The 57,671-nt window shown below is 71.9% G+C and carries 42 protein-coding genes, 1 tRNA gene and 1 pseudogene (1 of these 44 cut by a window edge); 14 read left to right on the top strand and 30 right to left on the bottom strand.

Translation table 11 applies throughout. The features are described 5' to 3' along the window. Positions 1-260: 260 nt before the first annotated feature. Both AB0D31_RS04705 and AB0D31_RS04710 read right to left on the bottom strand, forming a co-directional pair. Positions 261-334 (bottom strand) — tRNA-Met (locus tag AB0D31_RS04705). 86 nt (positions 335-420) lie between these two features. Beyond that, the gene (locus AB0D31_RS04710; protein ID WP_362717106.1) at positions 421-3,309 is read right to left on the bottom strand and encodes a UPF0182 family protein; all 2,889 of its coding nucleotides are present in this window, start codon (positions 3,307-3,309) and stop codon (positions 421-423) included. A gap of 135 nt (positions 3,310-3,444) precedes the next feature. On the opposite strand from AB0D31_RS04710, the gene AB0D31_RS04715 reads away from it, so the two are divergent. Further along, positions 3,445-3,990 carry a PPA1309 family protein gene (locus AB0D31_RS04715; RefSeq protein ID WP_362716950.1) on the top strand — a complete coding sequence of 182 codons (546 nt, stop codon included), beginning with the start codon at positions 3,445-3,447 and terminating at the stop codon, positions 3,988-3,990. 25 nt (positions 3,991-4,015) lie between these two features. Here the strand turns inward: AB0D31_RS04715 and AB0D31_RS04720 are convergent, their stop codons facing one another. From AB0D31_RS04720 to AB0D31_RS04735, 4 genes are all read right to left on the bottom strand, one after another. Continuing rightward, positions 4,016-5,104, bottom strand: coding sequence for a PDZ domain-containing protein (locus tag AB0D31_RS04720; RefSeq protein ID WP_362716953.1), 1,089 nt, complete (start codon positions 5,102-5,104; stop codon positions 4,016-4,018). Positions 5,105-5,193: 89 nt separating this feature from the next. Then, positions 5,194-5,415, bottom strand: a complete 222-nt coding sequence (locus AB0D31_RS04725) for a hypothetical protein (RefSeq protein WP_362716956.1) — start codon at positions 5,413-5,415, stop codon at positions 5,194-5,196. Between the two features lie 147 nt (positions 5,416-5,562). Continuing rightward, positions 5,563-6,027, bottom strand: a complete 465-nt coding sequence (locus tag AB0D31_RS04730) for a molybdenum cofactor biosynthesis protein MoaE (RefSeq protein ID WP_362716958.1) — start codon at positions 6,025-6,027, stop codon at positions 5,563-5,565. A gap of 275 nt (positions 6,028-6,302) precedes the next feature. Next, positions 6,303-7,409 (bottom strand): SDR family oxidoreductase, encoded by a 1,107-nt coding sequence (locus AB0D31_RS04735; RefSeq protein WP_362716961.1) that lies wholly within the window; start codon positions 7,407-7,409, stop codon positions 6,303-6,305. A 189-nt stretch (positions 7,410-7,598) separates the two neighbouring features. On the opposite strand from AB0D31_RS04735, the gene AB0D31_RS04740 reads away from it, so the two are divergent. Continuing rightward, on the top strand, positions 7,599-9,095 hold the full coding sequence (locus tag AB0D31_RS04740) for a zinc-dependent metalloprotease (protein WP_362716963.1): 1,497 nt from the start codon (positions 7,599-7,601) through the stop codon (positions 9,093-9,095). Next, a complete protein-coding gene (locus AB0D31_RS04745; RefSeq protein WP_362716965.1) occupies positions 9,092-9,613 on the top strand; it encodes an NUDIX domain-containing protein in 522 nt (173 codons plus the stop codon). Before AB0D31_RS04740 ends, AB0D31_RS04745 begins: the two co-directional genes overlap by 4 nt. Before the next feature lie 161 nt (positions 9,614-9,774). On the opposite strand, the gene AB0D31_RS04750 is transcribed toward AB0D31_RS04745, so the two are convergent. The 4 genes from AB0D31_RS04750 to AB0D31_RS04765 all read right to left on the bottom strand — a co-directional run bounded on the left by AB0D31_RS04750 (position 9,775) and on the right by AB0D31_RS04765 (position 13,654). After that, complete coding sequence (locus AB0D31_RS04750) at positions 9,775-10,530, bottom strand: AIM24 family protein (RefSeq protein ID WP_362716967.1); 756 nt, start codon at positions 10,528-10,530, stop codon at positions 9,775-9,777. Positions 10,531-10,543: 13 nt separating this feature from the next. Then, the gene (locus AB0D31_RS04755; protein WP_328309851.1) at positions 10,544-11,224 is read right to left on the bottom strand and encodes an AIM24 family protein; all 681 of its coding nucleotides are present in this window, start codon (positions 11,222-11,224) and stop codon (positions 10,544-10,546) included. Between the two features lie 14 nt (positions 11,225-11,238). Beyond that, positions 11,239-12,951: a TerD family protein gene (locus tag AB0D31_RS04760; protein ID WP_362716969.1), complete on the bottom strand. Its 1,713-nt coding sequence runs from the start codon at positions 12,949-12,951 to the stop codon at positions 11,239-11,241. Positions 12,952-13,057: 106 nt separating this feature from the next. After that, on the bottom strand, positions 13,058-13,654 hold the full coding sequence (locus AB0D31_RS04765; RefSeq protein WP_362716972.1) for a M48 family metallopeptidase: 597 nt from the start codon (positions 13,652-13,654) through the stop codon (positions 13,058-13,060). Between the two features lie 393 nt (positions 13,655-14,047). Here AB0D31_RS04765 and AB0D31_RS04770 point away from each other — a divergent pair, with 393 nt between their 5' ends. After that, complete coding sequence (locus AB0D31_RS04770) at positions 14,048-15,181, top strand: ThiF family adenylyltransferase (RefSeq protein WP_362716975.1); 1,134 nt, start codon at positions 14,048-14,050, stop codon at positions 15,179-15,181. Between the two features lie 40 nt (positions 15,182-15,221). Further along, entirely contained in the window at positions 15,222-16,664 is a 1,443-nt protein-coding gene (locus AB0D31_RS04775; RefSeq protein ID WP_362716978.1) for an AarF/ABC1/UbiB kinase family protein, read from the top strand. Positions 16,665-16,921: 257 nt separating this feature from the next. Here AB0D31_RS04775 and AB0D31_RS04780 read toward each other — a convergent pair whose 3' ends face one another. The 5 genes from AB0D31_RS04780 to AB0D31_RS04800 form a co-directional block, all read right to left on the bottom strand. Then, positions 16,922-17,113: a hypothetical protein gene (locus tag AB0D31_RS04780; protein WP_362717113.1), complete on the bottom strand. Its 192-nt coding sequence runs from the start codon at positions 17,111-17,113 to the stop codon at positions 16,922-16,924. Between the two features lie 189 nt (positions 17,114-17,302). Continuing rightward, complete coding sequence (locus tag AB0D31_RS04785; RefSeq protein WP_362716980.1) at positions 17,303-17,626, bottom strand: hypothetical protein; 324 nt, start codon at positions 17,624-17,626, stop codon at positions 17,303-17,305. After that, positions 17,623-17,991, bottom strand: coding sequence for a WhiB family transcriptional regulator (locus AB0D31_RS04790; RefSeq protein WP_114038865.1), 369 nt, complete (start codon positions 17,989-17,991; stop codon positions 17,623-17,625). Before AB0D31_RS04790 ends, AB0D31_RS04785 begins: the two co-directional genes overlap by 4 nt. Before the next feature lie 173 nt (positions 17,992-18,164). Next, positions 18,165-18,518 carry a hypothetical protein gene (locus tag AB0D31_RS04795; protein WP_362716983.1) on the bottom strand — a complete coding sequence of 118 codons (354 nt, stop codon included), beginning with the start codon at positions 18,516-18,518 and terminating at the stop codon, positions 18,165-18,167. 181 nt (positions 18,519-18,699) lie between these two features. Next, positions 18,700-20,883, bottom strand: coding sequence for an ATP-dependent DNA helicase UvrD2 (locus AB0D31_RS04800; protein ID WP_362716986.1), 2,184 nt, complete (start codon positions 20,881-20,883; stop codon positions 18,700-18,702). Between the two features lie 266 nt (positions 20,884-21,149). Between AB0D31_RS04800 and AB0D31_RS04805 the strand changes: the two genes are divergently transcribed. After that, positions 21,150-21,392 carry a mycoredoxin gene (locus AB0D31_RS04805; protein WP_362716988.1) on the top strand — a complete coding sequence of 81 codons (243 nt, stop codon included), beginning with the start codon at positions 21,150-21,152 and terminating at the stop codon, positions 21,390-21,392. Between the two features lie 161 nt (positions 21,393-21,553). Here AB0D31_RS04805 and nudC read toward each other — a convergent pair whose 3' ends face one another. The 5 genes from nudC to AB0D31_RS04830 all read right to left on the bottom strand — a co-directional run bounded on the left by nudC (position 21,554) and on the right by AB0D31_RS04830 (position 31,932). Beyond that, positions 21,554-22,543: an NAD(+) diphosphatase gene (nudC, locus tag AB0D31_RS04810; protein ID WP_362716991.1), complete on the bottom strand. Its 990-nt coding sequence runs from the start codon at positions 22,541-22,543 to the stop codon at positions 21,554-21,556. 88 nt (positions 22,544-22,631) lie between these two features. Continuing rightward, the gene (locus AB0D31_RS04815) at positions 22,632-24,059 is read right to left on the bottom strand and encodes a dipeptidase (protein ID WP_362716992.1); all 1,428 of its coding nucleotides are present in this window, start codon (positions 24,057-24,059) and stop codon (positions 22,632-22,634) included. Between the two features lie 10 nt (positions 24,060-24,069). After that, entirely contained in the window at positions 24,070-27,672 is a 3,603-nt protein-coding gene (locus AB0D31_RS04820; protein WP_362716995.1) for a UvrD-helicase domain-containing protein, read from the bottom strand. Between the two features lie 256 nt (positions 27,673-27,928). After that, positions 27,929-31,333 carry an ATP-dependent DNA helicase gene (locus AB0D31_RS04825; RefSeq protein WP_362716998.1) on the bottom strand — a complete coding sequence of 1,135 codons (3,405 nt, stop codon included), beginning with the start codon at positions 31,331-31,333 and terminating at the stop codon, positions 27,929-27,931. Positions 31,334-31,494: 161 nt separating this feature from the next. Further along, on the bottom strand, positions 31,495-31,932 hold the full coding sequence (locus AB0D31_RS04830; RefSeq protein ID WP_362717001.1) for an MGMT family protein: 438 nt from the start codon (positions 31,930-31,932) through the stop codon (positions 31,495-31,497). Between the two features lie 218 nt (positions 31,933-32,150). Between AB0D31_RS04830 and AB0D31_RS04835 the strand changes: the two genes are divergently transcribed. Further along, positions 32,151-35,084 carry a lysylphosphatidylglycerol synthase transmembrane domain-containing protein gene (locus AB0D31_RS04835; RefSeq protein ID WP_362717004.1) on the top strand — a complete coding sequence of 978 codons (2,934 nt, stop codon included), beginning with the start codon at positions 32,151-32,153 and terminating at the stop codon, positions 35,082-35,084. 308 nt (positions 35,085-35,392) lie between these two features. Here AB0D31_RS04835 and AB0D31_RS04840 read toward each other — a convergent pair whose 3' ends face one another. Continuing rightward, positions 35,393-36,109 carry a YwiC-like family protein gene (locus AB0D31_RS04840; RefSeq protein ID WP_362717108.1) on the bottom strand — a complete coding sequence of 239 codons (717 nt, stop codon included), beginning with the start codon at positions 36,107-36,109 and terminating at the stop codon, positions 35,393-35,395. A 396-nt stretch (positions 36,110-36,505) separates the two neighbouring features. On the opposite strand from AB0D31_RS04840, the gene AB0D31_RS04845 reads away from it, so the two are divergent. From AB0D31_RS04845 to AB0D31_RS04875, 7 genes and pseudogenes are all read left to right on the top strand, one after another. Further along, positions 36,506-40,168 carry a nitrate reductase subunit alpha gene (locus tag AB0D31_RS04845; RefSeq protein WP_362717111.1) on the top strand — a complete coding sequence of 1,221 codons (3,663 nt, stop codon included), beginning with the start codon at positions 36,506-36,508 and terminating at the stop codon, positions 40,166-40,168. Continuing rightward, the gene (narH, locus tag AB0D31_RS04850) at positions 40,168-41,688 is read left to right on the top strand and encodes a nitrate reductase subunit beta (RefSeq protein WP_362717007.1); all 1,521 of its coding nucleotides are present in this window, start codon (positions 40,168-40,170) and stop codon (positions 41,686-41,688) included. Before AB0D31_RS04845 ends, narH begins: the two co-directional genes overlap by 1 nt. Then, positions 41,685-42,266 (top strand): annotated as a pseudogene (gene narJ / locus AB0D31_RS04855) (nitrate reductase molybdenum cofactor assembly chaperone); the annotation flags it as partial. The gene narH and the pseudogene narJ, both read left to right, overlap by 4 nt. Positions 42,267-42,451: 185 nt before the next feature. Beyond that, positions 42,452-43,177, top strand: a complete 726-nt coding sequence (narI, locus tag AB0D31_RS04860; RefSeq protein ID WP_362717010.1) for a respiratory nitrate reductase subunit gamma — start codon at positions 42,452-42,454, stop codon at positions 43,175-43,177. Continuing rightward, a complete protein-coding gene (locus AB0D31_RS04865; protein WP_362717013.1) occupies positions 43,174-44,355 on the top strand; it encodes a TIGR04053 family radical SAM/SPASM domain-containing protein in 1,182 nt (393 codons plus the stop codon). Before narI ends, AB0D31_RS04865 begins: the two co-directional genes overlap by 4 nt. After that, complete coding sequence (gene hemG, locus AB0D31_RS04870; RefSeq protein ID WP_362717016.1) at positions 44,352-45,728, top strand: protoporphyrinogen oxidase; 1,377 nt, start codon at positions 44,352-44,354, stop codon at positions 45,726-45,728. The genes AB0D31_RS04865 and hemG overlap by 4 nt, the downstream gene beginning before the upstream one ends. A 75-nt stretch (positions 45,729-45,803) precedes the next feature. Continuing rightward, complete coding sequence (locus AB0D31_RS04875) at positions 45,804-47,387, top strand: alpha/beta hydrolase (RefSeq protein WP_362717019.1); 1,584 nt, start codon at positions 45,804-45,806, stop codon at positions 47,385-47,387. A 182-nt stretch (positions 47,388-47,569) separates the two neighbouring features. On the opposite strand, the gene moeZ is transcribed toward AB0D31_RS04875, so the two are convergent. The 9 genes from moeZ to AB0D31_RS04920 form a co-directional block, all read right to left on the bottom strand. Further along, entirely contained in the window at positions 47,570-48,748 is a 1,179-nt protein-coding gene (gene moeZ, locus AB0D31_RS04880; RefSeq protein WP_362717021.1) for an adenylyltransferase/sulfurtransferase MoeZ, read from the bottom strand. Between the two features lie 63 nt (positions 48,749-48,811). Further along, a complete protein-coding gene (locus tag AB0D31_RS04885) occupies positions 48,812-49,588 on the bottom strand; it encodes a spherulation-specific family 4 protein (protein WP_362717024.1) in 777 nt (258 codons plus the stop codon). Further along, positions 49,576-50,541, bottom strand: coding sequence for an NAD-dependent epimerase/dehydratase family protein (locus tag AB0D31_RS04890; protein WP_362717027.1), 966 nt, complete (start codon positions 50,539-50,541; stop codon positions 49,576-49,578). The genes AB0D31_RS04885 and AB0D31_RS04890 overlap by 13 nt, the downstream gene beginning before the upstream one ends. A gap of 145 nt (positions 50,542-50,686) precedes the next feature. Beyond that, positions 50,687-51,880: a hypothetical protein gene (locus AB0D31_RS04895; protein ID WP_362717030.1), complete on the bottom strand. Its 1,194-nt coding sequence runs from the start codon at positions 51,878-51,880 to the stop codon at positions 50,687-50,689. Continuing rightward, positions 51,877-53,661 (bottom strand): DUF3492 domain-containing protein, encoded by a 1,785-nt coding sequence (locus AB0D31_RS04900; RefSeq protein ID WP_362717033.1) that lies wholly within the window; start codon positions 53,659-53,661, stop codon positions 51,877-51,879. The genes AB0D31_RS04895 and AB0D31_RS04900 overlap by 4 nt, the downstream gene beginning before the upstream one ends. A 191-nt stretch (positions 53,662-53,852) precedes the next feature. Beyond that, entirely contained in the window at positions 53,853-55,595 is a 1,743-nt protein-coding gene (locus AB0D31_RS04905; protein WP_362717036.1) for an ABC transporter ATP-binding protein, read from the bottom strand. Continuing rightward, positions 55,592-56,596: an ABC transporter permease gene (locus AB0D31_RS04910; RefSeq protein WP_362717039.1), complete on the bottom strand. Its 1,005-nt coding sequence runs from the start codon at positions 56,594-56,596 to the stop codon at positions 55,592-55,594. Before AB0D31_RS04910 ends, AB0D31_RS04905 begins: the two co-directional genes overlap by 4 nt. Further along, positions 56,593-57,579 (bottom strand): ABC transporter permease, encoded by a 987-nt coding sequence (locus AB0D31_RS04915; RefSeq protein WP_362717042.1) that lies wholly within the window; start codon positions 57,577-57,579, stop codon positions 56,593-56,595. Before AB0D31_RS04915 ends, AB0D31_RS04910 begins: the two co-directional genes overlap by 4 nt. Positions 57,580-57,581: 2 nt before the next feature. Next, positions 57,582-57,671: the end of an ABC transporter substrate-binding protein gene (locus tag AB0D31_RS04920; RefSeq protein WP_362717044.1), read on the bottom strand. 1,644 nt of this gene lie beyond the right edge of the window; the window shows 90 of its 1,734 coding nt (coding positions 1,645-1,734); the start codon falls outside the window, past its right edge; it ends in the stop codon at positions 57,582-57,584.

Consider the following 57,671-nt stretch of genomic DNA (forward strand, 5'->3'; position numbering starts at 1 on the left):
CCCGCAACCGGCGTACACCTGGTATACCGCAGCTCGTGAGGTCACTTCAGCGTTTTGTCGACATGCCCACAGAGAGACACGCCAAACCCGTGTACCCCAACTCCCCCTGACAAGACAAGATTTCACGCCACCGGGTTCCAGCCACCGGCAATCGGGCATTTTCCCCGGCCATCGCCCGCCCTCGGGCCTGGTCGACGGCACGGGGTTCGGACGCGACGAGGGCCCGGATCCTTGAAAGGATCCGGGCCCTCGTCAGTGAGTAGCGGGGACAGGATTTGAACCTGCGACCTCTGGGTTATGAGCCCAGCGAGCTACCGAGCTGCTCCACCCCGCGTCGGTAAACCCAACGCTACCACGCGGTGGAGGGGGCTCCCGACCGGAGCCGACCCATCTGCCCAGGTCAGCTCCGGCCCTGGCGGGTCAGCTTGCGGGCTTACCCGCTTTCTGCTCGGCCTCGGCCGCCTTGTTCAGGGCGTCCTGGAGCGCCTTCTGACTGTCGCCGTAGGCCTTCCAGTCGCCCTTGGCGAGCGCCTTCTGACCGTCCTCGTACGCCTTCTGCGCGTCGTTGATGGCCTGCTGGAGCGTGGCGTTGCCGGAGGCCGGCGGCGTGGTGGGCGGGTTGGTCGTGGACGGTGGGTTGGTCGTGGACGGTGGTGTCGCCCCGTCCGCCCCGAAGACCGCGCTCAGCGCGTCCGCCAGGTTGTTCTTGAAGAACGTCTTGTCGCCGTAGGCGACGCCGACCTTGCTCAGCAGCGGATAGTTGGCGCTGCCACCGCGCGCGTACACCGGCTCGACGTAGAGGAAGCCCCCGCCGAGCGGCACCGTGAGCAGGTTGCCGTAGTCGATCTCGGAGTCGGTGCCTCTCAGGTTCCGTACGAACTCGGCGACTTCTGGCAAGCCGTTCAGCCTGCTCTGCACCTGTTGCGGGCCCTGCACGTTGTCCGTGACCCGCAGCAGTCTGATCTTGCCGTAGTCCGAACTCGCCGCATCGGCGTCGACCGCCATGAAACCGCCCAGGTTGGGCCGGCCGTTGGGGGTGAAGGTCGTGGTCAGCGAGAACTTCTTGCCCTGGTTCTCGGCGCCCGGCACCTTCAGGGACAGGTAGTACGGCGGAACCGCGCTGTTGTCCTTGTTGGTCGGGTCGTCCGGCACCTGCCAGGCGTCACTGCCGCTGTAGAACTGCGCGGGGTCGGTGACGTGGTAGCGGGTGAGCAGCTCGCGCTGGACCTTGAACATGTCCTGCGGGTAGCGCAGGTGGGTGAGGAGGTCCTTCGGGATCGCCGACTTGGCCTTCACCGTGCCGGGGAACGCCTTCATCCAGGTCTTGAGGACCGGGTCCTTGTCGTCCCACTGGTAGAGCGTGACCGTGCCGTCGTACGCGTCGACGGTCGCCTTCACCGAGTTGCGGATGTAGTTGACCTGGTTCTGCTGGGCCACCACAGCGCGCTGGTTGTCGGTCAGCGAGTCCGTGGTGGTCTCGCCGAGCGTGGTGCGCGAGGCGTAGGGGTAACCATTGGTCGTCGTGTACGCGTCGACGACCCACTGGATGCGCTTGCCGACGACCGCCGGGTAGGCGTCGCCGTCGATGGTCAGCCAGGGTGCGACCGCCTCGACGCGCTCCTTCGGAGTGCGGTTGTAGAGGATCTTCGATCCCTTGCCGATGGCACCCGAGTACAGGATCTGCGGCTCGTTGAACGTGACGGCGTACGCGGCCCGGTTGAAGGGGTTGGACAGGCTCACGCCGCCCTTGCCCTGGAAGCTCGTGGTGACCTGGCCCTTGCCCTCGCTCTCGTAGTCGAGCTCCTTCTGGGGCCCGCCGACGATCGAGTACTGGTCGGTCTTCTCGCCGTAGTAGACGCGCTGCTCGTAGTCCGAGGGGAGCTGGCCGCTGGTGGGCAGCCCCGACTCGGTGAAGTCCGGCGCGCCGTTGTCGTCGACACTGGTGCCCTTGGCCGCGATCGCGCCGAAGCCATGGGTGTAGGTGAAGTGGTCGTTGATCCAGTTGCGCTTGTCGATGCCCTTGAGGTCGAGCTCGCGCAGACCGATGACGGTGTCCTGCTCCTTGCCGTCCTTGTCCTGGTAACGGTCCACGTCAAGGGTCGAGGGGAACTGGTAGTACTTGCGCTTCTGCTGGAGCTGCTGGAACGCGGGCGACACGACGTTGGGGTCGATGATGCGGTAGCTGGCCGCCGAGTCGGCGTCCGAGCGCAGCTTCGCGTTGTCCTTGGTGTCCGTGGTGCCCTTGTAGTCCGTCACATCCGCGTCGGCGACGTCGTACGCCTTGCGGGTGGCATCGATGTTCTTCTGGATGTACGGGGCTTCCTTGGCCTGCTCGTTGGGCTGGACCTGGAACTTCTGCACGATCGCCGGGTAGAGCCCGCCGATCAGGATCGCCGAGAGCACCATCAGGCCGAAACCGATGACGGGCAGCTGCCAGGTCCGGCGCCACAGCGTCGCGAAGAACAGCACGGCGCAGATGACCGCGATGCAGAACAGGATCGTCTTCGCCGGGAGATACGCGTTGGCGTCGACGTAGCGAAGGCCCGTCCAGTTGTTGGTCGCCTTGAAGTCACTGGACTTGACCGCCAGCCCGTACCGGTCCAGCCAGTACGCCACGGCCTTGAGGACCACGAAGACGCCGAGCAGCACCGAGAGGTGCCCGGTGGCCGCTCCCGTGGCGCGCGCGCCGGGGCTCGTGATGCGCAGCCCGCCGTACAGGTAGTGCGTGAGGGCGGCAGCGATGAGCGAGAGGACGGCCGCGGCGAAACCGAAGCCGAGCAGGAACCGGTACCAGGGCAGGTCGAAGGCGTAGAACGACACGTCCAGCTTGAACTGGGGGTCCTTCTGGCCGAACGGCACCCCGTTGACCCACATCAGCCAGGTGCGCCACTGACCGGAGGCCGAGGCGCCGGCGATGAGGCCGATGAGCGCGGTGATTCCGAGCAGCATCCACTTCTTGTACGGCGCGATGCCCATCCGGTAGCGGTCGAGGCTCTGCTGCTCCAGGGACATCGCGCTGAGCGGCGGCCGGAGCCGGTGCGCCAGCCAGATGTTCAGACCGACGGCGAGGGCCATCAGGAGTCCGAAGACGCAGAACAATCCGATCTTCGTCCACAGCTGGGTGGTGAAGACCGACGAGTAGTGGACCGAGCGGTACCAGAGCCAGTCGGTCCAGAACCCCGCGAACATGACGAAGGCCATGGCAAGCACGGCCAGAATGCCCAGTGTCATCAGCAGGGTCCGGACCCGGCGGGACGGCCGGCCGACTCTGATCCGTGGCCCGGACGGGCCTGAGCCGCGGTCCGGCATCTGGAAAGCCAAGGTGCGCACCTCGAAGTTCGCTGTCGTATGGGCGGGCCCAGCGATCGTAGAGCCCACTCATGCAACTTACTGAGGCTTTACTCAGTTCCCGATCGGGGGGTGAAAGAGGGCAGGATGTTGTCCATGTCCAACGTTTCCCCCTCAGGTCCCCCGATGGCCGCGAGCCCGCTCACCCGCGCGGTCCTCGAAATCGACGAGTACGCATCCGGTCTCGGCTGGGACAAGCCGGCCCGGCTCTTCGCGCTTGTCGACACCGCCAAGCTCCGCGCCCAGGCCCCGAACCTGGTCTCCACCGCCGACGACGCGCCGGTCTCCGGGCTGACCCCGATCGAGCAGGAGGAGATCCCGCGGAACAAGCCGCTGGACAAGTTCCTCGGCACGATCGCCTGGCCCGGCTCGGTGGCCGGCTGCGCGCTCACGCTGGAGCGCCTGATGCTGCCGCCGTCCGCCGAGACCTCCGTGCCGGAGGGGCTGAGCGACAAGGAACTCGCCACGTGGGTCGCCGCCCACCCCGACCGGCAGGAGGTGCGGATGACGGTGGCGGTGCTGCGCGGCGGTGCCCGCGAGTCCGCCATCCGGCTGCGTGAGAAGGACTCCGCGACCGAGGTCCTGACCGGCCCCGACCTGGTGCCGGGCCTCGCCGAGGCGTTGGCCGCGACCTTCGCCTAGCCGACCGGCGGGGGCGCGGCCGGTGTTACTTGACCGAGCAGCTCGGCAGTCCGGCCGTGTCCCCCGTACGGATCTTGTCGAGCGCCTGCCGGGCGTCGTGGATGGTGTCGACCTTCACCAGGGTGAGGCCCGAGGGGATGTCGGACGCGGCGGCCGCGCAGTTGTCCTTGGGCGTCAGGAAGTAGCGGGCGCCCGCCTGGCGTGCGCCGATCAGCTTCATCTCGATGCCGCCGATCGGGCCTACCTGGCCGGTGTCGTCGATCGTGCCGGTGCCGGCGACGAACTTTCCGCCGGTCAGGTCCTCGGGCGTCAGCTTGTCGACGATGCCGAGCGAGAACATGAGGCCGGCACTCGGCCCCCCGACGTCGGCGAGCTTGATGTCGACGGTGAACGGGAAGGAGTGGTCGCTTCCGGCCTGGATGCCGACGATGGCGCGGTCGCTGTCCTGCGCCTTCTCCGTGGTGATGGTGACCTTCTCGCCGCCCGAGGGTGCCTTGCCGGCCTTCTTGGCGGTCGCGGCCTCCTTGGCGGGCACGATCGTGAAGACCACGTTCTGGCCGGGCTTGTGCTTGGTGACGAGCGTCGCGACATCGGCGGGCTTGGTGACCTTGGTGCCGTCGACGGCCTGGATGGCGTCACCGGCGTGCAGTTTGCCCTCGGCCGGGGTGCCCTTGACCACCGAGGAGACGATGACCCAGCTCGTCACCGGGATGTGCAGCTCGTTCAGGGCCGCCACCTTGGCGCTCTCCTGCGACTGGCTGAACTCCTCGGCGTTCTCCTGGTTGGACTGCTCGTCGGTCTTGCCGTCCGGGTAGAGCGTGTCGTGCGGGACCACCACGCTGTCGTGCGCGAGCCAGCCGTAGACCGCTTCGAACAGGTTCATCCGGTAGTCCGCGCCGGTGACCCTGACCGTCGTCATGTTGAGGTGCCCGGTCGTCTGGTACGTCTGGTGGCCGGTGATCTGGAGCACCGGCTCGCCGCCGGCGTCGCCGAGCGTGTTCACGGTGGGGCCGGGAGACATCTCCGCGTACGGCACTTTGATCAGTACGCCGGCGCAGAGCAGCGCGATCAGCACGAGGGTGGAGGCGAGCATCGTCGCGGTGCGGCGTGGCATGGAACGACAGTACGGGACCGACCTGTGCGGCCACCCGTGGGGCCGGTCCGTACGGGGTCCTCGCGGGACCCGCTACGAGCGGACGGACGCTACGAGCTGACGGGGGTCTGCTGCGCGGGGGCGCACTCGGCGGGTGTCGCCGATTCGGCACCGGTCCCGGCGTGGGCTCGTTCCATCGCTTCGCGGAACCGGCTGTAACCGGCGAGTTCGGACACATCGCCGCTGGTGCGATTACGGGCTGCCCAGCGCGCCCATATCGCCGCTCCGACAGCGGCGAAAAGCGGAATCAGCAGCCAGGCGAGTGCAGCCATTTCCGACCTCCCGTTCCCCAATAGGCGACCGCGAACTGACAGATCAGCAGACTAGTCGTCTGCCGGTTCAACGCTCATGCCCGGGGGGCGGTTACGCAAATCGGGGCGCATGGCATCCGACGGGGTTTCAGATGCCCGGACCCCCGGTCAGCAGGCGCCGACCCACTCCTCCGTACCGTCGGAGAACCGCTGGTGTTTCCAGATGGGAACCTCGTGCTTGAGGTCGTCGATCAGCTTGCGGCAGGCCTCGAAGGCCTCCGCCCGGTGCGGGCAGGACACGGCGACGACGACCGCGATATCTCCCACCGCCAGATCACCCACACGGTGGACGGCGGCCAGCGCGCGGACCGGATAGTCGGCCACGACCTTCTCGGCCACCCGCCGCATCTCCGCCTCCGCGCTCGGATGGCAGGAGTATCCGAGCGTGTCGACGTCGGTGCCGCCGTCGTGATTGCGCACGGTGCCGACGAAGAGCGTGGTGCCGCCCGCCGCGAAGTCGCCCGAGGCCGCGAAGACCTCGTCGAGCGAGAGCGGCGTTTCACGGATCGCGAGGAGACGGATCGGGTCGTGCGCCGCCTGCTCGCCGGGGTGGTCGGGATACGTGCGTGCCATGGTTCCATCGTGCCGTACGGGAGTGACATCCCGGAATAGCTCTTTCGACCGGGCGGCCGGCGCCGACGTAGGAGGGTTCTACAGGGCCCCGCCGCTTCCGGGCCGGTGACCTCCGGCCCGATGCCTTTGGGCTCGGCAACCTCCGGCCCCGTCGCTTCGGGCCCGGCAACCTACGAGCCGGTCGACTTCAAGCCCTGTCGACCCGGTCGGCTTCAGGGCCTGTCGGCTTCAGGCCCGGCGCTGACCGGACCCCGCCGCGTGCGAGGCCCTGCGGCCTACAGGCCGCGCCGCTTGCGGGCCCTGCGCACCACGGCGGCCGCGCCGAGCAGGGCGACGGTGGCGCCGGCCGCTCCGGCGGCGGTGGCGTCCTTGCGGCCCAGCCTGCGGCCGGCGACGGTGTGCCGGCCCGCGACCTCTTCGAGGAGCTCGGCGAGAACCTCCTCGTTGGTCCACTGCGGCCGCCATCCCGCGTCGTGCAGCCGCCCGACGCTGACCACCCACGGGTGCATCGTGTACGCGAGGTCACCGGCGGGCGAGGGGGTGAGCCCGATCCGGTGCAGCCGGGCCGCCGCGCCCAGGGCGACGGCCGAGGGCAGCTCCATGCGGCGGATACCGCTGAGCTCCTCGACCTCCTCCTGTTCGAGCCAGCCGTCGCAGCCGACCGCGAACTCTCCCTCGGCCTTCTCCAGAGCCGCGTACTCCAGGGCGCTGCACAAGTCGTCGACGTGGCAGAACTGCCAGGTCGGCCGGGATCCGGCGACCACGAGCAGGCGCGGCGACTCGAAGTACCGGGTCAGCGCGGTGTCGGTGCCGCCGACCAGGACGGCGGGCCGCACCACGGTCACGTTGAGCCCCGGGTGCGCGCGCGGGGCCCGCCGCCCCAGACGCTCGATCTCCAGGAGGTCGCCCACGCCGGTCGCCTCGGCGGTGGCCCGCAGCTCGGCGTCCTCGGAGAGCGGGATGTCGTTGTCGGGCAGCGCCCCGTAGACCATCGCCGAGGTGCAGAGCACCACGCGGTGGACGCCGGCGGCCGCCGCTGCGGTCAGGACGGTCTGGGTGCCGCGCACGTTGTAGGCCGTACGGGCCGCCGGGTCCGTCTCCAGGTCGAGGTCGAGCGCAAGGTGCACGACGACGTCGACGCCGCGCAGTTTCTCGGCGATCGCCGGGTCCCGTACGTCCAGAATGTGCCAGGTCGCCTCGGAGACCCCGCCCCGGCGCTCGTCGATGGCGACGACCTGCTTGACCTCCTCGGACGCGGCGAGCCGCGCGGTCAGCAGGGCGCCGATCCCGGATGCGGCACCGGTCACGGCGACGACGGGGCCGCGCGATGTTGAGGCGGAGAGGTTTCGCGCTGCGCGAACCTGCGGATCTGGGGAACTCACCGGGCGTCTCCAGCGGTTGTCTTCAGTACGTACGTTAATGACGCGTACGTACCAGGTGGCGTCCATCCTGCCGCAGGCCGCGAGGCAGCGGAGCACCGAGCCCCAATCCCGTTCGGATGTCTACGCTGGTGGTGTTGTGGGCCAGCCGCCGTCGGCACGAGCCGGCGGCCTAACGAGCCGAGGAAACCCGTGAGTGACACCCCATTCGGATTCGGCCTTCCGCCGGAGGAGCCGGAGAACGGCGACGGCAAGAAGAAGGACCCTGCCGGAGGCGGTCAGGGTGCCGGCGGCCAGGGCGGCAATCCCCTCGGCTTCGGCGGCCCGGGCGGCGCGGACAATCCGTTCGCCGCGATGTTCGGTTCGATGAACCCGAACGACCTGGGCGCCGCCTTCCAGCAGCTGGGGCAGATGCTCAGCTACGAGGGCGGTCCCGTGAACTGGGACATGGCCAAGCAGATCGCCCGCCAGACGGTCGCCCAGGGCACCGCCGACGGCACCAAGGACGAGAGCGTCGGCCCCGCCGAGCGAGGTGCCGTCCAGGAGGCCGTGCGCCTGGCGGACCTGTGGCTGGACGACGCGACGTCGCTGCCCTCGGGCTCCACCACCGCCGTGGCCTGGAGCCGCGCGGAATGGGTCGAGGCGACGCAGCCGGCCTGGAAGGAACTGGTCGACCCCGTCGCCGAGCGGGTCGGCGCGGCCATGGGCGGCGTGCTGCCCGAGGAGATGCAGGCCATGGCGGGCCCGCTGATCGGCATGATGCGCTCCATGGGCGGCGCCATGTTCGGCCAGCAGATCGGGCAGGCCATCGGCGTGCTCGCGGGCGAGGTGGTCGGCTCGACCGACATCGGGCTGCCGCTCGGCCCCGCGGGCAAGGCGGCGCTGCTTCCGCTGAACATCGCGGCGTTCGGCAAGGACCTGGGCGTCCCCCAGGACGAGATCCGGCTCTACCTGGCGCTGCGCGAGGCCGCCCACCAGCGGCTCTTCGCTCATGTGCCGTGGCTGCGCTCGCATCTGTTCGGCGCGGTCGAGGGCTATGCGCGCGGCATCACGGTCGACACGGCCAAGCTGGAGGACGCCGTCGGCCAGCTCGACATGTCCAACCCGGAGCAGCTCCAGGAGGCGCTCCAGCAGGGCATGTTCCAGCCGGAGGACACCCCGCAGCAGAAGGCCGCCCTGGCCCGCCTGGAGACGGCGGGCGCGCTGGTCGAGGGCTGGGTCGACGCGGTGGTCCACGCGGCCGCCAAGCCCCGGCTCACCTCGGCGGACGCGCTGCGCGAGATGCTGCGCAGGCGCCGGGCCACCGGTGGGCCGGCCGAGCAGACCTTCGCCACCCTGATCGGTCTCGAACTGCGTCCACGCCGGCTGCGCGACGCCTCGCGGCTGTGGGCCTCACTCACCGACGCCCGTGGTGTGGACGGCCGGGACGACCTGTGGGAGCACCCCGACATGCTGCCGACCGCGTCCGACCTGGACGACCCGGACGGCTTCGTGCACCGCGAGCACCTCGACTTCTCGGAGCTGGACAAGATGCTGGGCGAGGCCGCCGAGCAGAACGGCCCCTCCCTGAAGAAGGACGGCGAGAGGGGCGGCGGGAAGGCCGAGCCGAAGGATCGGAAGGGCGGCCAAGGCGACCAGAGCGGCGAGGGCGAGGCCGAGGGTGACGCCGAGGGTGGGTCCGGCAAGTGACCCTGCATGACGACGCGGTCCTCGTGCTGAAGGCGTACGAGGACCAGCCCGAGCTCCGCCAGACCTACCTGGACCATCTGTCGGCGCACCCCGACGGCATGTGGAAGGCCTGCGAGGCCGGTCATCTCACGGCGAGCGCTCTGGTCATCGACCCCGACCAGGGCCGGGTGCTGCTCACGCTGCACAAGAAGCTGAACATGTGGCTCCAGATGGGCGGCCACTGCGAGCCGGGCGACGCCACGGTGGCGGCCGCCGCGCTGCGCGAGGCCGAGGAGGAGTCCGGTGTCGCCGGTCTCGCCCTGCTTCCCGGCGGCCCGGTGCGGCTCGACCGCCATCCGATCCCGGCGCCCTGCCACTGGCACCTGGACGTGCAGTACGCGGCGCTTGCCCCGGCAGGCGCGGTCGAGGCGATCAGTGACGAGTCGCTCGACCTGCGCTGGTTCCGCTACGACGAGGTGGCCGCTGTCGCCGACACGTCGGTGGTCAACCTGCTGGAGGCGACCCGCGCGAGGCTGTAGCCGAATGCGGACGCGGCCTCAACCGGCTTGCAGGTAAGGGGCGTTCGCCATGGCGAACGCCCCTTACCTGTGTCTGAACCTGTGCCTGATGACCGTGGTGCGGAGCGCCCAGGGGGTGCCTGGCGGGTCAGGGTCGCCCCCGGCCATGATCCGCCGGCCCCCTAGCTCCAGGCGTTGCCCTGGTTCTGTGCGTGGGCGCCCTGCTGGCCCACGCCGTACTGGGCTCGCAGGCCCTGGCCGATCATCGCGTTCTGCGGCGGCAGCACCTCGCTGGGCTGGACGAGCGCGAAGCCCTGCCCGAGGAAGCTCAGCTCCCAGCCCTCGCCGGTGTTGCCCCGGCGCCGCCACACGCCCGTGGAGTGCGTCTGCGCCTGCATCTGGACCCGCAGCGAGGTCGACCAGGCGACGATCGCGTCCGCGTCCGCGTTGACGTACTTGTCGGGCGTGACCTGGAGCGCGAGCGGCTGGCCCGAGGTCATCAGGACGACCTTGCCGGTGCCGGTGATGTTGAGCTGGTACTTGCCGGTGCCGGAGACTCCGTACTGACTGTCCACGGCGATGACCTCGTGGTGCAGCGAGGAGTCCATCGCCAGGACATAGCCGCTGTCCACGGTCAGTCCGTCGCGGTCGATGTCCACCACGTGCACGTGCTGGGCCAAGTTGGCGAGGTAGACGGTGCCCTGTCCGGAGACGCGCATCAGGTCGAGGCCCTCGCCGGTGCGGGCGCGGGCGCTGCGCTGCCCGTTCGACTGGTACTCCCCGTCGAACTCCAGCAGACCCTGGTAGGCGACCATCGAGCCCTTGCGGGCCAGAAGGTCGTCATGGCCGGTGAGCACGGCGCGCAACAGTTGGGCGTTCTGCGCGGTGTAGCGCTCCTGGGACTGCTGCTCGGTGTAGCTGAAAAGCGAGCTCTGCATCGGTCTCTCCCCCTCAGCCCCGGGCCCGCAGGCGGTCGGTGCTGTCCTCACTCGGCTGTACGACGACGATGCCCTTGCCCGAGAAGGCCATCTGGTACGCCTCTCCGCTGCCCCGGCCGATCAGCGAGGACGCCTTGAAGCTGCGCTTGCCCTTGACCTTCAGGTTCGGGGACCAGGCGACGAGCGCGTCGGGGTCGACGTACGTCTCGTCCTCGCCGCTGCCGCAGTCGACGACGACCGGGGTGCCGCGCGAGGTCAGGGCGACCCAGCCGGTGCCGGAGATCTTCACGTTGAACAGGCCCTGGCCGGCGAACTTGGCGAGCCCCTTGACCCGTTCGACACCCCACTGGAGGCTCGCGTCGAAGGCGAGCACATTGGTGCCGTTGACGGAGAGCGCGTCGTTGTCGAGGTTGACGATCACGACGTTGGCGCCGTAGTCGGCGAGGTAGAGCAGCCCGTCGCCGGTGCACTTCATCAGGGGTGCGCCCTCACCGGTGATCCAGTCGCGCGCCATCTGACGCACGGCTGGCGGGTTGGGCTCGTACTGGATGAAGCCTTCGTAGGCAACCATCGAGCCGACCCGGGCGAACAAGTCCTGTCCGGTGGCCATGGCCACCTTGAGCATGGCGCTGCCGTGGTTCTCCATGCGGGCCGCGACGGGGGTCGGGGCATAGCCCGCGAGTTGCTGGTTCATGTCTTCGGGCTCCCTCAGACCTCGTACGGCTGGACGACGATGAAGTTGCCGGGGGCGCCCCGGAACTGGAGGTTGACGGCCTCGCCGCTGTGCCCCGGATAGGCGTTGCGGCGCAGCCTGACCTGACTGGAGACGATCACCTGGGAGGCGGCGGACCAGGCGACGATCGCGTCGCTGTCGGCGAACGTGGTCGGGGTGACGGGCAGCACCACCGGGGTGCCGTGGGTCATCACGACGACGGTGCCGGTGCCCTGGAACAACATGGTGAACAGGGCGCCGCCGGGGATGCCGTGTCCCTCGATGCGGCGGACCTCGTACTGGAGCGACTCGTCGAAGGCCAGGACGTGCTCGGCGGAGACGCAGATGCCGTCGCCCTGGAGCTCGATGGGGTGCAGGTAGGCGCTGTTCTCGGCGAGGAAGACCTGACCGCGGCCGGTGCAGCGCATCAGCTGCATTTCCTGGCCGGTCGCGTTGCCGACGATCCGGCCGGCGAAACCGGCGCCCTTGTAGCCGAAGTCGACCTTGCCCTGATACATGACCATGCTGCCCTGGCGGGCGAGCACGGGCTGGCCGCCGGCGCCGAGGTCGACCCGGACCAGCTGCTTGTTCTGCGCGGTCCAGCGCTGGCCGGTGGGCACTTCCTTGTACGCCTGGATGGCGGCCTTGAGGCCTCCGCCGCCCTGCGGCATGCCCTGCGGCTGGCCGTACGGGGCCGGCTGGCCGTAGGGCGCGGGCTGGCCATAGGGGGCCGGCTGGCCGTACGGAGCGGGCGCGCCGGGCGGCGGGGTCTGGCCCGGGATGTGGCCGGGGCCCTGCCCGAACTGCGGCTGCTGCGGCGGCTGTCCGTATGCGGGCTGGTGCGGCTGCCCGTACGGCGCAGGGGCGGGCGGCGGCGGCACGGCGCCGGGGACCAGGTGCATCGGAGCGGCGATGGTGGGCGCCGCGTGGATCTGCGGGCTGGGCGCCGGAGGCGGCGGCGGGGTGGCTCCCTGCGGCGGCGCGTAGGGCTGCGGGGCGGCCGGGGCGGGTGCGGGGGGCGGCACGGGCGCACCGAAGGAGGGCGCGGGCTGCGGCGCCTGCGCCGGGGCGCCGAACTGCGGGGCGGGCACGGCACCTTGGGGCGGCGGGGCGAACCCCGGGGTCGCGCCCTGGGGTGCGGGCTGCTGCGGGGCGGCCTGCTGCGGGGCGGCGGGCTCCTCGTCGAGGACCTCGCCGCCGAAGTTCTTCAGGAGGGCTTCGAGGCCCCCGTCGAAGCCCTGGCCCACCGCGGCGAAGCGCCAGACGTCCTTCAGATAGAAGTCGCCGAGCATGACGGCCCGTTCGGTGCTGAACTCCGCGCCCGTGAAGGCGTAACGGACCACTTCCTCGCCTCCGGCCACGACCCGGATGTACCCGGGGCCCACCTGGGACATCTGGCCGGCGCCGTCGAGCGTCGCGGTGAAGGAGAGCTTGTGGATGTGGGGTGGAACGCGGTCCAGGGTGACGCGGAACGACTCGCTGTCACCGGACTGCGCGCCGAGGAGCTGGATCGACTCCTCGGGAGACTTCGGCTGGTTGAAGAAGACGAAGTAACGGTCGTCGGACAGCTGCTCGTTGGCGTCGAGCCCGAAGCAGCTGATGTCGAAGGTCAGGCCCGGGCCCGCGATCTGCACACCGACGTACAGATCCGTCCCTGCCGTGAGATCACTGACCTTGGCCTTGTGGCCGCGCTGGAATTCCCTGGCCATGCGTACCGACCGTCCCCCATCCCGAGGTTATTGCGTCGCGCCAGGCTAACGGCTGCCTCGGACAATCGACGAAGCCGCTACACATTCGGTACACAACCGTCGAGCCCTACTCCTCGCGGGCCGCCGGCAGGTGCGGGAGACGGTCGGCGGCGACCACGCCCTCCAGGTAGCCGCGGGCGCGCTCGGTGCGCGGATAGGCGTCGAGCAGCCGCCAGAACCGGGGTCCGTGGCCCGGGACCAGAAGGTGGGCAAGCTCGTGCAGGAGTACGTAGTCGACGACGTACTCGGGCATGCCCTGCAGCCGGTGCGAGAGCCGGATGCTGCCCTCGGCAGGGGTGCAGGAGCCCCAGCGGGTGTTCTGATTGGTCACCCAGCGCACCGAAGCGGGGCGGGCCCGGCCCTCGAAGTACTGCTCGGAGAGCCGCTCGGCGCGCTCGGTCAGCTCCGCGTCGCCCAGCATGCGCTTGCTCTCCTGTGCGGCCAGCTTGTCGAGCATCACCGTGACCCAGCGCTGTTCCTCGGCCTCGGACATCCGGGCCGGGATCAGCACGATGGTGCGGTCGCCCTCGCGGTAGGCGGAAACCGTCCTGCTGCGCCGGGCACTGCGGCGCACCTCGACCGCGCTTGTCGCCGGGCCGCGGGGCGGCAGGCCGGTCGTGCGGCGGGGCGGGCTTCCGGCACTCTGCAGCGGGTCGGCGGGCACGCCCCGACGTTACCCGCTGTCAGTGGGGGAAGTCCCGTCTCCGGGGCGGTTGAGCCATGATCCATCCGCTGAGGTGCACCATTTGAATGACTAATACCCCCTGCCTGTGGACAACTTTTCACGCCGTCCGGCGCGGACGGGCATCGTGGTCTCACGCCGCGCGACAGCCCGTGATCGGGCAGCCGCCGCGGGTGCGTACGGAGACACGACGACGGGGGTTGGACCATGCGTCACCACGGGGACGGAACGAGCGGGACCAAGGGCGGGGCTGGGCGCCGGGCCGGGAGCGGCATCGGAAGCGGGACCGGCACCGGCACTACGCGCGGGACCAAGGGTGGGACCGCGGGCGGGGCCGGGGGCGGGGCCACGCGCGGGACCACGGGCGGGGCCGGCATGCATCCGATGCTGAAGCCGGCGTTGCGCCGGGCCTGGCGGGACCGCCAGACCGTGCAGTTCGGGATCACTCCCACGCAGGCGGTGGTGGTCTCGCCGGTGGACCCGGCGACGGGCCACTTCCTGGAGCTGCTCGACGGCACCCAGGGCCTCCCGATCCTTTACGAGCGGGCCCGCGCCCTGGACCTGTCGCCGGCCCGGGTCGATGAGTTGCTGGCACGGTTGACGGCGGCCGGCGTGGTGGACGATCCGACGGCCGGCGGCGCGGCGGCCGAGGCGTTGCGGTCCCGGAGCGACGCGCTTGAGCGGCTACGGCCGGATCTGGTTTCCCTCTCCCTCCTCCATCCTCAGCCGGGCGACGCGGCGCGGAGACTCGCGGCCCGCAGGGCCATACGGGTCCAAGTGCGCGGGGCCGGCCGGGTGGGCGCGGCGATCGCCGCGGTGCTCTCGGGCTCCGGCGTCGGCCGGGTCGACGTCCTGGACGGGGGCGTGGCGCAGCCGGGCGACGTGGCGCCGGGCGGGCTGACCGGGCAGGCCGTCGGCGAGCGGCGTGCCACGGCGGCCGGCCGGCTGGTCCGGGCGGCGGCACCCGGTGGCCCACCGCGCCAGGGGCGGGACGGGGAGCAGCCGGGGCTGTCCATGATCGTGGTCGCGCCGCGCGAGGCTCTGGATGTGCACGCGCCGAACGCGTTGGACGCGGAGGACTGGGTCCGGGCCGGAATCCCCCATCTGTATGCGGGGGTCGTGGAGACGACGGGGGTGGTGGGGCCGCTGGTCCTGCCGGGCGGCACCGGATGCGCGGGGTGTCTGTCGCTCACCCGCACCGAGCGTGATCCGGGCTGGCCGCGGCTGCTGGCGCAGTGGCGCTCAGGGCGGCAGCGCACCTCCGTACCCGCCTGTGACCTGGCGCTCGCGTCCGCCGTGGCGGGCCTGGCGGCGGCGCACGCCCTGGCGTTCCTCGACGGTGATCTGCCGTCGAGTACTGGCAGCCGCTGGGAGGCGTCACTGCCCGGGCTCGACTGGCGGTCGGCCCCGGTCGAGCCGCACCGGGACTGCTTCTGCGGCGCGGACGGGAACATTCAGGGGGAGCGGGCCTCGGGCGCCGCGGGGCCGCACGACACAATGGCCCAGTAGCGCCTGCGAGGGCGTGGCTGTCTGGGATTTGGAGGGGCGCATGTCTGATCTTCCCCGGAAGGCGGTCACCCGGACCGCCAAGCTGGCGGCACTGCCACTTGGCTTCGCCGGCCGGGCCACGTGGGGCCTGGGAAAGCGGATCGGCGGCAAGTCCGCGGAGCTGGTCGCCCGTGAGCTCCAGCAGCGCACCGCCGAGCAGCTCTTCAAAGTCCTGGGTGAGCTCAAGGGCGGGGCGATGAAGTTCGGGCAGGCGCTGTCCGTCTTCGAGTCGGCTCTGCCGGAGGAGGTCGCGGGGCCTTACCGGGCGGCCCTGACCAAACTCCAGGAGGCGGCGCCTCCGATGCCGAGCCGCACCGTCCACGCCGTGCTGGAGGATCGGCTCGGTGTCGACTGGCGCGAGCTTTTCCTGGAGTTCGAGGAGAAGCCGGCGGCCGCCGCCTCGATCGGGCAGGTGCACCGGGCGATCTGGCACGACGGGCGCGAGGTGGCCGTCAAGGTGCAGTACCCGGGGGCCGGTGAGGCGCTGCTCTCGGATCTGACGCAGTTGAGCCGGTTCGCCCGGCTGCTCGGACCGCTGATCCCGGGCATGGACATCAAGCCGCTCATCGCCGAACTGCGGGACCGGGTCTCGGAAGAGCTGGACTACGAGTTGGAGGCGCGGGCCCAGCAGGAGCACGCGGAAGAGTTCGCGGGCGACGCGGATGTGCTGGTGCCCGGTGTGGTGCACCAGAGCGAGCAGGTCCTGGTGACCGAGTGGATGGATGGCATACCTCTCTCGCAGGTGATCAAGGACGGGTCCCCTGAACAGCGGGACCGTGCAGGGCAGTTGCTGATGAGGTTCCTCTTCTCGGGTCCGGCGAGGACCGGTCTGCTGCACGCCGATCCGCACCCGGGCAACTTCCGTCTGGTGCCGCCCGAACAGGAGGACGGTCCCTGGCGGCTCGGCGTCATGGACTTCGGAACGGTCGACCGGCTGCCCGGCGGACTGCCCGCGACCATCGGGGCATCCCTGCGGATGACCCTTGAGGGTGATGCCGAGTCGGTCTACGAGATGTTGCGCGCGGAGGGCTTCGTCAAGGAGTCCATCGACCTCGACCCGGATGCGGTCCTCGACTATCTGCTGCCGATCATCGAGCCGGCCCAGGTGGAGGAGTTCACCTTCAGCCGGGGCTGGATGCGTGGACAGGCGGCCCGGATCGCCGATCTCCGCTCCCCCGCCCACCAGTTGGGCAAGCAGCTCAATCTGCCGCCCTCGTACCTCTTGATACACCGGGTGACGCTGTCGACGATCGGGGTGCTCTGCCAGCTGGAGGCCACGGTGCGCATGCGCGACGAACTGGAGCAGTGGCTCCCGGGCTTCGTCGCCACCGTCCCCCACCCGTCGACACCGCTGCCCGAGCCGGCCGAGGATTCCGGAAAGGGGGCGGAACCGGAGCCAGCCGCGGTGGCCGAGGAGGCGCAGGGGACGGCCGAGGAGGCGTAGGGGACGGCCGAGGAGGCGTAAGGGGACGGCCGAGGAGGCGTAAGGGGCGGCCGCCGAGGAGACGTAAGACGGCCGCCGGGGACCGGACCGGGGCCGCACCCCGCGGCGCTGCTGGTGGCCCGGCAGCGGCGGCTGATGGCCCGGCGGCGCCGCGCGCCCGCGGGCCCGGCGGCCGGTGTGGGCGCGTCCGAAGGGCCCAGCTGCGATCCCTCCGCTACCCCCACTGGCACCCGCACCCCCTCTGCCCCGCCCCCCCGCTACCACCAAGCGGCGTCGAGTCTGCCCTCGATGGCTCTGATGTTGGCGCGGGCGCAGTCGTCGCAGTAGTAGCGGTCTACGCCGTTCTCGACCGAGTAGGTCCAGGTGGGCGGCGGGCCGCCGGACGGGGAGGGGGTTCCGCAGTGGGAGCACACGATGGTTTCGGCCATCGGCCGATTCTGGTCGTCCACCTCGCGACGATACCGCCGTGCCCGACGCTTTGGGGCCACAACGCACCGCGGGGGCCGGTCCGTTCGGACACTGTTGGTAAATGGCCCCTGGTTGCGTCCCGCTGCCGTCAGGCAGCGGGACGCAGTCGTTCGAACCGAGAGCTGGGCGCGGTCCCTTGCTTCACGGCTTCCGCCGCACGGCGCCGACCGTCAGTGCATGACGGCCATCGCCAGGGCGCGGCGGGCGCGCAGCGATGCGCGCTCAGCGCGCAGCTGCAGTCGCCGGGCGGACAGCAGGCGTCGTGCCTGGCGTTCCGACTCGGCTTCCTGCAGGCGCTGATGCATATGCGCACGAGCCAGGGCTTCTGGCATGAGTTGCATTTCGAGGGTCCTGTTCTGACGCGACTTGTTCGCGCCGGTGGTGGTGAAGTCTGGAGTCGCGGAGCCGGTGGGCTCGCTGGCGGACGTCGTCATCGGGACCTGCTTCTGGGGATCGTTCGTTCGGGGATGGTCGATGGTTCCCGGGCGGTTCATGCGGCGACCGGGTTCTTGCGCGGACGGCCACGCGGCCGCTTGCGGGCAACGACCACGCCCTGGACGAAGAGCTCTCCGCCCCAGACACCCCACGGCTCACGCCGCTCCTTGGCGCCCGCGAGGCAGGCGGCCACCAGCGGGCAGGTCTGGCAGAGGGACTTGGCGTACTCGACATCGGCCGGCGACTCGGCGAAGAAGACCTCCGGGTCGAAGGAGCGGCAGGGGACGGGTACGCCGAGGTTCTCGATGGCGTCGTCGAGCGCGGTGAGCGCGGTGAGGGGAGTCAAGGCGGGGTCCTCCGTGAGACCGGGCGGGGGGAGAGTCGGGGCGGGCGGTACGGACGGGGCGTGCGCTTCGAGTTGCACGGTGGTTTCAACCTCGTCTTGTCGTCTGTTCGGCTGTGTCGGTCCGGCCGGTCGGCCGGGTTTCGGCTGGTACCGAGGCCCCCTTCGCTCCGTCCGTCCCGTTCGGGACAAACAGAAGGGCCGCGGATCCCGGGTGGGGTTCCGCGGCCCTGAAGGCGCCTGCCTGATCTGGATCAGGCTGGATCGCTCCAGGGTTCGAGCCCACGGAAGGCCCACATCGTGTGGTGCTGGTACTTCTTCGTCTGCTTTTCCGCTCCCGCGCCGGTCGCGGCAAAGGCGTGGGCCTGGGCCCTCCCCTTCGCTACTGCTGCTGCCGGCGCCAGAATCGGTCGCTCATTGCGCTCATCACGCACGGGAAGGCTCGCCATGGGGGCCGGAACCATCGCAGTGAGGCCGAGCAGACCGGAGACACCGGCGGACAGACCGGTGCCCTGGAACGCAGAGCCGAGCGGGCAGGTGGCGACGACCGAGCGGACGGTCACTTTGGTGGTGATGGAGCTGGTGTTGGTCTCGTTGTAGCTGGCCACTGGTCTCGCCTCCTCTCGGCGTCTCGGGGACTTCGGCCCTCGCGGGCCTGATCCCATGCGTATTCGGATAAGTACAGCTAAGTACAGCACGGAGACCCGGCTTCGGAGAAGCTCTCGTTTCCGTGGTTAAGAACCTATGGGGATCCCTGGGGCGGGCGCAAACTATTTTCTCGACGAGTTTTCAGGAACCTTCCACTCCGCCCCCTCCAGGCTCGTCACCTGCGCAGATGGCCAGGACATCGGTGCCGAAACGGTCCAGCTTGCGGGCACCGACGCCGGAGATCACAGCGAGCTCGTGGCCGTTGGACGGCACCGCCTCCGCGATCGCCATCAACGTCTTGTCGGTGAAGACGACGTATGGCGGCATGCCGAGGTCCTTCGCCTGGTGGGAGCGCCACTCGCGGAGCCGCTCGTACAGCGCCTCGTCCATGTCCGAAGGACAGTCCTCGCAGCGCATCAGCTTCATCTCGCCGGCTTCGGTGAGTGTCTTCCCGCATACCCGGCACAGCACCGGTCCGCGGCGGGTCCGCTTGCGGGCGGCGGGGCCGCGCTCGACGCCCGCTGCGGCGCCCGCCGTCGCCCGGGCCGCGCGGGAGCCGGAGCCCGGCCGCAGCCCGTTGAGGAAACGGCTGGGGCGTCGCGAGGCCCGGCCGCCGGGAGAGCGCGAGAGGGACCAGGAGAGCCCGAGATGGACCCTGGCCCGGGTGACGCCGACGTACAGCAGCCGGCGCTCCTCCTCGATCTGCTCGTCCGTCTTGGCGTAGGTGATCGGCATCATGCCCTCGGTGAGCCCGACCAGGAACACGGCGTCCCACTCCAGGCCCTTCGCCGCGTGCAGCGACGCGAGGGTGACGCCCTCGACGGTCGGGGCGTGCTGGGCGGCCTCCCGCTCGCGCAACTCGGTCACCAGGTCGGACAGGGTCGCGCCGGGCTTCGCCCGTTCGTAGTCCTCGCCGAGCCTGACCAGGGCGGCCAGCGACTCCCAGCGGTCGCGCACCGCGCCGGAGCCGGCCGGAGGTGCGGCCGTCCACCCCTTGGTGCCGAGGACGGCCCGCACCTGGGAGGGCAGGTCCACGGCGTCGTCGAGCAGCGAGTCGTTGCCGCCGGCCCGGGCCGCGCCGCCGAGCGCCACGACCGCCTCGCGGACCTCGGGGCGCTCGAAGAACCGCTCGGCGCCGCGCAGCAGATAGGGCACGCCCGCGTCGGCCAGGGCCTGCTCGTAGATCTCGGACTGGGCGTTGATGCGGTAGAGCACGGCGATCTCGCCGGCCGACACCCCGGAGGCGACCAGGTCGCGGATGCGGCGCGCGACGCCCTCGGCCTCGGCGGGTTCGTCCCCGTACTCCGTGTAGACCGGCTCGGGGCCCGCCGGTCGCTGGGAGACCAGTTCGAGCCGGTGCTCGGCGGCGCGGCCGGTGGCCTGGCCGAGCAACCCGTTGGCGAGATGGACCACCTGGGGGGTGGAGCGGTAGTCGCGGACCAGTTTGACGACGGTCGCGCTGGGGTGGCGGGTGCGGAAGTTCAGCAGGTGGTCGGGGGTGGCGCCGGTGAAGGAGTAGATGGTCTGGCTGGCGTCGCCCACCACGCACAGGGTGTCGCGGTCGCCGAGCCACAGGTCGAGCAGGCGCTGCTGGAGCGGGCTGACGTCCTGGTACTCGTCCACCACGAAGTGCTGGTACTGGCGGCGGACCTGGTCGGCGATGTCGTGCCGGTCCTGGAGCACACCGACCGTGAGGAGCAGCACGTCCTCGAAGTCGATCACCCCGCGGTCCTGCTTGAGCTGCTCGTACATCCGGTAGATCTGGGCGATCTCGGCCGGGTCGCGGGGCGCGTCCCGGTGGGACTTGGCGACGGCCGCCGGGTAGTCGCCGGGGACGGTCTGGGTGACCTTCGCCCACTCGATCTCGCCCGTCACATCGCGCAGCTCGTTGCGGTCGAGGCGCAGCCGGCAGCGGGCGGCCGCCTCGGCGACGAGCTGGACCTTGCGTTCGACGAGCCGGGGCAGCGGGCCGCCGACCGCCTTGGGCCAGAAGTACTGGAGCTGGCGCAGGGCCGCCGAGTGGAAGGTGCGGGCCTGGACGCCGCCGGCGCCGAGCTGGCGCAGCCGGCCGCGCATCTCGCCGGCCGCCCGGTTGGTGAAGGTGACGGCCAGCACGCTGGAGGGCTGGAGGATCCCGGCGCGCACCCCGTACGCGATCCGGTGGGTGATCGCGCGGGTCTTGCCGGTGCCCGCGCCTGCCAGCACGCACACCGGGCCGGTCAGGGCCGTGGCGGCCTCGCGCTGCTCGGGGTCGAGCCCGTCGAGCACCGCATCGGCCGACTCGGGGACCTGCGGGAAGGGAGTGGAGTGCGTTGCTGCTGTCACCCCGCCATGCTGCCAGGTCGCCCGGGGCGCATGCGCCGCCTTGTCCACAGGGGGCGTCGGTAGTCGTACGAATCCCCGTGCCGGGCGGGCCCGGGAGCTGGGTCTCCGGGCTTTCGGGGGCCGGCCGTGACGCCTCGGTCACATGCGGGAATGGTGCTCGCCGCCCGTACGTTCCACTCCGTGCGGAACCGCACAGGGCGGGGCGCGCACGCCAGACAGCGACATTCAGCGATCGACATTCAGCGATACAGAGGAGCGCGAGAGACATGCCGGGCACTGTGACGATGTACAGCACCACCTGGTGCGGCTACTGCCAGCGGTTGAAGAAGCAGATGGACCGCGAGGGCATCGCGTACACCGAGGTCAACATCGAGCACGACCCGGCGTCGGCCGCGTTCGTGGAGAAGGCCAACGGCGGCAACCAGACGGTTCCGACCGTCCTCTTCGACGACGGCTCGACGCTGACCAACCCGTCGCTCGCGCAGGTCAAGCAGAAGGTCGGCGTCTGACACCGGCCGCCTCAGCGCACCTGCCGGAAGGCCTCCGTCCGAACCCCTGAGGGCCCTGGACGGGGGCCTTCCCCTTGTCCATCCGGGCGGCTCCGGATCAGCGCGGCCCGGGAACAGCGCGGACCCAGGTCAGCCCGGCCCCGGAACAGCCCGGCCCCGCGTCAGTGCGTCGGCTTCGGCAGTGGTTCGCCGTACCAGAGCTCGATGAGGCGGGCCGCGATCGAGATGCCGTACGGCGGCAGGACCTCGCCGGAGACGAACGCGGCGGCCAGGTCCTCGCGGGAGAACCAGCGGGCCTCGTGGATCTCCTCGCCGTCGACGTTGATCTCGGACGAGGTGGCCTTCGCCATGAATCCGAGCATCAGGCTAGACGGGAAGGGCCAGGGCTGGCTCGCCACGTACTCGACCGGGCCGACCGTGACGCCGGCCTCCTCGAAGACCTCGCGGCGCACCGACTGCTCGATGGACTCGCCGGGCTCCACGAAGCCGGCGAGCGTCGAGAAGCGGCCCTCGGGCCAGTGCACCTGGCGGCCGAGCAGTGCCCGGTCCTGGTCGTCGGTGACCAGCATGATCACAGCGGGGTCGGTGCGCGGGTAGTGCTCGGCGCCGCAGGCCTGGCAGCGGCGGATGTGGCCGGCCGCCGCGATCACGGTGCGCTCACCGCAGCGGGAGCAGAAGCGGTGCAGTCGCTGCCAGTTCTCCAGGGCGACGGCGTGCGTCACCAGGCTCGCCTCGCGCGGCGAGAGCAGCAGGCCCGCCTCGCGCAGCCCCGCGGGCCTCGCCGACTGGTCCATGCGGCCGGGCAGGGCGTCCTTCTGGAGGGCGAAGTAGCTCACGCCGTCCTCGTCGGTGCCCAGGAAGTAGCGGTGGGTCTCGGTGACCGGGGCCTCGAAGGCCGGGGTCATGACGAGTTCGGTGCGGCCGGGCTCGCCGTCCGTGCCGTCCGCGCCGTCTGCGGGTTCGTCGATCAGGACCTGGCCGCCGGAGACGACGAAGACCCGGGTCGTCGGGTGGCTCCAGGCCGCCGCGAGCCAGGCCTCGTCGAGGCGGTGGTGGGCGGCGCGGTCGATGCCGCTCGGCTCGGTGAGGCCGATGGGCGTGGCGAGCCCGGTCGGCCGGTCCGTGAAGACGTCAGTGCTGGTGGTGCTCACAGGTGCTTCCAACTCCCCCGGGTGGACGGTGTGTTCGGCGATTTCGGTCGGCCAAGGCTCGGGCTGGGCGGGGCTCATGCCGACGGGCTCAGGTGGCGGACGGTGCTGTGGTGGCCGCGAGGTCGCTCCACAGGTGGGCCGCCGTCTCGACGCCCTTGAGCAGGAGGTCGAGCTCGACCTTCTCGTTGGGCGCGTGCCAGCCGTCCGAAGGGACCGAGATCCCGAGGAACAGGACCGGCGCCTCCAGGACGTCCTGAAGGTCGGCGGCGGGGCCCGAGCCGCCCTCACGGGTGAAGCGGACCTTGGTGCCGAAGGCGGTGCTCATCGCCCGCACGACGGCCTGGAGCGCCGGATGGCCGAGCGGGGTCAAGCACGGGCGGGTGCCCGCGCTCCAGCCGATCTCGTGCCGGATGCCCGCGGGGACCTGCCCCGCGGCCCACTGGGTGACGAGCTTCTCGATGTGCGCCGGGTCCTGGCCCGCGACCAGACGGAAGGACAGCTTCACCATCGCGGACGACGGGATGATCGTCTTGCCGCCCGGGCCCTGGTAGCCGCCGCCGATGCCGTTGACCTCGGCGGTCGGGCGGGCCCAGATCCGCTCCAGGGTGGAGAACCCGGCCTCGCCGTGGACCGCCCGCGACTTGGCGGTGCTCAGCCACTCGGCCTCGTCGAAGGGCAGCTCGGCGAAGAGCTCGCGCTCGGCGTCCGTCAGCTCGGCGATGTTGTCGTAGAAGCCGGGGACGGTGACGTGTCCGTCCGCGTCGTGCAGGGCCGCGACCAGGCGGGCCGCGGCTGTCGCCGGGTTGGGGACGGCGCCGCCGAAGGACCCGGAGTGGATGTCCTGGCCGGGTCCGTACAGCTGGATCTCGCACTCGGCGAGGCCGCGCATGCCGGTGCACACGGTGGGGGTGGTCTCGGACCACATGCCGGTGTCGGAGACGATCACGGCGTCCGCCGCCAGGCGCTCGGCGTGCTGTTCGACCAGGGCGCGGAAGTGCGGCGAACCTGACTCCTCCTCGCCCTCGATCAGGAGCTTCAGGTTGACGGCGGGCGCCGTACGGCCGGTGGCGGCGAGGTGCGCGCGGACGCCGAGGGTGTGGAAGAACACCTGCCCCTTGTCGTCGGCGGCGCCCCGCCCGTACATCCGCCCGTCGGTGATCACCGGCTCGAACGGGTCGGTGTCCCAGCCGTCCTCGCGGGCCGCGGGCTGCACGTCGTGGTGGCCGTAGACCAGGACGGTGGGTGCGCCGGCGTCGCCCGAAGGCCACTCGGCGTAGACGGCGGGGGCGCCCGGGGTGTCCAGGATCTCGACGGCCGGGAAGCCCGTCTCGCGGAGCTTGGCGGCGAGCCATTCCGCGCTGCGGCGCACGTCGGCCGCGTGGTCGGGCTGGGCCGACACGGACGGGATGCGCAGCCACTGCGCGAGGTCGTCGAGGAACGCCGCGCGGTGCTGCTCGATGTATGTGCGCACCGCAGCGGTGGCGGTCTGGACGGCGCTGTCCGGGGTCTCGCTCATGGCCTCGACCCTATCCGGCCGAGGACGGTGGCCCGTCCCCCGGTCCGCCCTGCGGACGGGGGCCGAGCAGGATCGCCTCCAGCTCGGCGCGGCCCGGCAGACGCCCGGGGCGTACCGTCTCACCTGTGCGTACGTACACGAACGCGGCCCCGACCGACTCCGGCTCCACGCCCATCTGCTCGGCCCAGGCGACCCGGTAGACCGCCAGCTGGAGGGGGTCGGCGGTGGCTTGGCGCCCGGTCTTCCAGTCGACGATCTCGTACGTGGCGAGCGCGCCCTCACCCTCCTTGTAGACGGCGTCGATCCGGCCCCTGATCACCCGGCCCGCGAGGGTCAGCTGGATGGGGGCCTCGGTGCGGAACGGGGTGCGCGTCGCGTACGGGGTGCGCTCGAAGGCCTCCTTGAGCGCGGCCAGGTCGTGCTCGTCCGCGATGTCGGCTTCGTTGTCGTCGGTGCCCGGCAGCTCGTCGGGGCCGAGCATGGGCAGCGGAAGCTCGTCGAAGCGGGACTCCACCCAGGCGTGGAACCGGGTGCCCCTGCGGGCCGCGGGCTGCGGGCGGCTCGGCATGGGCCGGGCCAGCTCCCGCGCGAAGCCGTCCGGGTCGGCGGCCAGCCGCAGCAGCTCGGATGCGGTGAGCGAGGCCGGCACCGCGACCTCGCGGGTGGCGGCACGGGCCCGGCGCAGCTCGGTGGTGAGCGCCTCCAGGTCACGGTCCCAGGAGTGCAGGGCCCGGCGGTCCTCCGGGGTGAGCCGGGGCGCGGGGATGGCGCCGGGCGCCACGACCGGGACCGGGGTGTGGTCGCGGGCGCCGGAGTCGGCGGGGGGCGCTGTGCGGGTGTGCTCGGCGGGCTCGACGGGCTCGGTGTGCGCGGCGTCGGCGGGGGCCGGGCGCTCCGTCGGGAGCAGGTCCCCATCGTCGACGGCTGGATCATCGGGCAGGCTGAACTCCCCTGCTCCGTAAGGCTCGTCCTCATAGGGCGCGCTGAACTCCGCTGCCCCGTAAGGCTCGTCCTCATAGGGCGCTTCTTCGAAGGCCTCCTCCTCATAAGAGGAAGGCATTGTGTCGTAAGCGTTGTCCTCATAAGAGGAGGGCGTTACGTCATGCGCGGCGGGCGTCGCGTCGTCGCGCGCGGGGGCCGCGGCCAGGTGGGCCAGGACTCGTTCCGCGGCGGCGCGGCGGCGGGCGAGGGATGCGGGGTCGAGGGGGAGCGGCCAGGCGTGGGAGACGGCGGATTCGTGGAGTACGGGGTTCTCCGCGTCCTCGGCCGGCTCGTCCGCCCAGGCCTCGATCTCGCCGTGGCCCGCCGCGCAGTGCTCGTACAGCGCGTGCAGGAAGGCGGAGGGGCCCCGGGGCTTCTTCTGGCTCGGGCCCCACCAGTGGCCCGAGCCGAGCAGCAGGGTGCGGGGGCGGGTGAACGTGACGTATCCCAGGCGCAGTTCCTCCGTGTGCTGGTGGTCCTTCATCGCCTCCTTGAAGGACTTGAGCCCCTTCGCGTCCCACTTCTCGACGCCCGGCAGGGTCGGGGCGTCGCCGCGCAGCGCATGCGGGAGGACTTTCGCCTGGGCGGTCCAGGCCTCCCTGGCCCTGGTCGACGGGAACGTGCCGGTGACCAGGCCGGGAACGGCGACCACGTCCCACTCAAGGCCCTTGGACTTGTGGGCGGTGAGGACCTTGACCGTGTTCTCGCCGCCGGGCAGCGCGTTGTCCAGGCCCTTCTCGTACTGGGCGGCGGTCCGCAGGAAACCGAGGAAGGCGAGCAGCGAGGCCTCGCCGTCGAGCGCGGCGAAGCTCGCCGCTGTGTCGAGGAACCCGGAGAGCGTCTCGCGGCGGCGGGCCGCCAACGCGTGCGGAGACGCGGAGAGTTCGACCTCAAGGCCCGTGACGGTCAGGACGCGGTGCAGGACGTCCATGAGCGGGTCGGCGAGCGAGCGGCGCAGGTCGCGCAGTTCGGCGGCGAGGCGGGCGAAGCGGACGCGGGCCTCGGTGGAGAAGGGCAGGCCGTCGTCCTCGGCGCCTTCGAGGAAGGTGTCGAGCGCGTCGGCGAGGGAGATCACCTCGGCCGGGTCGACACCCTCCACGGCGTCGGCGAGACGCTGGTCGGGGTCGTCGGATTCGGTCGGGGCGCGCCGTACGAGGAGGCGCGCGCGGCGGCCGAGCAGCGCCAGGTCGCGGGGGCCGATGCGCCAGCGCGGGCCGGTGAGGATCCGCACCAGGGAGGCGTTGGCGCCCGGGTCCTGGAGAACTTCGCAGACCGCCACCAGGTCGGCGACCTCGGGCAGGTGGAGGAGGCCGGAGAGCCCGACGACCTCGACGGGGATGTCGCGGGCCACCAGCGCGCCCTGGATCTGCGGGAAATCGCCGGCGGTGCGGCACAGGACGGCGATCTCGCCGGGCGCCTTGCCGGTGCGCACCAGGTGGGCGATCGAGTCGGCGAGCCACTCGATCTCCTCCTCGTGGGTGGCGTGCAGGGCGATGCGCACGCTGCCGTCGCGCTCGGCGCCGGGCGCAGGGCGCAGCGCCTCGACGCCTTCGTGCATCGAACGCAGTGGTGCGGCAAGGGAGTTGGCGAGGTCGAGGAGGCGGCCGCCGCTGCGGCGGTTCTCGGAGAGCGCGTGGCGGGTGGCGGGGCGGCCGTCGGCGTACGGGAAGTGGCGGGGGAAGTCGTCGAGGTTGGCCACGGAGGCGCCGCGCCAGCCGTAGATGGCCTGGCAGGGGTCGCCGACGGCGGTCACGGCGTGGCCGGTGCCGGCGCCGAAGAGCGCGGCGAGCAGGCGGCGCTGGGCGACGGAGGTGTCCTGGTACTCGTCGAGGAGCACCACCTTGAACTCCTCGCGCAGGATCCGGCCGACCTCGGGGTGGGTGAGGGCGAGCTCGGCGGAGAGCGCGATCTGGTCGCCGAAGTCGAGCAGGTCACGGCTCTTCTTGGCGGCGCGGTAGCGGGTGGTGAGGTCGAGCAGTTCGAGCCGGGCTGCGGCCGCCTCGGGCACCTTGCGCAGCTCGGCGTTGCTGAGCTTGGCGTCCGCGAGGGCGCGCAGCAGGTCGTGGTCGTACGCGGCCAGCCGCTCCGGGCGTACGAGGTGTTCCGCGAGCTCGGCGTCGAGCGCGAGCAGGTCGCTGACGAGGGAGGCGAACGACTTGGTCAGCGTGGGGTAGGGGCCCGGGGCCTCGCGCAGCACGCGGGCGGCGAGCTGAAAGCGGGTGGCGTCGGCGAGGAGGCGGGAGGTGGGCTCCAGCCCTATCCGCAGGCCGTGGTCGGTGAGGAGGCGGCCCGCGAAGGCGTGGTACGTGGAGATGCCGGGCTCGCCCTGCTCCGGCTCGGGGGCGTCGGGGTCGGTGATGCCGGCCCTGATCAGCGCGGTGCGCACGCGCTCGGCGAGCTCGCCGGCGGCCTTGTTGGTGAAGGTCAGGCCGAGGACCTGCTCGGGCGCGACCTGGCCGGTGCCCACCAGCCAGACGACGCGGGCCGCCATGACGGTCGTCTTGCCGGAGCCGGCTCCGGCCACGATGACCTGCGGGGCGGGCGGGGCGGTGATGCAGGCGATCTGCTCCGGGGTGAAGGGGATGCCGAGCAGCTCTTTGAGCTGGTCGGGGTCGGTGAGGTGGGTGGGCACGTCCTGAAGGGTAGTGGGGGGTGCTGACAATGGGGGGTTTGTGCAGGTGGGGGCGGTTGGGGTGGGGGTCCGGCCGGGGGGCGCCCGCGGCGGGCCTGCTCCCCCACCCCGCCCCTTCCCGAAACTCTCCGGGGTGGGGTGCGAAAAGGATTTCCCGGGGGGCGAAGCCCCCGGGGCTCGTCCCCGGCCGCCCGAACTCCCCTGGCGCAGTCGGCGCCCAGCCAGCATCTTCCGGGGCGCGGGGAGCTGCGTGGGGCTACTCCACCACCTGTCTCCCCTCCGGCTGGGCCGTGCAGGACGCCCTGAACGTGCAGTGCGTGCAGTGCGTACCCGGCGTCGGGGTGAAGTGTTCGTCCAGGACCTTGCCCGCCGCCGTGGCCAGGAGGTCGCCCACCCATTCGCCTTCCAGGGGCTGCTGGGACTGAACCTTGGGGAACGCGTCGCCGCCCTCGCGCTGGGGCGCGGCCTGGCGCAGGTGGACAAGTTCGGCGCCGGCGGGGTCGGGGCGGCGGCCCTCGAAGGCCTCGTCCAGGGCGCCCTCGCGGACCGCCAGCTGGTAGACGGCGAGCTGCGGGTGCGCCGCCACCTCGGCGGCGGTGGGCGCCTGCTTGCCGGTCTTGAAGTCGACGACGTAGGCGCGGCCTTCGACGTCCTGTTCCACGCGGTCCATGGAGCCCCGGATGCGGACCTCGTACTCCCCCGCTTCCAAGGTGACGTCGAAGCCGTGTTCCGTGGCGACCGGAGTGCGGCCCGCGCGGTCGAGGGTGTGCCACTGGAGGAACCGTTCCAGGGCGGCGCGCGCGTTCTGCTTCTCCTGGAGCGACTTCCAAGGCGCGTCAAAGGCGAGCGCGTCCCAGACGGAGTCGAGGCGTTCCATCAGGACGGCCAGGTCGGCGGGCGTGCGGCCGGAGGCCACCTCGTCGGCGAGTACGTGCACGACGTTGCCGAAGCCCTGGGCGGCCGTCGCGGGCGCGTCCGCCTTGACCTCGCGGCCCAGGAACCATTGCAGGGCGCAGGTGTTGGCGAGCTGGTCGAGGGCGCTGCCGGACAGCGCGAGGGGCAGGTCGCGGTCGCGCAGCGGGACCTCGGAGCGGGTCGGTTCGTGCAGGCCCCACCAGCGGTGCGGGTGCGCGGCCGGGACCAGCGGCTGGCCCTCGTCGTCGGTGAGCGCGGCGAGCCGGCCGAGGCGTTCGGCGGCGGCCTCGCGCAGCGCGTCGGAGGCGGCCGGGTCGACGGTGGTGGCGCGCAGCTCGGCGACGAGCGCCGCGACGGCGAGGGGGCGGCGGGGCCGGCCGGTGGTGTCGCGGGGTTCGACGCCCAGCTCGGTGAGGAAGCGGGACGGCTGATCGCCGTCGTCGGCCGGCGCCTTGACGGCGGTCACGATCAGGCGGTCGCGGGCGCGGGTGGCCGCGACGTAGAACAGGCGTCGTTCCTCGGCGAGGAGCGCGCCAGGGGTGAGCGGTTCGGCCAGGCCGTCGCGTCCGATCCGGTCGGCTTCCAGGAGCGAGCCGCGTCGGCGCAGATCGGGCCAGAGCCCTTTCTGGACTCCGGCGACCACGACCAGGCTCCATTCCAGGCCCTTGGAGCGGTGGGCGGTCATGACGCGGACCGCGTCCGGGCGGGCCGCCCCGCGGGTGAGGGTGTCGGCCGCTATGTCCTGCGCGTCGACCTCTTCGAGGAAGTTGAGCGCGCCCCGTCCGCCGGTGCGTTCCTCGGCGCGGGCCGCGGTGTCGAACAGGGCGCACACGGCGTCCAGGTCGCGGTCGGCCGCGCGGCCGCCGGGGCCGCCGCGCAGGGCCGAGCGCTCCAGGCGTCCCGGCCAGGGGGTGCCGTTCCACAGCTCCCACAGCGCCTCGGCCGCGGTGCCGCCGCCTTCGAGGAGTTCGCGTGCCTTGCGCAGCAGCGCGGCCAGGCGCTGGGCGCCGCGGGCGTACGCGGGGTCGTGCGCGACGAGCCGTTCGGGTTCGGCGAGGGCCCGGGCGAGCAGCACGTCCGACGGGGCGGGCACGCGGATGCCGGCCGCCCGCTCCTCGTCGCGCAGGGCCCGGCCCAGGCGCCGCAGGTCGGCGGTGTCCATGCCACCGAGCGGCGAGGTGAGCAGGGTGTGCGCGGTCTCGGTGTCGAGCCCGGCGGGGGTCCCGGCGAGGGGCCCGGCGGGCTCGTCCGACGCGGTCCGGCCGGGGTGGATCAGGCTCACCGGCGCGGGCAGGGGCGCCGCCGGGGGCTGCCCGGTGCCGTGCCCGGGACCGGACGCCCCGGGGGCCTGCCCGGTGCGGCCGAGCGCCGCCTGTGCCACCACCCGCAGCGCCGTGAGGAGCGGTGCCACCGCGGGTTCGTCACGCAGCGGGGTGTCGGCGCCCGAGGTGTCGACGGGGATGCCGGCAGTGGTCAGGGCCCGGCGCAGCGCCGGGATGGTGCGGGTGCTCGCGCGGACCAAAACCGCCATCTCCTGCCAGGGGACGCCCTCTTCGAGGTGGGCGCGGCGCAGCAGGTCGGCGATGTTGTCGAGTTCGGTGGAGGCCGTCGGATAGGTGTACGTCTCGACCCGGCCGCCGGTGCGGGTGGGCCGCAGGTCGCGGTGGGCGCGGACCTGTTCGGCGGGCAGCCGGGGCAGCGGCATGCGGCGGGTCAGGAGCCGGGTCGCGTCCAGGAGGGCGGTGCCGGAGCGGCGCGAGGTGGTGAGGACTTCGACCGGCGCGGGCGTTCCGTCGGCCCGCGCGAAGGCGTCGGGAAAGTCGAGGATGCCGTTGATGTCGGCGCCGCGGAAGGTGTAGATCGACTGGTCGGGGTCGCCGAACGCGACCAGGGTGCGTCCACCGCCCGCGAGCGCCTTGAGGAGGCGTACCTGCGCCGGGTCGGTGTCCTGGTACTCGTCGACGAACACCGCGTCGTAGGAGGGCAGCGGGGTGCGGTCGGCGAGCAGCACCGCGCGGTGCACGAGCTCGGCGTAGTCCAGGACGCCCTGGAGGTCGAGCACGTCGAGGTATTCGGCGAGGAAGGCCGCGGCGGCCTTCCAGTCGGGGCGGCCTGCCCGGTCGGCGAAGCGGGCCAGCTCGTCCGGGCCGAGGCCCAGTTCGCGGCTGCGGGCGAGGACGGCGCGGACCTCGTCGGCGAAGCCGCGCGTGGTGAGGCAGGCGCGCAGCTCGTCGGGCCAGCCGACCTGCGCGAGGCCGGCCCGCTGGAGGTCGATCTGGCCGGCCAGGAGGTCGCGTACGGCCACGTCCTGTTCGGGTCCGGACAGCAGCCGCAGGGGCTCGCGGAACAGTTCGGCATTCTGGTGCGCGCGGACCAGGGCGTAGCAGTACGAGTGGAAGGTGGTGGCCTGGGGGCTCTTCGTGCCGGCGCCGAGCCGCAGCGCCATGCGGTCGCGCAGCTCCACGGCGGCCTTGCGGCTGAAGGTGAGCACCAGGATGCGCTCGGGGTCGGCGCCGGCCGCCACCTTGGCGGCGACCGCCTCGACCAGGGTGGTGGTCTTGCCCGTGCCGGGTCCCGCGAGCACCAGAAGCGGCCCCGCGCGGTGGTCAACCACCCTGCGCTGGGGTGCGTCAAGGAGAGGGGGCTCCACCGGGTCCGGCGGTGTGCGCACCAGCCGGTACGCGCCGGGGGCCGCCCGGCGCACCTGTTGGTACGCCGTATGCCCGGTGGAGGAAGGGGAGCTCACGTGGATCGCCGGTCCTGGTGGGTGTGCTGGTCGTGATGGTGATTGCGGGGTCCGCGCGCTCGGCGCGGACCCTCGACGGTACGCCGAACCGTGCCCACGACGCAGCGAGTCATCCGTACGGTCCTCCGGCCGCCCGGGGCGGCGCGGGATGCCACAAGCTGTCAGGTATGAGCCGCCTCGCCGCCGAGCCCGCCGACCGCGCCGCCGCCGTGGCCGCGGCTGTCGCCGTGGTCCGCGCCGTGGTGGCCGTCCCAGCGGGCCCGCTTCATGTCGAGCCGCGGCAGGTGCCCGTCGGCGGACCGGCCGGCCTCGCGCAGGGGTGTGGCCTCGTCCCGGTAGTGGTCGAGAGCGCGCAGTTCGTGGCCGGGCAGCAGCGCGCCGTCCGAGCGCACCACGCGCCACCAGGGCACCGCGGAGCCGTACAGCGACATGACCCGGCCGACCTGGCGCGGCCCGCCCTCGCCGAGCCATTCGGCGACGTCGCCGTATGTCATCACCCGGCCGGGCGGAATGTGCTCGGCCACGTCGAGCACTCGTTCCGCGTACTCGGGAAGCTCGGGCGACGGCCCGCCCGCCCGGTCCCTCCGCTGCTCGCTCATCCGCCCCATCCTGCCGTACGCCACCGACAGTCGCCCCGGGCCCGCCCCTGTCCGGGAGCGGGGTCGCGGCGCGGCGGAGGGGCGCAAGTCACACTGCGCACGCCCGGGCAATACACCCTGCTGCCCCTCTGGGATCTCTGGACATGCCACCATCGTGCGGGCGGTGAGCGGTGATACGAGACAGAGACAAGACGGACGAGTCGGCGAAGGAGCGGGGCGTGCAGCCACCCGAGGCGGCGGCGAGCAGCAGCCCTGAAGCGGGGCGGCAGGCCGCCGCGTCCCAGAATCCGGCCTCCCCGGGCGACGACGGAGCGTCGGTCGGCACGGGCGAAGCCGATAGCTCTGGGAACCCTGCGGGCTCGGAGGGTTCTGAGGGTCCCGGGAGCTCTGCGGGCTCCGGCGGCTCGGATGGCACCGGGAGCTCGGAGGGCTCCACGAGCAGCGGCGGGGCCGAGCCGACCAACGGCGAAGGCGTCGACGAAGGCGTCCGCGAAAGCGAAGGCGTCAACGAAGGCGGGGTCTGCGAGGACTCGGGGTCCATCGAGCGCGTCTCCGTGGACGAACCGCTGCTGCCCGCCCGCGTGCACCGCCCCTCCGACCTGCTCCGGCTGCTCACCGGCGTACTGGCGATCGCCGTCGTCCTGGCGATCGCCGCGTTCGCGCACGGCACCACGTCCGGCCTTGAGGACGACATCACCAAGGGCACCACCGGCACCCCCGACGTCCTGATCCGGCTCGCCGGGCTCGCCTCCAGCATCGCCGTCCTGGTCCTGCCCGTCGCCTTCGCCATCGAACGGCTGATCAAACGCGACGGACTGCGGATCGCGGACGGTGTGCTCGCCGCAGTCCTCGCCCACGGTGTGGCGCTCGCCACCGACCTGTGGGTCGCCAAGTCGGCGCCCGGCTCGATCACGGAGGCGCTGACCCAGCAGTCCTCGTCCGGCACCCTCACCGACCCCGTGCACGGCTACCTCGCCCCCGTCATCGCCTACATGACGGCCGTCGGCATGGCCCGCAGGCCACGGTGGCGGGTGGCGCTGTGGGCGGTGCTGCTGCTCAACTCCTTCGCGGTCCTGGTCGGCGGCCAGACCACCCCGTTCTCGATCATGGTGACGATCCTGATCGGCTGGACCGTCGCGTACGGCACCCTCTACGCGGTCGGCTCGCCCAATGTGCGGCCCACCGGGCAGACCCTCCTCGCGGGCCTGCGCCACGTCGGGTTCAACCCGGTGACCGCGCTGCGCGCCGAGGACGTACCGGACTCGATGGAGCAGGGCGAGCGCGGCCGGCGCTATCTCGTCACCCTGGAGGACGGCCCGGCGCTCGACGTCACGGTCGTCGACCGCGAACAGCAGGCGCAGGGCTTCTTCTACCGGGTGTGGCGCCGCCTGACGCTGCGCTCCATCACCACCCGCCGCTCGATCCAGTCGCTGCGGCAGGCCCTGGAGCAGGAGGCGCTGCTCGCGTACGCGGCGATCGCGGCCGGGGCGAACGCGCCCAAGCTGATCGCCACCTCCGAACTCGGCCCGGACGCCGTGATGCTGGTGTACGAGCACACCGGCGGCCGCTCCCTGGACTCCCTCGACGACAAGGAGATCACCGACGATCTGCTGCGCGAGACGTGGCGGCAGGTCGAGGCGCTCCAGTCGCGGCGGATCGCGCACCGCAGGCTGGCCGGGGACGCGATCCTGGTGGATCGTTCCGGCAGGGTGATCGTGACGGATCTGCGCGGCGGGGAGATCGCGGCCGGCGACATCGTGCTCAGGATGGACGTCGCTCAGCTGCTCACCACGCTCGGCCTGCGCGTCGGCGCCGAGCGGGCGGTCGACTCCGCGCTCGATGTGCTCGGCCCGGACGCCGTGGCCGACAGCCTTCCGCTGCTCCAGCCCATCGCGCTGAGCCGCTCAACCCGCGCGACGCTGCGCAGGCTCGGGCGTGAGCAGGCGCAGCGCGAGCGCGAGGCGGTGCTTGAGGCGTCGGACGCGGCGCGGGAGGCGAAGGCCGCGGAGGCGGCCGCCGCGAAGGAGGCGGCGGCGCACCCCGAGGCCGAGGCGGCCGTTCCGGACGACCGCAAGGCGGTCAAGGCCGAGAAGAAGGCCGAGAAGGTGGCCATCGACGAGGCCCTCGACGAGGCGCACGAGGACGATCTGCTCACCCAGATCCGCCATCAGGTGCTGCTGATCCGGCCGTTGGCCCCGGTGGAGCCGGTGCGTCTTGAACGCATCAAGGTGAAGACGCTGATCAGCTTCGTGGCGGGCGCCTTCGCGGCGTACTTCCTGCTGGTCCAGCTCACCAACATCAAGTTCGGCGAGCTGGTCGCGAACGCCCAGTGGGGCTGGGTCGCGGCGGCCGCGCTGTTCTCGGCGTTGTCGTATCCGGCCGCCGCGGCCAGCCTGCTCGGTTTCGTACCGGAGCGGGTGCCGTTCTGGCGGGCGGTCGTCGCGCAGGTCGCGGGCTCGTTCGTGAAGTTGGTGGCGCCGGCGGCGGTCGGCGGTGTCGCCCTCAACACGCGCTTCCTGCAGCGTGCGGGGGTGCGGCCGGGGCTCGCGGTGGCGAGTGTGGGCGCGTCGCAGCTCTTCGGGCTCGCCTCGCACATCTCGCTCCTGCTGATCTTCGGGTACGTCACCGGCACGGAGCAGACCTCGGAGCTGTCGCCGTCCCGCACGGTGATCGCGGGGCTGCTCACGGCGGCCGTCTTGATCCTCGTCGTGACGGCGGTCCCGTTCCTGCGCAAGTTCGTGGTCAGCCGGGTCCGCTCGCTGTTCGCGGGTGTGGTGCCGCGCATGCTGGACGTGTTGCAGCGGCCGCAGAAGCTGGTCACGGGGATCGGCGGCATGCTGCTTCTGACCGGTGTGTTCGTGATGTGCCTCGACGCGTCGATCCGTGCCTTCGGTACGGGGAGCGAGCACACGCTGAGCTACGCGAGTGTGGCGGTGGTCTTCCTGACGGCCAACGCGCTCGGCTCGGCGGCGCCGACGCCAGGCGGTGTGGGCGCGGTCGAGCTGGCGCTGTCCACGGCGTTGACGATCGCCGGCATGACGGCGGAGACGGCGACGTCGGCGGTGCTCCTGTACCGGCTTCTCACCTTCTGGCTGCCGGTGCTGCCCGGGTGGCTGTGCTTCAACTACTTGACGAGAAAGGGCCAGCTGTAACCCCGGCCCAGGCGGTCCCCCGCGAGCGGTGAGGGTGCGCGGTGCGCGCAGTCCCCCACGCCCCTCATCACCCGCCTGCAGACCGTACGTGGCTGGTCGCGCAGTTCCCCGCGCCCCTAACGGCACGGCGGCTCAGCCCCATCGCAAAGGGAACCGGCACGCGCCGATGCCGGGGCCCTACAGGGGCGCGGGGAACTGTGCGAGCAACCCGCAACCCCCCGCAGACATACGACCACGACCGACCCCCAGGGGCGCGGGGGACTGCGCGCACCCGTGCACCCCGCGGCCACCCACAATCGACCTCCCCCTCAAAACACCCCCACCACCACCCCCAACAACACCCCCGACCCCACCACCTCCACCGCCCCCACAACCCCCACCCGCACCCCCCGCCCCGGCAACCCCACCGCCCGCGCCAGGTACAGCGCGAACGGGACCGCCAGCCACGGGTCGAGCAGGGCCGCCGCCACCAGCGCCACGCAGTGGTAGGCGACCGAACCCCGGTAGTACGCCCGCGAGTTCCGCTCCCTGATCATCGTCTTCACGTACGGCACCGTCCCCGCGAAGTACAACAGGCAGGCCAGCGCGGGCGCCACACCCGACGCCCACATGCCGCCGCCCAGCCGCAGCGCGACCGGCAGCATCGCGCAGGCCGGCACCACCGCCGCGAGCCCGTTCCACAGGGACCGTTCCCGATTGCGGTACGCGTAAAGGGAGTTGACCGCGACGAACGGCACCGCGCACGCCGCAGCGAGCAGCAGCCACGGGTGCAGGGCAGCCACCGGAAGCCCGCACACCGCCGCCGCCGCGCCGAAGCACAGCGCCGGGCGGACATGGCGGCGCGGCGCCCGCGGGTTCCGGGAGATCCGGGTCAGCCGCAGCCACTGCTGGGCGTGGTACACGGCGAGATACCCGAGCAGCCACGTCGCGAAGAGCGGCAGGTGCACCCAGCGCGGCTCCCCGAGGAACGTACCGGCGAGGAACGGCACGGCGAGCATCGCCCACGCCCCGTGCTGGTTCGGCAGCCACCGGCTCCGACCCCCGAGCCGACGACCGCCGGCACGACCACCGCCCCCGCTCTCACCACCGCCACTCCCGCCCCCGCGACCCCCGCCGACTCTCCCGCCCACGGCGACCCGCCTTTCGATTCTGCGAAATGACCAAAAGTACTGGACGCCGCCCACGTCCGGCGCTTTATCCAGTTTCTCAGGCCGCTCCCGGGACATTTGCGGAATTAGGTCACCGCCGGGTGGGACCAAAGACCCCGAGTTCCAAGAAACGCCGGGCGTAGTGTCATTGGTGGCCGTCCGGAGGCGTCCGCTTTTCCCGACAGTCCGTCCGGAAAGCCCGCTCACATTCTTTTCTCCGGGCCACAGGAGTTTCCGTTGCAACAGAAAGCGCAGCAGAAAGCACAGCAGAAGGTGCATCAGCAGGCGCGGCACGGGCACGACGCCGCCGACGCGCTGGTGCGTGCGGGCAGCTTCTTCACCCGCGCCGAGGTCTCCGACGATCTGCGCACCGTGCACCGCACCGGCGGCCGGCAGGCGGAATCCTTCTACCGGGACCGCTGGAGCCACGACAAGGTCGTGTACTCGACGCACGGCGTGAACTGCACGGGCTCCTGCCGCTGGAAGGTGTACGTCAAGGACGGCATCATCACCTGGGAGACCCAGGCCACCGACTACCCCTCCGTCGGCCCGGACCGCCCCGAGTACGAGCCGCGCGGCTGCCCCCGCGGCGCCTCCTTCTCCTGGTACAGCTACTCACCCACCCGCGTCCGGTACCCGCACGTACGCGGCGAGCTCCTGACGATGTACCGCGAGGCCAAGGCGCGCCTCGGCGACCCGGTCCTGGCTTGGGCCGACATCCAGGGCGACCCCGAGCGGCGCCGCCGGTACCAGAAGGCGCGCGGCAAGGGCGGTCTGGTGCGGGCGAGTTGGGAGGAGGCCGTCGAGATCGTCGCGGCCGCCCACGTCCACACGATCAAGGAACACGGACCGGACCGGGTCGCGGGCTTCTCCCCCATCCCGGCGATGTCGATGGCCTCGCACGCCGCCGGCGCCCGCTTCCACTCGCTCATCGGCGCGCCGATGCTCTCCTTCTACGACTGGTACGCGGACCTGCCGGTGGCGTCCCCGCAGGTCTTCGGCGATCAGACCGACGTCCCGGAGTCCGGCGACTGGTGGGACGCGGCCTATTTGATGATGTGGGGCTCCAACGTCCCCGTCACCCGCACCCCCGACGCGCACTGGATGACCGAGGCGCGCTATCGCGGCCAGAAGGTCGTCACCGTCTCCCCGGATTACGCGGACAACACCAAGTTCGCCGACGAGTGGATGCATCCGCACCCGGGGACGGACGGCGCACTCGCCCTCGCGATGGGCCATGTGATCCTCCGGGAATTCTTCGTGGAGCGGCCGACGCCTTTCTTCACGGATTACGTCCGCACCTATACGGATCTGCCGTTCCTGGTCTCCCTCAAAGAGACCGAGGAGGGGCTCGTGCCGCACAAGTTCGTCACGGCGGCCGATCTCGGCGACGACTCCGAGAACGCGTGCTGGAAGACCGTGCTCATCGACGATGCCACGGGTGAACCGACCGTCCCGAACGGCACATTGGGCCACCGCTGGGGTACCACGCCCGAGTGGAACCTGGACCTGGGCGACACCGTGCCCCGGCTCACCCTCCTGGACGAGAAGGGCGGCGAGAGCGCCGAAGTGGTGCTGCCCCGCTTCGAGGAGACCGGCGAGGGCGCCGAGGGTGTCGTACGCCGCGGTGTCCCGGTGCGCCGGATCAACGGCCGTGCCGTCACCACCGTGTACGACCTGATGCTGGCCCAGTACGGCGTGGGCCGCGCGGGTCTGCCCGGCGTCTGGCCCACCTCGTACGAGGACGCCACGACGCCGGGCACCCCCGCCTGGCAGGAGACCCTCACCTCCGTACCGTCGGCCCAAGTGACGCGGGTGGCACGGGAGTTCGCGGACACGGCCGAGAAGTCGGGGGGCCGCTGCATGATCCTCATGGGGGCCGGCACCAACCACTGGTTCCACTCCGAGACCATCTACCGCGCCTTTCTCGCGCTGCTCACCCTGACCGGCTGCCAGGGCCGCAACGGGGGCGGCTGGGGGCACTACGTCGGGCAGGAGAAGTGCCGGCCGGTCACCGGCTGGGCCACCCTCGCGAGCGCCTCCGACTGGGCCCGTCCGCCCCGCCACATGATCGGCGCGGGCTGGTTCTACCTCCACACCGACCAATGGCGCTACGACACGCTGCCCACCGAGGCGCTGGCCTCCCCGCTCGGTGACGGCCGCTTCGAGGGCATGACCGGCGCCGACTGCCTGGCCGCGTCCGCCCGCATGGGCTGGATGCCGTCGTACCCCACCTTCGACCGCAACCCCCTCGAACTCGGCGAGGCCGACGACCCCGTCCAGCACGTGGTGGACGAGCTGAAGGCGGGCCGGCTCGGCTTCGCCGGTGAGGACCCGGACGCACCGGGCAACTGGCCGCGCGTCCTGAACGTGTGGCGTGCCAATCTGCTGGGCTCCAGCTCCAAGGGCAACGAGTACTTCCTGAAGCATCTGCTGGGTACGCACTCCAACCTGCCGGACGACGGCCCCCGTTGCGCCCCGCGCGATGTGGCCTGGCACCCGCAGGACGTCGAGGGCAAACTCGATCTGCTGCTCGCGATGGACTTCCGGATGACGTCGACGACGCTGCTCAGCGATGTCGTGCTGCCCGCTGCGACCTGGTACGAGAAGCACGACCTGTCCTCGACCGACATGCACCCGTTCCTGCACGCCTTCACCCCGGCCGTGGACCCGCCCTGGCAGGCCCGCTCCGATTACGACGCCTTCCACGCGCTAGCCGACCGCTTCGGCGAGCTGGCCAAGGAGCACCTCGGCGTACGCAAGGACGTGGTCTCGACCGCGCTCCAGCACGACACCCCGGGCGGCGAGATGGCCCAGCCCGGCGGGGCGGCGCTCGACTGGTCGAAGGGCGAGTGCGAGCCCGTGCCCGGGCGCACCATGTACAACCTGACCGTCGTCGAGCGTGACTACGGCGCCGTCGGCGAGAAGTTCGCCGCGCTCGGCCCGCTCGTCGACAAGCTCGGCGTCACCACCAAGGCGATCACCTTCGACGTGGCCGAGGAGGTCGCGTATCTGGGCGAGAAGAACGGGCGCGTGCGGGCGGGGGTCGCCGAGGGGCGGCCGCGCCTGGACACCGCCCAGCACGCCTGCGAGGCAATCCTCTCCCTGTCCGGCACCTCCAACGGGCGCCTGGCGACGCAGGGGTTCGAGACGCTGGAGAGGAAGACCGGGCAGCACATGGCCCATCTGGCCGCGGAGGCCGAGGGCAAGCGCATCACGTTCGCCGACACCCAGGCGCGGCCGGTCCCGGTGATCACATCGCCGGAGTGGTCGGGCAGCGAGTCCGGCGGCCGGCGCTACACCGCGTTCACCGTCAACACCGAACACCTCAAGCCCTGGCACACTTTGACGGGACGTCAGCACTTCTTCCTGGACCACGACTGGATCCACGAGGTCGGCGAGGCGCTGCCCGTCTACAAGCCGCCGCTCGACATGCACCGCCTGTACGGAGAGCCCGAGGTCGGCTCGACCGACGGCAAGCAGGTCGCGGTCCGCTATCTCACTCCGCACAACAAGTGGGCGATCCACAGCCAGTACCAGGACAACCTCTACATGATGACGCTCGGGCGCGGCGGCCAGACCATCTGGATGTCCCCGCAGGACGCCGACGCGATCGGCGTGCGCGACAACGACTGGATCGAGGCGGTCAACCGCAACGGCGTGGTCACCGCCCGCGCGATCGTCTCGCACAAGATGCCCGCCGGCACCGTCTACATGAACCACGCGCAGGAACGCACGGTGGGCGTGCCGAAGACGGAGAAGACCGGCAAGCGCGGCGGCATCCACAACTCGCTCACCCGGATCATGCTCAAACCCACCCATCTCGTGGGTGGCTACGCCCAGTTGACGTGGGCGTTCAACTATCTCGGCCCGACCGGCAACCAGCGTGACGAGGTCACCGTCATCCGCCGCCGCGACCAGGAGGTCCAGTACTGATGCGCGTGATGGCACAGATCGCGATGGTCATGAACCTCGACAAGTGCATCGGCTGCCACACCTGCTCGGTCACCTGCAAGCAGACGTGGACCAACCGGCAGGGCACCGAGTACGTCTGGTTCAACAACGTCGAGACCCTCCCCGGGCAGGGCTATCCGCGCCGCTGGGAGGACCAGGAGAAATGGAAGGGTGGCTGGGAGCGCACCCGCTCCGGCAAGCTGCGCCTGCGCGCGGGCAGCCGCCTCAAGCGGCTCGGGAACATCTTCGCCAACCCCGAACTCCCCGGAATCGACGACTACTACCAGCCGTGGACGTACGAGTACAAGAACCTGATCGACGCCCCCGCGGGCAACGACCTGCCGGTCGCGCGGCCCGTCTCCAGCCTCACCGGTGAGCCCATCGACACGATCGAGTGGGGCCCCAACTGGGACGACAATCTGGGCGGCGCACCGCAGAACGCCCCGCTCGACCCCATCGTGGAGAAGATTCGCGAGGAGGTCGGCGAGAAGATCAGATTCGAGTTCGAGCAGAGCTTCATGTTCTATCTGCCGCGGGTGTGCGAGCACTGCCTCAACCCGGCGTGCGTCTCGTCGTGCCCGTCGGGCGCGATGTACAAGCGCGAGGAGGACGGCATCGTCCTCGCCGACCAGGACCAGTGCCGCGGCTGGCGGATGTGTGTGACGGGCTGCCCGTACAAGAAGGTGTACTTCAACCACTCCACCGGCAAGGCCGAGAAATGCACGTTCTGCTTCCCGCGCATCGAGGCGGGACTGCCGACCGTCTGTGCGGAGACCTGCGTCGGGCGGATGCGCTACCTCGGCGTGATGCTGTACGACGCCGACAAGGTGGCCGAGGCCACGGCCGTCGAGGACGAACACGACCTCTACCCAAGTCAGTTGGAGTGCTTCCTCGACCCGAACGATCCGGCGGTCGCCGCCGCCGCGCGGGCCTCGGGCATCGCCCACGAGTGGATCGAGGCGGCCCGCCGCTCCCCGGTGTACGACCTGATCGCCACCTACCAGGTCGCGCTGCCGCTCCATCCGGAGTACCGCACGATGCCGATGGTCTGGTACGTGCCACCGCTCTCCCCGGTCGTCGAGGCGGTCGCCGCGAGCGGCCACGACGGCGAGGACGCGGGGAACCTGTTCGGCGCGATCGACGCCATGCGGATCCCGGTGGAGTACCTGGCCGAGCTGCTCACCGCCGGCGACACCTACCCCGTGGAGGCGGTGCTGCGCCGGATGGCCGCGATGCGCGCCTACATGCGCCGCGTCAATCTCGGTGAGGCCCGCGACGAGTCCATCGCCGCCGCCGTCGGGCTCACCGGCACCGAGATGGAGGACCTGTTCCGGCTCCTCGCGATCGCCAAGTACGAGGACCGGTACGTGGTGCCCAGCGCGGCCCGCGCCGACGCCGGCGCCCTCGCCGAGGCCCACCCGCTCGACGCCACCTGTCCCGTTGGTGACGTCACCAGGGACCGCGTCCTGTTGAACCTCTCCCCCACCCGGAGAATCGCATGAACCCCGAGAGCTCAGCCGTCCTGCGTCTGGTCGCGGCGCGCTGCCTGCGCTACCCCGACGACATGTTCTTCTCTCAACTCCCTCTGCTGCGCGAGGCGTTGTACGAAAGCCCGGGGTCGGCGGCCGAGCGGCTCCAGGCCTTCGTGGACACGGCGGCGGCCACCGACCCGATGGACCTGGCCGCGCACTACACCTCCACCTTCGACACCCGTAACCGGCGCTGTCTGTATCTGACGTGGTGGACCGACGGCGACACCCGGCGCCGGGGTCTCTCGCTCGTGCGACTCAAGCGGATCTACCGCGACCACGGCCTGGAGTTCAGCCACGAGGAGCTGCCCGACTTCCTGCCCGCCGCGCTCGAATTCGCCGGCCGTCACGAGGAGTCCGGCACGCTACTGCTCCAGGAGCACCGGGCGGGCCTCGAACTGCTGCGGCTCGCCCTCACCGAGTTCTGCACCCCGTACGCCGATGTGCTCGAAGCGGTCTGCGCGACCCTGCCCGGCGCATCGCCCACCACGAAGGCCGAGGCGAAGGCGCTGGCCAAGGCGGGCCCGCCCCGGGAAAGCGTCGGCCTCGAACCGCTGGGGCCCGGTGCCGAGCCACTCGTCCCCGGCGCCGAACCGTTCGGATCCGGCCTCGAACCGCTGGGGCCCGGGCCCGAACCGCTCGGATCCGACACCGAACCGCCGGCCCGCACCGCCCCACCCTTCGCGTCCGGCGTCGCCCTCCCCTGGCCCGGTTTCCCCGAGAGGAAGGCATCCTGATGGATCTGCTCCTGTGGGGCGTGCTGCCCTATGTGTCGATCGCGCTGCTGATCGCGGGCGTCCTGTGGCGGGCCCGCTACGACCGGTTCGGCTGGACCACCCACTCCAGCCAGGTCCACGAGGCGCGGCTGCTGCGCATCGGATCGCCGCTCTTCCACTTCGGGATGGCGTTCGTCGTCCTCGGCCATGTGGTGGGCCTGGTGATCCCGCAGAGCTGGACCGACGCGGTCGGGGTGAGCGACCACACCTACCACCTGCTCGCCGTGACGACCGGCGCGGTCGCGGGCGTCGCCGCGGCAGCCGGCATCGGCCTCCTCGTGTACCGCCGCCTGAGAGTCCCCGCGGTGCGCCGGGCGACCCTGCGCAGCGACCACCTGATGTACACGTTCCTGCTCGGCGCGATGGTGCTCGGCCTGACGGCGACCATCCTCAACTCGACCGGTGCGACCGGGGGTTACAACTACCGCGAGGGCATCTCGATCTGGTTCCGCTCCCTCTTCACCTTCCAGCCGGACTACCACCTGATGGGCGCGGCGCCGCTCGCCTTCCAGCTGCACATCCTGTTCGGCTTCGCCCTGTTCGCGCTGGTCCCGTACTCGCGGCTCGTGCACGTCTTCAGCGCGCCGGTGCAGTACCTGTTCCGCCCGTACGTCGTCTACCGGCGCCGCGATCCGAAGCTGACGGCCGGCCGGGCGGACCGGCGCGGCTGGGAGAAGGTCCGATGAGCGAGCGGCGAACCCTCGTGCGCAGGCCGCGGCACGCCCTGGCGGAGCGGCCCTTCATCGTGATCTGGGAAGCCACCCGCGCCTGCCCCCTGGCCTGTCTGCACTGCCGGGCCGAGGCGCGGCCGGACCGCGATCCGGGCGAGCTCGACGCGGTGGACGCCCGGCGCCTGATGGACCAGATCGCCGCGTTCGGCAAGCCGAGCCCGCTGTTCGTCATCACCGGCGGCGACCCCTTCCAACGCCCCGACCTCAACGACCTGGTGGCGTACGGAACTTCACTGGGGTTGCGCGTCGCGGTGTCGCCGTCCGGCACGCCGACGCTGACCCGCGCCAACCTGACGGCGGTGCGGGACGCGGGCGCGGTGGCGCTCTCCCTCTCGCTCGACGGGTCGACCGCCGAGCGGCACGACGCCTTCCGGGGCGTCGACGGTGTCTTCGACTGGACCCTGGACGGCTGGCGGGCCGCCCGCGAGCTCGGTCTCAAGGTGCAGATCAACACCACCGTCACCCGCGCCTCCCTGCCCGACCTCGCCGACATCGCGGCCCTGGTCAGGCGCGAGGGCGCCATGCTCTGGTCCGGCTTCGTCCTGGTGCCGACCGGGCGCGGCGCGGACCTGGCGGCGCTGACCCCGCACGGGATCGAGGACGTGCTGCACTTCCTGTACGACTGCGGCTCTGTCATCGCCACGAAGACGACCGAAGGCCACCACTTCCGGCGCGTCGCCCTCCAGCGCGCGGTCCTGGCCCGCCACGGCGAGCAGCCCGAACTCGGCCCCCTCTATGGCCAACTCTCCGTCCGCGCGCAGGAGTTGGGCTTCTTCGAGGGTGCGCGGCGTGCGGTGCGCAGGCCGCCGATGGATGTGTCGTCGGGCCGCGGCTTCGTCTTCGTGTCACACACCGGCGAGGTCCACCCCAGCGGGTTCCTGCCCGTCAGCGCGGGCAATGTGAAGCACCATCCGCTGGCCGAGATCTACCGCGGCTCGGCTCTCTTCACCACGCTCCGCGACCCCGCTCTGCTGCGCGGGAAATGCGGACGCTGCGAGTTCAACACCGTGTGCGGCGGCTCCCGTTCACGGGCGTACGGCCTGACCGGTGACGTACTCGCCGCCGACCCGTGGTGTGCCTACGAGCCCGGTGCCTTCCCCCATCAGGACGACCTCCGAGAGCTGGTTCCATGAGATCGACGCGATCGGTCATCGTCATCGGCGGTGGCATCAGCGGCCTCGCCGCCGCCTGGCAGCTGCGCGGCCGCGCCGACGTCACCGTCCTGGAGAGCGAGGCGCGCATCGGCGGCAAGCTCCGCACCGGCACGCTCGCCGGGGTGCCCGTCGACGAGGGCGCCGAGTCCGTGATGGCGCTGCGCCCCGAGGCCGTCGACCTCGCCACGGCGGTCGGCCTCGGCCCCGCCCTCGCCGAGCCGGCTCCCGCGCCGGTCACCGTGTGGACGCGGGGCGCGCTGCGCGCGATGCCCGCCGGCCATGTGCTCGGCATTCCCTCCGACCCGGCGGCCCTCGCCGGCACCGGCCTCCTGTCGGACGAGGGACTCGCGCGGCTGCGCGCGGAGCCGGAGCAGCCGGCCGTCCCCCTCACCGAGGACATCGCCGTCTGCGACTACCTGACCGGCCGGATCGGCCGGGAAGCGGTGGACCGCCTGGTGGAACCGCTGCTGGGCGGCGTGTACGCGGGCAGGACCGACCGTCTTTCGCTGCGCTCGGCGATGCCGGGCGTGGCCAGGATCGCCGAGCGCGGCGAGCCGCTCCTCGCGGCCCTGCGCGGCCGGCCGCGCCCCCGGGGTTCCTTCGTGCGCGGCATCGAGGGCGGCACCGGGCGGCTGCCGCTCGCGGTCGCCGAGGCGAGCGGGGCCCGCGTCCTGACCGGCACGACCGTACGCGCCCTCGAACGCACCCCGTCCGGGAACTGGCGGGTCCAGGCCACGACCGCCGACGGTCCGCTGCTGCTGAGCGCCGACGCGGTGATCCTCGCGGTGCCCGCCTTCGCGGCGGCCACCCTGCTCCGCCCGTACGCGCCCGACGCCCACCTCGGGCTCTCGGCGATCCCGTACGCCAGCACGGCCGTGGTGACGATGGGCTTCGCGCGGGAACGGGCCGGGCTTGCCGGGCCGGCCGCCGGCAACGGCTTCCTCGTGCCGCCCGTCGACGGCCACACCGTGAAGGCCGCCACCTTCCTGTCCAACAAATGGGGGTGGCAGGCCGCGGCGGCCCCCGGCCACTTCATCCTGCGCGCCTCGGTGGGCCGGGCGGGCGAGGAGCACCTCCTGGAGCGCCCCGACCGGCATCTCGTACGCGCCGCCCTCAACGATCTGCACCACGCCGTCGGTCCGATCGGCGAGCCGGTCGCGGCCCGTGTCACCCGCTGGGAGCGCGGCCTGCCCCAGTACACGGTGGGCCACGCCGAGCGCATGGCCCGCGTCCGCGAGGACATCGCCCGGCTCCCCGGCCTCGCCGTGTGCGGCGCCGCGTACGAAGGCGTCGGCATCGCGGCGTGCGTGGCGACGGGGCTCGCCGCCGCGCTCAAGGTCACGGAGGGATAGCCGCACGGGCCGGGGGTGCCACCCGCATGGCGCCCCGCTCGCGCACGCCCGTTGCCCGCGCCGCAGGATGGGGGGATGGAACACCACCGTGCCCCCCGCAAGCGGACGCGCGCGACCGCGTTCGGCGCCGCCGCCCTCCTGCTCGCCGCCGGCTGTTCCAGCGGCGACAAGGACGACAACGGGCTCAGCTCCACCGCCGGCGACCCGGCCAAGCTCGCCACGCAGAAGCTGAGCTGGAAGCCGTGCGCGGCACCCACCGCGGCGGAGGGCACGGGATCGTCCCCCTCCGCGCCGCCCGGTGGTGGTCAGTGGAAGTGCGCCACCATGAAGGTGCCGCTCGACTACGCCAACCCCAAGGCCGGCACCATCGACCTGGCACTCATCCGCGCCGAGGCCACCGACCAGGCCCACCGCATCGGCTCGCTCGTCTTCAACTTCGGCGGCCCCGGCGGCTCGGGAGTGACGACGCTGCCCGCCGCCGCGACCGACTACAAGGGGCTGCGGGCCCGCTACGACCTGGTGAGCTTCGACCCGCGCGGCGTCGGCGCGAGCGCGCCGGTGCGCTGCGAGAACGACTCCCAGCTCGACACCTACTTCGCCCAGGACGCCACCCCCGACACGCCTGCCCAGGAGGCGTCGTACGTCGAGACCCTCAAGTCGTTCGCGACGGCCTGCAAGGACAACTCCGGCACGGTACTCCCCCACGTCGGCACCACCAACGCGGCCCGCGACATGGACCTGATGCGCCAGGTGCTCGGCGACCGGAAGCTCCATTACATGGGCATCTCGTACGGCACCGAACTCGGCGGCGTCTACGCGCATCTGTTCCCCAAGAACGTGGGGCGGGCCGTCTTCGACGGTGTCGTCGACCCCACCAACGACGTCGAGCAGGGCGCGCTCGGCCAGGCCAAGGGCTTCCAGCTCGCCCTCGACAACTTCGCCCAGGACTGTGTGAACCGCGGCGACCGGTGTCTGCTGCGCGGTTCCAACGTCAAGGAGGTCGAGGACGTCATCGTCAAACTCCTCGCCCAGCTCGGCAAGAAGCCCATCCCGGCGGGCAGCAGCGGCCGGCAGCTCACCCAGACCCAGGCCACCAACGGCATCGCGCAGGCCCTGTACTCCAAGGAGTACTGGCAACTGCTCGAACAGGGCGTGGACGACGCGGAGGGCGGCGACGGCGCGCTGCTCCTCGTTCTGTCGGACTCCATGAACGGGCGCGCCAAGGACGGCTCGTACAGCAACATCCAGGCAGCCAACGCGGCCATCAACTGCGTTGATTTCACACAGCGTTACACGGTGGACCAGGCGAAGGCGAAGGTGCCGGAGTTCCGCAGGGCGTCGCCCGTCTTCGGCGACTTCATGGCCTGGGGCCTGCTCGGCTGCTCCGAGTGGCCGGTCGCCGGCCAGTGGACCACGCCCGACGTGAGCGCGCCGGGCGCACCGCCCATCGTGGTCGTCGGCAACACCGGCGACCCGGCGACGCCGTACGAGGGCGCCAAGAACATGGTGGACAAGCTCGGCCCGGGGGTCGGCGTGGAACTCACGTACAAGGGCCAGGGCCACGGGGCGTACGACAGTGGCAACAAGTGCGTGCAGAACGCGGTGAACGCGTATCTGCTGGAGGGGAAGGCGCCGTCGGCCGGGGCGGTGTGCCAGTGAAGGCTTGTTCTTCGACTGCGGGCCGGCTGTGGCCGGCCGCGCGGTTCCCCGCGCGCCCGAACAGCCCGTAGGGGGCCTGCCCCACTGGTGAGTGCGGCCGGCCCCCTACGGGTGTGCTTGCAGGGGCGCGGGGAGCTGCGTGAACGGCCCACGACGGCCCGCGGTCGACGTACCCCGCGCGCTCAGTAAATCGGCTTCTCCGGCTCGATCTGGTTGACCCAGCCGATCACGCCGCCGCCCACGTGGACCGCGTCGGCGAAGCCCGCGGACTTGAGGACCGCGAGGACCTCCGCCGAGCGGACGCCCGTCTTGCAGTGCAGGACGATGCGCTTGTCCTGGGGCAGTGATTCGAGGGCCGAGCCCATCAGGAACTCGTTCTTCGGGATCAGCTTGGCGCCCGGGATCGAGACGATCTCGTACTCGTTGGGCTCGCGGACGTCGATGATCTCGATCTTCTCGTCCGCGTCGATCCACTCCTTGAGCTGCCGGGGAGTGATCGTCGAGCCCATGGCCGCTTCCTGGGCCTCCTCGGAGACGACGCCGCAGAAGGCCTCGTAGTCGATGAGCTCGGTGACGGTCGGGTTCTCGCCGCAGACCGCGCAGTCCGGGTCCTTGCGGACCTTCACCTGGCGGTACTGCATCTCCAGGGCGTCGTAGATCATCAGGCGGCCGACCAGCGGCTCGCCGATGCCCGCGAGGAGCTTGATGGCCTCGTTGACCTGGATGGAACCGATCGACGCGCAGAGCACGCCGAGCACGCCGCCCTCGGCGCAGCTGGGGACCATGCCCGGCGGCGGGGGCTCCGGGTAGAGGCAGCGGTAGCAGGGGCCGTGCTCGGACCAGAAGACCGAGGCCTGGCCGTCGAAGCGGTAGATCGAACCCCACACGTAGGGCTTGTTGAGCAGTACGCACGCGTCGTTGACCAGGTAGCGGGTCGCGAAGTTGTCCGTGCCGTCGACGATCAGGTCGTACTGGCTGAAGATGTCCATCACGTTCTCGGCTTCGAGCCGCTCTTCGTGCAGGACCACGTTCACGTACGGGTTGATGCCGAGGACGGAGTCACGCGCGGACTGCGCCTTGGAGCGGCCGATGTCGGCCTGGCTGTGGATGATCTGGCGCTGGAGGTTCGACTCGTCGACCTCGTCGAACTCCACGATGCCGAGCGTGCCGACACCGGCGGCGGCCAGGTACATCAGGGCCGGGGAGCCGAGACCGCCGGCGCCCACGGCGAGCACCTTCGCGTTCTTCAGCCGCTTCTGCCCGTCCATCCCGACGTCGGGGATGATCAGGTGACGCGAATACCTGCGGACCTCGTCTACGGTGAGCTCAGCTGCTGGCTCGACCAGGGGTGGCAGCGACACGGAAACTCCGTCGGTCGGTATGTCAGTACGGTTGTTCTCTCCGTAACACTGCCACGCTCCCCCTCATTCCGAGATACCGGGTCCGATCCGCGAGACGATTTCGTCCCAGTAACCGGGCAGTGTCTCAAATGGGTCGATCCGCCCTTTTCCGCGCGGGGCCCGGTCCGGGCGGTCGGTGAAGTAGATCGTGCCCGCGCCCTGCCAGCGGGCGATGCGCAGCGCCTCCTCCAGATGGGTCCTCGGCACCCCGTGCACCAGGTGGCAGAAGCGCTCAGGCGGCAGGTCGGCGGTCCATTCGGCCACCTGCCACCAGCGGTATTCGCTCCAGGGGCCGCAGAAGGTGACCAGCTGGTCGGCGAGGTCGGCATAGCCGGGGCAGGGATGCGTGCCGTGCCCGAAGACCAGGTGCGCGTCGGCGCGCATGGCCCGCAGGGTCTCCGTGGTGCGCCGCATGTCGAGAAGGCCGTCTCGCTCTGTGGGACAGCGGTCCAGGTAGAAGCCGTCGACCCGGTACCAGTCGAGGTAGCGCTGGGCCTCGGCGATCTGCTCGCCGAAGGTCCGGGTGCCGTACGCCGCGTCGAGGTGGCCGAGCACCCGGATCCCGGCGTTGCGGAGCTTGCCCGCGGCTTCGAGGCAGTGCGGGTCGGGCCGGCTGCCGGGGCCGCCGGGGGCGCCGCCGGCCACGTTGAGCACGGCCCAGTGCAACGGCGTTCCCGGGCGGGTGAGTTCGGCCCATTCGACGGGGGCGACGAGCGGATGGGCGTAGCCGGGGACGCCGAGGCCGAGCCGGTCGGCGCCGGTGGCGGCGCGTTGCCTGGCGGTCCGGGTCAGATGCGGCATGCCGCCTCCATCCAGATGTCGGCGAGGGACTCCTCCAGATTGATCCGGGGCCGCCAGCCGAGCCGGTCGCGGGCGGTGCGCACATCGGCCTGCTGCCAGCTGCCGCAACCGTCGGGGTACGGCGAGGGCGCGGCGAGGTGGTCGAGGGCGGCCTCGCCGGAGCGCGGGGATCCGATGAGGCCGGGCCGCATGGCGGGCGGACCGTCCAGTTCGTGCAGGGCGCCCCCGTAGCCGGCGACCCTGGCGAGGACGGCGGCGGCGTCGCGGAGCTTCACCGAGCGTCCGGTGCCGATGTTGACCACGCCCTGGGCGGCGGAGAGCGAGGCGGCGTGAACGGCCCGCGCCACATCGCGTACGTCCACGAAGTCCCGCTGGACGCCGAGTCCGCCGAGCTTCAGCTCGCCGTCGCCGGCCTGCATGGCGCGGCGCATCGCCTCGGCGAGCCGGCCGAGCGGGGAGCCGGCGGGGGTGCCGGGTCCGACGGGCGAGAAGACGCGCAGCACGATCGCGTCGAGCCCGGAGCCGAGGACGAGTTCGGTCGCGGCGAGCTTGGAGACGCCGTACGGTCCGCCGGGGCGCGGCACCGCGTCCTCGGCGGTGGATGAGCCGGGCTGCGAGGGACCGTACTCGGACGCGCAGCCGATCTGCACGAGGCGGGCGCCGCAGCCGCTGCGGCGCAGGGCCTCGCAGACCGTGGCGACAGCGACGGTGTTGTGCCGGGTCAGTTCGCGGGCGCCGCCGCGGATCGCTCCGGCGCAGTTGACGACGACCCCGGGGTGGACGGCGTCCAGGAAGCGGGTGAGGGCTCCCGGGCTGCCGGTGGCGAGGTCGAACCGTACGTCGGCGTCGTCGCCGCGCCCGAGGGCGGTGAGCTGGACGGCGGGGTCGGCGAGCAGGCGGTCGGCGACGAACCGGCCGAGGTATCCGTTGGCTCCGAGCAGCAGCACCCTCATCGCGCGGTCCTTCCGTGCGTGCGGCGGGAGGCCGGTGGCAGGGCGGTCATGTGTCGTTCTCCTTCAATGCCTTGTCGCCTGCTCCGTGACGCGGTCAGGCGGGTTCGGCGCTTCGGTGGGGTGGGCGCGTCGGTCGACGGGCGCCTCACTGGTCACAGTGGGCCGAGGCGCGGGCGAGTACCGCGGTGGCCCGGACGAGCAGGGCGAGGGCGGCCGCGCCGCACACGGCGGCGGGCAGCGCGCCGGCGCCCCAGTTCTGGACGGCGGTCGCGACGGGCCGGCCGACGAGGGAGAGACCGGGCAGCCGCCCGGCGAACACGCAGCACAGGGCGAGGAGTTCGGCCCCCGCGGCGGCGGCGAGCACCTTGGCCGCGGCGCGGGCGAACCCGTGCGCGGCGAGCAGCCGGGCCAGCCAGAGCAGTATGCCGAGCGCTGCCGTTCCAGCCACCGACGCTGCTCCGTACGCCAGTTGACTGCCCGTCAGGCAGACGGCTAGTGCGACGGCGAACAACGCGGCCACCGCCAGGAGCAGCGGTCTCGACCGTCCGGAGAACTCGGCGAGGCCGCGGCTCGACGCGAGCTTGCGCCGGGTCCGTACGGAGAAGAGGTGCGCACACCAGATTCCGGGGGCGACGGCCAGCGCGAGGCCGGTGGCCGCCGCCGGGTTCAGCGGCCAGCTCCCGTCGGGCCCGCCCCGCACCGCGTCGGCGAGCAGTCCGTCGCCGCCGATCGCGTATGCCGTCAGCCAGCCGGCGCAGAGCCGGACGGCGAGCCCGGCGCGGGGAGCGGCGCGCAGGGGGGCGCGGCGCAGCGCCAGGGTGAGGGCCGCGACGAAGGCCACGGCCCCGACGGCGCCGATCGCCACGCCGATCCCCGCGGGGGCGGCTTCGGCACCCGTGACGGCGAGGACGCCGACGGCCCCGGGCAGCAGCGCCCACAGCGCCCACCCGACGGGCGGTGCCGGCGACTCCCTTGCGGGCAGGGCCGTTTCGGTGTCGCGCGGGACTCGGGCGTAGAGCTCTTCGGCGAGCGAGAAGACGTCGCGGTGGCGGAACCGGGCGGCGGTGCGGTCGGTCACGCCGTGCGCTTCGAGGCCCGCCGCGATCTCCAGCGGGTCGACGGCCCGCTCGCAGAGTTCGCGATGGCGGTGCATCAGCGCCTTGACCGGATCGGCGGGGCCGCGCCGTGCGGGGGCGCCGCGCCCTGTGCCGCTCGGGGTGGCCGAGGCGGCGCGGGCATCCTGCGAGACCGCGCGGGTCTCCTCCGCGGTAGCGCGGGCGTCCCGCGAGGGGCTGTCCCAGGCGGTGCCGGTGGCGGGGGCCGAGGGGATGTCGCTCACGCGCCCGCCCCTTCCGCCGCGGCGTCGAGACGTTCCTGCATGAGGACGCCGAGGGGCCGGACCGGCCGGCCGGGAGCGGGGCCGGCAGGTGCGGCGGGGCCGCGGGCCGCGGTCGGGGCCGCCCAGCGTCCGGGGACATGGGCCTCGGCCGGGTGCGCGAAGGGCTGCGGTGCGGCGGCCTCGCGGGCGCTTTCGCGGTGGACCGGGTTGTGGGACATGAGCTGGAGGTAAATGCCGCGAAATGCCGCGAGGTTCTGCTCGACGGTGAACAGTTCGAGCGCGCGGGCCCGGGCGGCGGCGCCGAGGCGCGCGCGGCGTTCGGGGTCGCGCAACAGCGCGAGGCAGGCGTCGGCGAGGGCGCGCGGGTTGCGCGGGGGCACGACGAGGCCCGTGCCGCCGATGACTTCGACGACGGCGCCGGTGTCGGTGGAGACGGTGGCCCGGCCGCAGAACATCGCCTCGACGAGGCTGAGCGGGAAGCCTTCGACGACGCTGGACAGGACGACGACGCTTCCCGCGGCGTACGCGTCGGCGAGTTCGGGCGCCTCGGGGCCGCCGATCTCCTCGAACGACACGGGGTTGTCGCCGACCGCGTGCGCGTCGGCGGCCTCGTCGGGGAAGAGCTGGGCGGCGAGCGCGCGGCAGTGGGTGAGGTAGGCGGCGGCCCCGGCCTCCCGCGCGGGCACCGAGAAGAGCCGCAGACGGGCGTCGGGCTCGGCCTTGCGGACCTCGGCGAACGCGTGCAGCAGAGCGATGAGGTCCTTGGCGGGCTCGATCCGGCCGACCCACACCAGGGTGTGCGGGTCTCCGCCGTACGCGCCCTCGCCCACCGCGTGGAACCGGTCCGCCGCCATACCGGGGTAGACGGTCCGCAGCTTGGCGCGGTCGGCTCCGCAGCGCTCCTGCCAGCGCCGGGCGTGGGTGTTGCCCGGGGTGATCAGCTCGGCCCGCGCATACACCTCGGCGGCGAGGCGGCGCTGGAATCCCGCCTGCAACGCCCTTACGGGCGCCGAGAGTTGAGCACTGGCGAGGTACTGGGCCCGCAGCTGCACGCCGTACTCCGTGACCAGGAGCGGGACTCCGCAGAAGCGTTTGGCCAGGAGGCCGGGCAGCGCCGCCGGGCCGCCGGACGCGGCGTGGCTGAGGTCGACCGAGCCGAGGGCGTCGTCGCCGTACCAGTCGAGCGACAGCGGGCGCAGGGCGCGCTCCAGAAAGGCGGCGAAGGCGAGGTGGTCGGGGACGCGGGCGGCGCGTACAGCCCGGTTCGCGCCGGGCGCGCGGCAGGCGGCCTCCAGGATGCGGACGGCCGACTCGGAACGCAGTTCGGCGCCGAGCCCGCCGTGTTCGCCGTGCTCGCGGGCGAGTTCGGCGAGTCCGTAGAGCCCCTCGGCGAAGGCGCCGGCGGTGGCGGGGCTCGCGGCGGCGTCGGAGCCGTCGACGCCCTGGTTGCCCTCGGCCTCCCCCATGCCTTCGGCGCACAGGGCGGTGGCGAGGAATCCGAAGTGGGCGGCGAACGCGCGGCGTTCGCGGCGGCCGTAGGCACGCTCGGCCCGTCTGCGGTCCGTGCGGGAGTCCGGCGCGGACCACAGTGGGGCGGTCCGCACCTTGCGCACCTGGGGCGGCAGCGCGATCAGGCCGCGCGCTTCCTGTGCACGGCTCCGGCTCAGCGCGAATATGTCGAACTCGTGCCGCGCGAGCCCGCGCACGAGCCGGTCGCACCACAGTCCCGACTCGCCGGTCGTGTACGGATATCCGCCGTCCGTGAGCAGTCCGATCCGCATGTGCGCACCCCCGATCTCCCTTGTGGGCGGCCACCGTTGGCAACGGCGACTCGCAGCGGGAAGAACGTAAGCGGATATGCCGATGGCGCGACGGACGGTTGTCCATCGCGCCACCAGAAGGGGTGAATGCACGTAACTTTCCCGACCCGGTGGCGTTCAGTGGCGCTACGGGTCGCGTCTGTCACTCTGAGCTACGCCACGGGCAGCCCCTCGCGCAGGGGCGCGCGCCGGGCAGCGCGGCGGGCGGCGGCCTGTGCGGGGTCGAGGGAGGGTACGGCGGCGAGCAGCTGCCGGGTGTACGGGTCCTTGGGCGCCCCGTACACCACGCCCACCTCCCCCTCCTCCACGATCCGGCCCCGGCGCATCACGGCGACGCGGTGGCTGACCTGCCGTACGACGGCGAGGTCGTGCGCGACGAAGACCAGAGCGAGGCCCAGTTCGCGCTGCAACTCCGCGAGGAGGCTTATGACGTGGGCCTGGGTCGTGACGTCGAGCGCCGACACGGGTTCGTCGCAGACGATGAGCCGGGGCTCGGCGGCGAGGGCCCGCGCGATGCCGACGCGCTGGCGCTGGCCGCCGCTGAACTCGTGCGGGTAGCTGTCGTGGCGGTCCGGATCGAGCCCCACACGGGTGAGGAGTTCGGCGACTCGGCTGCGGATGCGGGCCTGGTCGCGTTCGCCGGCGGCGCGCAGGGGGTCGGCGACGGATTCACCGATCGAGCGGCGGGGGTTGAGGGAGGCCACAGGATCCTGGAAGACCATCTGCACGGAGCCGGTCCGGGTGACGTGCCCGGCGGTCGGCTCCAGGAGGCCCACCAGCATGCGGCCCAGAGTGGTCTTGCCGCTGCCGCTCTCGCCGACGATGCCGAGGGTCTGTCCGGGGTGGAGGGTGAGGGTGACGTCGTCGACCGCCCGGAACGCGGCCCGGCCCCGCCCGAACGCCCGGCTGACGCCGAGGGCTTCGATGACGGGTTCACCCCCCGGGGCAGTGTGGTCGGCCTCGGACCGTGCATGGCTGGTCGCGCAGTTCCCCGCGCCCCTGACTACTCGATGCCGGTCGGCATGCGCATTCTCAGCCCGTCCGGCGATCGAGGACGAGCGCCCTTCAGGCGCCAAGGGGGCCCGGGGCGAAGCCCCGGCCGGGGACAGCTGCGGGACCGCCGCGAGGAGTGCCCTCGTGTACAGCTCTCTCGGCGCCGTCAGGACCGTCTCGACCGGTCCCCGCTCCACCTCTCTGCCCGCCCGCATCACCAGCACCTCCTCCACGCTCTCCGCCGCCACCCCCACGTCATGGGTGACGAGGAGCAGTCCGAGGCCCGTCTCATGGCGCAGCTCGTGCAGGAGGTCCAGGATCTGCGCCTGCACGGTCACGTCCAGTGCCGTAGTCGGCTCGTCCGCGATCAGCAGACGCGGCTCACACGCCAGCGCCATCGCGATGAGCGCCCGCTGCCGCATCCCGCCGCTGAACTCGTGCGGCCGGGAACGGGACCTGCGGGCCGCGTCCGGGATGCCGACGCGGTCCAGGACCGAGACCGCCCGGGCCCGGGCGGCCCGCCGAGAGCCACCCTTGTGTACCCGGTACACCTCGGCGATCTGGTCCCCGATCGCGTAGTACGGGTCGAGCGAGGACAGCGGGTCCTGGAAGACCATCGCCGCCGATCCGCCGCGCAGGGCGCGGAGTTCGGCGTCGGTGGCCGACCCGACGTCCACCCCGGCCACTCGGACCGTGCCGGTGACCTGCGCGCCCGTACCTCGGTGGAGGCCGAGCAGCGCGTACGCCGACGCGCTCTTGCCTGAGCCGGATTCGCCGACGACACCCAGCGCCCCACCCGGCTGGAGGGTGAAGGAGACGCCGTCGACGGCGCGTACCTCGCCGAAGGAGATGCCGAGGTCACGCACCTCGACCAGCGGCGTCGCAGCAGTGTTCGGCGTCATGAGAGCACCACCCGTCGGTCGGCCAGCGCGTACAGGACGTCCGCGACGGCATTGGCGAGCACCACGAAGAAGCCGGTGGTCAGGACCACGCCGACCACCACGGGCAGGTCGACCGTGCGCACCGACTCCACGAGCTGGCGCCCGATGCCGGGGATGCCGAAGAGCGTTTCGGTGAGCACCGCGCTGCCGAACATGGTGCCGGCGTCGAGCGCGCTGAGCGCGATGACCGGGGCGACGGCGCCGCGCAGGGCGTGCCGCCCGACGATCGCCCGTTCGGTCAGTCCGTACGCCCGGAAGGTGCGGACATGGTCCTCGGCGAGCGTCTCCAGCATCGAACTCCGCGTAAGCCTCGCGTACTTGGCCGATTCGATCAGGGCGAGCGAGAACCACGGCAGGAGCAGCCCCCAGAACCACTGCTCGGGGTCGTCCGTGAACGGCACGTACTGCGGGAACGGCAGCCATTGCAGGGTGGAGCAGAGCACGATGATCAGGAGCAGTCCGATGACGAAGACCGGGGTGGAGGTGCCTGCGAGGGTGAGCCAGGTGAGGAGCCGCTCGACCGCTCCCCCGCGTTTCCAGGCCGAGAGCACCCCCGTGCCGACGCCGATGAGCAGCCACAGCGCGAACGCGCCGATCACCAGCGAGCCGGTGACCGGGAGCTTGCCGAGGATGAGGTCGGTGACCTGTTCGTCGGTGCGGTAGGACTGGCCGAGGCAGGGCGCGGAGCAGTGCACCACGCCCGTACCGGTGGAGAAGTCGCGGCCCGCGACGATGCCCTGGATGAAGTGGCCGTACTGGAGGTACAAGGGTTCGCCGAGCCCCAACTTGTCGTGCACCAGGGCCACTTGTGCCGGGGAGCAGCGTTCGCCGCAGACGATCTGTGCGACGTTGCCGGGGGCGACGTAGAAGACCGCGTACACGATGACCGAGAGGGCGAGGAGCACGAGGACGGCTCCGGCGATCCGTTTCAGAAGGAAGCCCGCGAGTCCCGAGGCGTTCATCGACGCACCTTCTTCTCGGCCGACTTGGCGGTGCCGACACGCAGGCGGGACGCCGCTCGCGGGTCGAGGGCCGTGCGCACTCCCTCGCCGATCACCGTCAGGGAGAGGACGGTGACGAAGAGCAGGCCGGCCGGCAGGAGCAGGTAGGTCGGCGCCGCCTGGTACCAGGTGTTGGCGTCGGTGAGCATCTGGCCCCACGACGGGGTGGGCGGCTTGATGCCGACGCCGAGGAAGGACAGAGCCGCCTCGGCCACCACGTTGCCGGGGACGAGCAGCACCGCGTACGTGATCACGGGTGCGGCGAGCGCGGGGAGCAGCTCGCGGCGGGCGATCGCCCAGGTGCCCCAGCCGCTGAGCCGGGCCGCCGAGACGTGGTCGAGGGTCTTGAGCGCCAGGGCGCCGGCCCGCACGATCTTGGAGGTGCCGAACCAGCCGAGCCCGGCGATGATCAGGGTGATCAGGACGGGGCGCGGGATGGAGGCGGGCGCCACGGCGAGCAGGCCGAGGGTGATGACCAGCATGGGCAGGGCGGCCGCGACGTCGGTGACGCGGCTGACGATCTGGTCGGCCCAGCTGCCACCGAGCGCGGCGACCAGGCCGAGTCCGACGCCGAGCGCGACCTGGATGAGGGTGGCCACGAAGGCGACACCGAGCGAGACGCGGGCCCCGTAGACGATGCGGGCGAAAAGGTCGCGGCCGGTCTGCGGTTCGACGCCGAGCCAGTGCGCGCCGCTGACGCCGCCGAACGGGCCGATGGGGACGCCGCCGCTCGCCGAGTCGACGAGGGCGGGGTGGTAGGCGTTGGGGTCCTGGCCTTCGAGTGCGGTGAGCAGGGGTGCGGCGAGCGCGACGAGGACGAGCAGGGCGAAGAGGGCCGCCGCGGCGGTGACCGCGCGCTGGGCGCGCAGCCGCCGCCAGAAGAGACGGCCGCCGGGGGCGGGCGCCGCGACGCCCACCCCGGTGGTCAACAGGGCTTCGGACATGGCTACTTGACCGCTACCTGCGCGATGTCGAGCACGCCGGTCCAGTCGCTGATGACGACGTTCTTGACGTCCTTGCCGACGAGCCGCTTGTA

Origin of the sequence: Streptomyces sp. NPDC048361, from assembly GCF_040651795.1 — a bacterium.
Taxonomy (GTDB): domain Bacteria; phylum Actinomycetota; class Actinomycetes; order Streptomycetales; family Streptomycetaceae; genus Streptomyces.

What these genes read in the sequence shown, in the direction of transcription:
- AB0D31_RS04710 (WP_362717106.1), bottom strand. Translation starts at nt 3,309, where the DNA reads ATGCCGGACCGCGGCTCAGGCCCGTCCGGGCCACGGATCAGAGTCGGC.
- hemG (WP_362717016.1), top strand. Translation starts at nt 44,352, where the DNA reads ATGAGATCGACGCGATCGGTCATCGTCATCGGCGGTGGCATCAGCGGC.
- AB0D31_RS04730 (WP_362716958.1), bottom strand. Translation starts at nt 6,027, where the DNA reads ATGGCACGCACGTATCCCGACCACCCCGGCGAGCAGGCGGCGCACGAC.
- AB0D31_RS04750 (WP_362716967.1), bottom strand. Translation starts at nt 10,530, where the DNA reads ATGCAGAGCTCGCTTTTCAGCTACACCGAGCAGCAGTCCCAGGAGCGC.
- narH (WP_362717007.1), top strand. Translation starts at nt 40,168, where the DNA reads ATGCGCGTGATGGCACAGATCGCGATGGTCATGAACCTCGACAAGTGC.
- AB0D31_RS04785 (WP_362716980.1), bottom strand. Translation starts at nt 17,626, where the DNA reads ATGAACCGCCCGGGAACCATCGACCATCCCCGAACGAACGATCCCCAG.
- AB0D31_RS04890 (WP_362717027.1), bottom strand. Translation starts at nt 50,541, where the DNA reads ATGAGGGTGCTGCTGCTCGGAGCCAACGGATACCTCGGCCGGTTCGTC.
- AB0D31_RS04875 (WP_362717019.1), top strand. Translation starts at nt 45,804, where the DNA reads ATGGAACACCACCGTGCCCCCCGCAAGCGGACGCGCGCGACCGCGTTC.
- AB0D31_RS04885 (WP_362717024.1), bottom strand. Translation starts at nt 49,588, where the DNA reads ATGCCGCATCTGACCCGGACCGCCAGGCAACGCGCCGCCACCGGCGCC.
- AB0D31_RS04715 (WP_362716950.1), top strand. Translation starts at nt 3,445, where the DNA reads ATGTCCAACGTTTCCCCCTCAGGTCCCCCGATGGCCGCGAGCCCGCTC.
- AB0D31_RS04815 (WP_362716992.1), bottom strand. Translation starts at nt 24,059, where the DNA reads ATGAGCGAGACCCCGGACAGCGCCGTCCAGACCGCCACCGCTGCGGTG.
- AB0D31_RS04775 (WP_362716978.1), top strand. Translation starts at nt 15,222, where the DNA reads ATGTCTGATCTTCCCCGGAAGGCGGTCACCCGGACCGCCAAGCTGGCG.
- AB0D31_RS04755 (WP_328309851.1), bottom strand. Translation starts at nt 11,224, where the DNA reads ATGAACCAGCAACTCGCGGGCTATGCCCCGACCCCCGTCGCGGCCCGC.
- narI (WP_362717010.1), top strand. Translation starts at nt 42,452, where the DNA reads ATGGATCTGCTCCTGTGGGGCGTGCTGCCCTATGTGTCGATCGCGCTG.
- AB0D31_RS04905 (WP_362717036.1), bottom strand. Translation starts at nt 55,595, where the DNA reads ATGACGCCGAACACTGCTGCGACGCCGCTGGTCGAGGTGCGTGACCTC.
- AB0D31_RS04720 (WP_362716953.1), bottom strand. Translation starts at nt 5,104, where the DNA reads ATGCCACGCCGCACCGCGACGATGCTCGCCTCCACCCTCGTGCTGATC.
- AB0D31_RS04915 (WP_362717042.1), bottom strand. Translation starts at nt 57,579, where the DNA reads ATGTCCGAAGCCCTGTTGACCACCGGGGTGGGCGTCGCGGCGCCCGCC.
- AB0D31_RS04805 (WP_362716988.1), top strand. Translation starts at nt 21,150, where the DNA reads ATGCCGGGCACTGTGACGATGTACAGCACCACCTGGTGCGGCTACTGC.
- AB0D31_RS04830 (WP_362717001.1), bottom strand. Translation starts at nt 31,932, where the DNA reads ATGAGCGAGCAGCGGAGGGACCGGGCGGGCGGGCCGTCGCCCGAGCTT.
- AB0D31_RS04900 (WP_362717033.1), bottom strand. Translation starts at nt 53,661, where the DNA reads ATGCGGATCGGACTGCTCACGGACGGCGGATATCCGTACACGACCGGC.
- AB0D31_RS04725 (WP_362716956.1), bottom strand. Translation starts at nt 5,415, where the DNA reads ATGGCTGCACTCGCCTGGCTGCTGATTCCGCTTTTCGCCGCTGTCGGA.
- AB0D31_RS04865 (WP_362717013.1), top strand. Translation starts at nt 43,174, where the DNA reads ATGAGCGAGCGGCGAACCCTCGTGCGCAGGCCGCGGCACGCCCTGGCG.
- AB0D31_RS04770 (WP_362716975.1), top strand. Translation starts at nt 14,048, where the DNA reads ATGCATCCGATGCTGAAGCCGGCGTTGCGCCGGGCCTGGCGGGACCGC.
- AB0D31_RS04760 (WP_362716969.1), bottom strand. Translation starts at nt 12,951, where the DNA reads ATGGCCAGGGAATTCCAGCGCGGCCACAAGGCCAAGGTCAGTGATCTC.
- AB0D31_RS04910 (WP_362717039.1), bottom strand. Translation starts at nt 56,596, where the DNA reads ATGAACGCCTCGGGACTCGCGGGCTTCCTTCTGAAACGGATCGCCGGA.